Origin of the sequence: Paraliobacillus ryukyuensis (genome assembly GCF_003315295.1) — a bacterium.
In the GTDB taxonomy this organism is placed as follows: domain Bacteria; phylum Bacillota; class Bacilli; order Bacillales; family Amphibacillaceae; genus Paraliobacillus; species Paraliobacillus ryukyuensis.
This window is the reverse complement of the sequence record NZ_QNRI01000012.1, coordinates 1-56,577: the sequence shown is the minus strand read 5'-3', so window position 1 is coordinate 56,577 and position 56,577 is coordinate 1. Positions and strand designations below refer to the sequence as shown.

72 protein-coding genes and 1 pseudogene (1 of these 73 only partly in view) are annotated in these 56,577 nt (G+C 37.6%); 66 read left to right on the top strand and 7 right to left on the bottom strand.

All coding sequences use genetic code 11. The features are described from left to right. The 7 genes from rpoB to tuf all read left to right on the top strand — a co-directional run. Positions 1–3,067: the 3' portion of a DNA-directed RNA polymerase subunit beta gene (gene rpoB / locus DES48_RS14010; protein WP_179123815.1), read on the top strand. Its footprint begins 476 nt before the window's first position; only the last 3,067 of its 3,543 coding nucleotides appear in the window; its start codon lies off the left edge, out of view; the stop codon is at positions 3,065–3,067. A gap of 114 nt (positions 3,068–3,181) precedes the next feature. After that, the gene (rpoC, locus tag DES48_RS14005; RefSeq protein ID WP_113869965.1) at positions 3,182–6,799 is read left to right on the top strand and encodes a DNA-directed RNA polymerase subunit beta'; all 3,618 of its coding nucleotides are present in this window, start codon (positions 3,182–3,184) and stop codon (positions 6,797–6,799) included. A 151-nt stretch (positions 6,800–6,950) separates the two neighbouring features. Then, positions 6,951–7,202, top strand: coding sequence for a ribosomal L7Ae/L30e/S12e/Gadd45 family protein (locus DES48_RS14000; protein ID WP_079708172.1), 252 nt, complete (start codon positions 6,951–6,953; stop codon positions 7,200–7,202). 108 nt (positions 7,203–7,310) lie between these two features. After that, positions 7,311–7,730, top strand: a complete 420-nt coding sequence (rpsL, locus tag DES48_RS13995) for a 30S ribosomal protein S12 (protein WP_079708171.1) — start codon at positions 7,311–7,313, stop codon at positions 7,728–7,730. A gap of 41 nt (positions 7,731–7,771) precedes the next feature. Next, positions 7,772–8,242 carry a 30S ribosomal protein S7 gene (gene rpsG, locus DES48_RS13990; protein ID WP_079708170.1) on the top strand — a complete coding sequence of 157 codons (471 nt, stop codon included), beginning with the start codon at positions 7,772–7,774 and terminating at the stop codon, positions 8,240–8,242. A 101-nt stretch (positions 8,243–8,343) separates the two neighbouring features. Beyond that, positions 8,344–10,422 carry an elongation factor G gene (gene fusA, locus DES48_RS13985; protein ID WP_079708168.1) on the top strand — a complete coding sequence of 693 codons (2,079 nt, stop codon included), beginning with the start codon at positions 8,344–8,346 and terminating at the stop codon, positions 10,420–10,422. Between the two features lie 129 nt (positions 10,423–10,551). Further along, positions 10,552–11,742, top strand: a complete 1,191-nt coding sequence (gene tuf / locus DES48_RS13980) for an elongation factor Tu (protein WP_079708167.1) — start codon at positions 10,552–10,554, stop codon at positions 11,740–11,742. An 80-nt stretch (positions 11,743–11,822) separates the two neighbouring features. Here tuf and DES48_RS13975 read toward each other — a convergent pair whose 3' ends face one another. Continuing rightward, positions 11,823–12,854 carry a sugar ABC transporter substrate-binding protein gene (locus tag DES48_RS13975; RefSeq protein WP_245911475.1) on the bottom strand — a complete coding sequence of 344 codons (1,032 nt, stop codon included), beginning with the start codon at positions 12,852–12,854 and terminating at the stop codon, positions 11,823–11,825. A gap of 22 nt (positions 12,855–12,876) precedes the next feature. Beyond that, entirely contained in the window at positions 12,877–14,586 is a 1,710-nt protein-coding gene (locus DES48_RS13970) for a methyl-accepting chemotaxis protein (protein WP_113869963.1), read from the bottom strand. Between the two features lie 307 nt (positions 14,587–14,893). On the opposite strand from DES48_RS13970, the gene rpsJ reads away from it, so the two are divergent. From rpsJ to DES48_RS16450, 37 genes are all read left to right on the top strand, one after another. Then, positions 14,894–15,202: a 30S ribosomal protein S10 gene (rpsJ, locus tag DES48_RS13965; RefSeq protein WP_079708159.1), complete on the top strand. Its 309-nt coding sequence runs from the start codon at positions 14,894–14,896 to the stop codon at positions 15,200–15,202. A gap of 29 nt (positions 15,203–15,231) precedes the next feature. Then, positions 15,232–15,861 carry a 50S ribosomal protein L3 gene (rplC, locus tag DES48_RS13960; protein WP_079708158.1) on the top strand — a complete coding sequence of 210 codons (630 nt, stop codon included), beginning with the start codon at positions 15,232–15,234 and terminating at the stop codon, positions 15,859–15,861. Between the two features lie 25 nt (positions 15,862–15,886). Continuing rightward, positions 15,887–16,510 (top strand): 50S ribosomal protein L4, encoded by a 624-nt coding sequence (gene rplD / locus DES48_RS13955; RefSeq protein WP_079708157.1) that lies wholly within the window; start codon positions 15,887–15,889, stop codon positions 16,508–16,510. Further along, the gene (rplW, locus tag DES48_RS13950; protein WP_079708156.1) at positions 16,510–16,800 is read left to right on the top strand and encodes a 50S ribosomal protein L23; all 291 of its coding nucleotides are present in this window, start codon (positions 16,510–16,512) and stop codon (positions 16,798–16,800) included. Before rplD ends, rplW begins: the two co-directional genes overlap by 1 nt. A gap of 31 nt (positions 16,801–16,831) precedes the next feature. Then, entirely contained in the window at positions 16,832–17,662 is an 831-nt protein-coding gene (rplB, locus tag DES48_RS13945) for a 50S ribosomal protein L2 (protein WP_079708155.1), read from the top strand. Positions 17,663–17,719: 57 nt separating this feature from the next. Then, positions 17,720–17,998, top strand: coding sequence for a 30S ribosomal protein S19 (gene rpsS / locus DES48_RS13940; RefSeq protein WP_079708154.1), 279 nt, complete (start codon positions 17,720–17,722; stop codon positions 17,996–17,998). Between the two features lie 21 nt (positions 17,999–18,019). Then, a complete protein-coding gene (rplV, locus tag DES48_RS13935) occupies positions 18,020–18,361 on the top strand; it encodes a 50S ribosomal protein L22 (protein ID WP_079708153.1) in 342 nt (113 codons plus the stop codon). A 3-nt stretch (positions 18,362–18,364) separates the two neighbouring features. Continuing rightward, positions 18,365–19,006, top strand: a complete 642-nt coding sequence (gene rpsC / locus DES48_RS13930; protein WP_113869962.1) for a 30S ribosomal protein S3 — start codon at positions 18,365–18,367, stop codon at positions 19,004–19,006. A gap of 17 nt (positions 19,007–19,023) precedes the next feature. Continuing rightward, positions 19,024–19,458 (top strand): 50S ribosomal protein L16, encoded by a 435-nt coding sequence (gene rplP, locus DES48_RS13925; protein ID WP_079708151.1) that lies wholly within the window; start codon positions 19,024–19,026, stop codon positions 19,456–19,458. Beyond that, positions 19,448–19,648, top strand: coding sequence for a 50S ribosomal protein L29 (gene rpmC, locus DES48_RS13920; RefSeq protein WP_018934219.1), 201 nt, complete (start codon positions 19,448–19,450; stop codon positions 19,646–19,648). The genes rplP and rpmC overlap by 11 nt, the downstream gene beginning before the upstream one ends. Positions 19,649–19,674: 26 nt before the next feature. Further along, positions 19,675–19,938 carry a 30S ribosomal protein S17 gene (gene rpsQ / locus DES48_RS13915; protein WP_079708150.1) on the top strand — a complete coding sequence of 88 codons (264 nt, stop codon included), beginning with the start codon at positions 19,675–19,677 and terminating at the stop codon, positions 19,936–19,938. 50 nt (positions 19,939–19,988) lie between these two features. Next, positions 19,989–20,357: a 50S ribosomal protein L14 gene (gene rplN / locus DES48_RS13910; protein ID WP_079708149.1), complete on the top strand. Its 369-nt coding sequence runs from the start codon at positions 19,989–19,991 to the stop codon at positions 20,355–20,357. A 117-nt stretch (positions 20,358–20,474) separates the two neighbouring features. Continuing rightward, positions 20,475–20,786: a 50S ribosomal protein L24 gene (gene rplX / locus DES48_RS13905; protein WP_079708148.1), complete on the top strand. Its 312-nt coding sequence runs from the start codon at positions 20,475–20,477 to the stop codon at positions 20,784–20,786. A gap of 27 nt (positions 20,787–20,813) precedes the next feature. Then, complete coding sequence (gene rplE, locus DES48_RS13900; RefSeq protein ID WP_113869961.1) at positions 20,814–21,353, top strand: 50S ribosomal protein L5; 540 nt, start codon at positions 20,814–20,816, stop codon at positions 21,351–21,353. A gap of 30 nt (positions 21,354–21,383) precedes the next feature. Beyond that, complete coding sequence (locus DES48_RS13895; protein WP_079708146.1) at positions 21,384–21,569, top strand: type Z 30S ribosomal protein S14; 186 nt, start codon at positions 21,384–21,386, stop codon at positions 21,567–21,569. Between the two features lie 29 nt (positions 21,570–21,598). Then, positions 21,599–21,997, top strand: coding sequence for a 30S ribosomal protein S8 (gene rpsH / locus DES48_RS13890; protein ID WP_079708145.1), 399 nt, complete (start codon positions 21,599–21,601; stop codon positions 21,995–21,997). Positions 21,998–22,030: 33 nt separating this feature from the next. Further along, a complete protein-coding gene (rplF, locus tag DES48_RS13885) occupies positions 22,031–22,567 on the top strand; it encodes a 50S ribosomal protein L6 (protein WP_113869960.1) in 537 nt (178 codons plus the stop codon). A gap of 59 nt (positions 22,568–22,626) precedes the next feature. Next, positions 22,627–22,989, top strand: coding sequence for a 50S ribosomal protein L18 (gene rplR / locus DES48_RS13880; protein ID WP_079708143.1), 363 nt, complete (start codon positions 22,627–22,629; stop codon positions 22,987–22,989). Positions 22,990–23,009: 20 nt separating this feature from the next. After that, positions 23,010–23,513 (top strand): 30S ribosomal protein S5, encoded by a 504-nt coding sequence (rpsE, locus tag DES48_RS13875; protein ID WP_079708142.1) that lies wholly within the window; start codon positions 23,010–23,012, stop codon positions 23,511–23,513. Between the two features lie 13 nt (positions 23,514–23,526). Further along, a complete protein-coding gene (gene rpmD / locus DES48_RS13870; RefSeq protein ID WP_079708141.1) occupies positions 23,527–23,709 on the top strand; it encodes a 50S ribosomal protein L30 in 183 nt (60 codons plus the stop codon). Between the two features lie 28 nt (positions 23,710–23,737). Next, positions 23,738–24,175 (top strand): 50S ribosomal protein L15, encoded by a 438-nt coding sequence (gene rplO, locus DES48_RS13865; RefSeq protein WP_113869959.1) that lies wholly within the window; start codon positions 23,738–23,740, stop codon positions 24,173–24,175. Beyond that, positions 24,175–25,470: a preprotein translocase subunit SecY gene (secY, locus tag DES48_RS13860; protein ID WP_113869958.1), complete on the top strand. Its 1,296-nt coding sequence runs from the start codon at positions 24,175–24,177 to the stop codon at positions 25,468–25,470. Before rplO ends, secY begins: the two co-directional genes overlap by 1 nt. A gap of 38 nt (positions 25,471–25,508) precedes the next feature. Further along, positions 25,509–26,156, top strand: coding sequence for an adenylate kinase (locus DES48_RS13855; protein ID WP_079708138.1), 648 nt, complete (start codon positions 25,509–25,511; stop codon positions 26,154–26,156). A gap of 465 nt (positions 26,157–26,621) precedes the next feature. Next, positions 26,622–26,957, top strand: a complete 336-nt coding sequence (locus tag DES48_RS13850) for a KOW domain-containing RNA-binding protein (RefSeq protein ID WP_079708137.1) — start codon at positions 26,622–26,624, stop codon at positions 26,955–26,957. Then, the gene (gene infA / locus DES48_RS13845; RefSeq protein ID WP_003464670.1) at positions 26,935–27,153 is read left to right on the top strand and encodes a translation initiation factor IF-1; all 219 of its coding nucleotides are present in this window, start codon (positions 26,935–26,937) and stop codon (positions 27,151–27,153) included. Before DES48_RS13850 ends, infA begins: the two co-directional genes overlap by 23 nt. Before the next feature lie 33 nt (positions 27,154–27,186). Next, entirely contained in the window at positions 27,187–27,300 is a 114-nt protein-coding gene (gene rpmJ, locus DES48_RS13840; RefSeq protein WP_003720928.1) for a 50S ribosomal protein L36, read from the top strand. 24 nt (positions 27,301–27,324) lie between these two features. Further along, positions 27,325–27,690, top strand: a complete 366-nt coding sequence (gene rpsM / locus DES48_RS13835; RefSeq protein ID WP_079708136.1) for a 30S ribosomal protein S13 — start codon at positions 27,325–27,327, stop codon at positions 27,688–27,690. Positions 27,691–27,715: 25 nt separating this feature from the next. Beyond that, the gene (gene rpsK / locus DES48_RS13830; protein ID WP_079708135.1) at positions 27,716–28,105 is read left to right on the top strand and encodes a 30S ribosomal protein S11; all 390 of its coding nucleotides are present in this window, start codon (positions 27,716–27,718) and stop codon (positions 28,103–28,105) included. A 237-nt stretch (positions 28,106–28,342) separates the two neighbouring features. Beyond that, positions 28,343–29,287, top strand: a complete 945-nt coding sequence (locus DES48_RS13825) for a DNA-directed RNA polymerase subunit alpha (RefSeq protein ID WP_079708134.1) — start codon at positions 28,343–28,345, stop codon at positions 29,285–29,287. 47 nt (positions 29,288–29,334) lie between these two features. Continuing rightward, a complete protein-coding gene (gene rplQ, locus DES48_RS13820; protein WP_113869957.1) occupies positions 29,335–29,688 on the top strand; it encodes a 50S ribosomal protein L17 in 354 nt (117 codons plus the stop codon). Between the two features lie 366 nt (positions 29,689–30,054). Continuing rightward, positions 30,055–30,894: an energy-coupling factor ABC transporter ATP-binding protein gene (locus DES48_RS13815; protein WP_113869956.1), complete on the top strand. Its 840-nt coding sequence runs from the start codon at positions 30,055–30,057 to the stop codon at positions 30,892–30,894. Beyond that, entirely contained in the window at positions 30,870–31,742 is an 873-nt protein-coding gene (locus DES48_RS13810) for an energy-coupling factor ABC transporter ATP-binding protein (protein ID WP_113869955.1), read from the top strand. Before DES48_RS13815 ends, DES48_RS13810 begins: the two co-directional genes overlap by 25 nt. Further along, positions 31,735–32,532 carry an energy-coupling factor transporter transmembrane component T family protein gene (locus DES48_RS13805; RefSeq protein ID WP_113869954.1) on the top strand — a complete coding sequence of 266 codons (798 nt, stop codon included), beginning with the start codon at positions 31,735–31,737 and terminating at the stop codon, positions 32,530–32,532. Before DES48_RS13810 ends, DES48_RS13805 begins: the two co-directional genes overlap by 8 nt. A 15-nt stretch (positions 32,533–32,547) precedes the next feature. Further along, on the top strand, positions 32,548–33,288 hold the full coding sequence (truA, locus tag DES48_RS13800) for a tRNA pseudouridine(38-40) synthase TruA (protein WP_113869953.1): 741 nt from the start codon (positions 32,548–32,550) through the stop codon (positions 33,286–33,288). A gap of 246 nt (positions 33,289–33,534) precedes the next feature. Beyond that, positions 33,535–33,972: a 50S ribosomal protein L13 gene (gene rplM, locus DES48_RS13795; RefSeq protein WP_079708128.1), complete on the top strand. Its 438-nt coding sequence runs from the start codon at positions 33,535–33,537 to the stop codon at positions 33,970–33,972. Between the two features lie 20 nt (positions 33,973–33,992). Next, positions 33,993–34,385: a 30S ribosomal protein S9 gene (gene rpsI / locus DES48_RS13790; RefSeq protein ID WP_079708127.1), complete on the top strand. Its 393-nt coding sequence runs from the start codon at positions 33,993–33,995 to the stop codon at positions 34,383–34,385. Positions 34,386–34,755: 370 nt separating this feature from the next. Next, positions 34,756–34,887 (top strand): hypothetical protein, encoded by a 132-nt coding sequence (locus DES48_RS16450; RefSeq protein ID WP_281269250.1) that lies wholly within the window; start codon positions 34,756–34,758, stop codon positions 34,885–34,887. Between the two features lie 127 nt (positions 34,888–35,014). Here the strand turns inward: DES48_RS16450 and DES48_RS13785 are convergent, their stop codons facing one another. Beyond that, positions 35,015–35,560: an ImmA/IrrE family metallo-endopeptidase gene (locus DES48_RS13785; RefSeq protein ID WP_113869952.1), complete on the bottom strand. Its 546-nt coding sequence runs from the start codon at positions 35,558–35,560 to the stop codon at positions 35,015–35,017. Between the two features lie 69 nt (positions 35,561–35,629). After that, positions 35,630–35,968, bottom strand: a complete 339-nt coding sequence (locus DES48_RS13780) for a helix-turn-helix domain-containing protein (protein ID WP_113869951.1) — start codon at positions 35,966–35,968, stop codon at positions 35,630–35,632. Positions 35,969–36,175: 207 nt separating this feature from the next. Between DES48_RS13780 and DES48_RS16645 the strand changes: the two genes are divergently transcribed. From DES48_RS16645 to DES48_RS13720, 15 genes and pseudogenes are all read left to right on the top strand, one after another. After that, positions 36,176–36,337, top strand: coding sequence for a DUF3954 domain-containing protein (locus DES48_RS16645; RefSeq protein ID WP_079708014.1), 162 nt, complete (start codon positions 36,176–36,178; stop codon positions 36,335–36,337). 161 nt (positions 36,338–36,498) lie between these two features. Continuing rightward, the gene (locus DES48_RS13770; protein WP_079708013.1) at positions 36,499–37,035 is read left to right on the top strand and encodes a sigma-70 family RNA polymerase sigma factor; all 537 of its coding nucleotides are present in this window, start codon (positions 36,499–36,501) and stop codon (positions 37,033–37,035) included. Between the two features lie 407 nt (positions 37,036–37,442). Next, positions 37,443–37,952, top strand: a complete 510-nt coding sequence (locus DES48_RS13765) for a phage major tail protein, TP901-1 family (RefSeq protein ID WP_245911469.1) — start codon at positions 37,443–37,445, stop codon at positions 37,950–37,952. Positions 37,953–38,015: 63 nt separating this feature from the next. Continuing rightward, positions 38,016–38,375 (top strand): tail assembly chaperone, encoded by a 360-nt coding sequence (locus DES48_RS13760; protein WP_079708011.1) that lies wholly within the window; start codon positions 38,016–38,018, stop codon positions 38,373–38,375. 11 nt (positions 38,376–38,386) lie between these two features. Beyond that, positions 38,387–38,749 carry a hypothetical protein gene (locus tag DES48_RS13755; RefSeq protein WP_113869950.1) on the top strand — a complete coding sequence of 121 codons (363 nt, stop codon included), beginning with the start codon at positions 38,387–38,389 and terminating at the stop codon, positions 38,747–38,749. Positions 38,750–38,892: 143 nt separating this feature from the next. Continuing rightward, a complete protein-coding gene (locus tag DES48_RS13750; protein ID WP_113869949.1) occupies positions 38,893–40,320 on the top strand; it encodes a phage tail protein in 1,428 nt (475 codons plus the stop codon). Further along, the gene (locus tag DES48_RS13745) at positions 40,321–41,232 is read left to right on the top strand and encodes a phage distal tail protein (protein ID WP_113869948.1); all 912 of its coding nucleotides are present in this window, start codon (positions 40,321–40,323) and stop codon (positions 41,230–41,232) included. A 53-nt stretch (positions 41,233–41,285) separates the two neighbouring features. After that, entirely contained in the window at positions 41,286–41,450 is a 165-nt protein-coding gene (locus tag DES48_RS15975) for a hypothetical protein (RefSeq protein ID WP_170126228.1), read from the top strand. Positions 41,451–41,495: 45 nt separating this feature from the next. Next, positions 41,496–42,458 carry a hypothetical protein gene (locus tag DES48_RS13740; RefSeq protein ID WP_113869947.1) on the top strand — a complete coding sequence of 321 codons (963 nt, stop codon included), beginning with the start codon at positions 41,496–41,498 and terminating at the stop codon, positions 42,456–42,458. An 8-nt stretch (positions 42,459–42,466) separates the two neighbouring features. Further along, positions 42,467–45,112: a Gp37-like protein gene (locus DES48_RS13735; RefSeq protein ID WP_170126227.1), complete on the top strand. Its 2,646-nt coding sequence runs from the start codon at positions 42,467–42,469 to the stop codon at positions 45,110–45,112. Beyond that, positions 45,112–45,279 carry a hypothetical protein gene (locus DES48_RS15970; protein WP_170126226.1) on the top strand — a complete coding sequence of 56 codons (168 nt, stop codon included), beginning with the start codon at positions 45,112–45,114 and terminating at the stop codon, positions 45,277–45,279. The genes DES48_RS13735 and DES48_RS15970 overlap by 1 nt, the downstream gene beginning before the upstream one ends. Positions 45,280–45,619: 340 nt before the next feature. Beyond that, entirely contained in the window at positions 45,620–46,054 is a 435-nt protein-coding gene (locus tag DES48_RS13730; RefSeq protein ID WP_113869945.1) for a phage holin family protein, read from the top strand. Between the two features lie 15 nt (positions 46,055–46,069). Further along, positions 46,070–46,192, top strand: a complete 123-nt coding sequence (locus tag DES48_RS16640) for a phage holin (RefSeq protein ID WP_079708004.1) — start codon at positions 46,070–46,072, stop codon at positions 46,190–46,192. 32 nt (positions 46,193–46,224) lie between these two features. Continuing rightward, a pseudogene (locus DES48_RS16635) lies at positions 46,225–46,320 on the top strand (phage holin); the annotation flags it as partial. 60 nt (positions 46,321–46,380) lie between these two features. Further along, on the top strand, positions 46,381–47,205 hold the full coding sequence (locus DES48_RS13720; protein WP_245911467.1) for a M15 family metallopeptidase: 825 nt from the start codon (positions 46,381–46,383) through the stop codon (positions 47,203–47,205). A gap of 689 nt (positions 47,206–47,894) precedes the next feature. Here DES48_RS13720 and DES48_RS15965 read toward each other — a convergent pair. Then, positions 47,895–48,104, bottom strand: coding sequence for a hypothetical protein (locus DES48_RS15965; protein WP_113869944.1), 210 nt, complete (start codon positions 48,102–48,104; stop codon positions 47,895–47,897). Positions 48,105–48,580: 476 nt separating this feature from the next. Here DES48_RS15965 and DES48_RS13705 point away from each other — a divergent pair, with 476 nt between their 5' ends. The 6 genes from DES48_RS13705 to DES48_RS13680 all read left to right on the top strand — a co-directional run bounded on the left by DES48_RS13705 (position 48,581) and on the right by DES48_RS13680 (position 54,305). Further along, positions 48,581–49,570, top strand: a complete 990-nt coding sequence (locus tag DES48_RS13705; RefSeq protein WP_245911465.1) for an ABC transporter permease — start codon at positions 48,581–48,583, stop codon at positions 49,568–49,570. Between the two features lie 4 nt (positions 49,571–49,574). Beyond that, on the top strand, positions 49,575–50,777 hold the full coding sequence (locus DES48_RS13700; protein ID WP_113869943.1) for an ABC transporter permease: 1,203 nt from the start codon (positions 49,575–49,577) through the stop codon (positions 50,775–50,777). Further along, entirely contained in the window at positions 50,778–51,440 is a 663-nt protein-coding gene (locus DES48_RS13695; RefSeq protein ID WP_113869942.1) for an ABC transporter ATP-binding protein, read from the top strand. It abuts the gene before it with no gap. A gap of 73 nt (positions 51,441–51,513) precedes the next feature. Next, complete coding sequence (cwlD, locus tag DES48_RS13690) at positions 51,514–52,224, top strand: N-acetylmuramoyl-L-alanine amidase CwlD (RefSeq protein ID WP_079707999.1); 711 nt, start codon at positions 51,514–51,516, stop codon at positions 52,222–52,224. Positions 52,225–52,338: 114 nt separating this feature from the next. Next, positions 52,339–53,382 carry an Mrp/NBP35 family ATP-binding protein gene (locus DES48_RS13685; protein ID WP_113869941.1) on the top strand — a complete coding sequence of 348 codons (1,044 nt, stop codon included), beginning with the start codon at positions 52,339–52,341 and terminating at the stop codon, positions 53,380–53,382. Between the two features lie 725 nt (positions 53,383–54,107). Beyond that, positions 54,108–54,305, top strand: a complete 198-nt coding sequence (locus DES48_RS13680; RefSeq protein ID WP_113869940.1) for a hypothetical protein — start codon at positions 54,108–54,110, stop codon at positions 54,303–54,305. Here DES48_RS13680 and gerD read toward each other — a convergent pair. Next, positions 54,302–54,949, bottom strand: coding sequence for a spore germination lipoprotein GerD (gerD, locus tag DES48_RS13675; protein ID WP_113869939.1), 648 nt, complete (start codon positions 54,947–54,949; stop codon positions 54,302–54,304). The genes DES48_RS13680 and gerD overlap by 4 nt on opposite strands. A 114-nt stretch (positions 54,950–55,063) precedes the next feature. Continuing rightward, complete coding sequence (gene pdaB, locus DES48_RS13670; protein ID WP_113869938.1) at positions 55,064–55,828, bottom strand: polysaccharide deacetylase family sporulation protein PdaB; 765 nt, start codon at positions 55,826–55,828, stop codon at positions 55,064–55,066. A gap of 155 nt (positions 55,829–55,983) precedes the next feature. Here pdaB and DES48_RS13665 point away from each other — a divergent pair, with 155 nt between their 5' ends. Beyond that, on the top strand, positions 55,984–56,208 hold the full coding sequence (locus DES48_RS13665; RefSeq protein ID WP_079707994.1) for a hypothetical protein: 225 nt from the start codon (positions 55,984–55,986) through the stop codon (positions 56,206–56,208). The last annotated feature ends 369 nt before the right edge of the window (positions 56,209–56,577 follow it).

Below are 56,577 nucleotides of genomic sequence, written 5' to 3'. Positions count from 1 at the left end.
TGGCTATACAGCGACAGTTATTCCTAATCGCGGCGCTTGGCTAGAATTTGAAACAGATGCAAAAGATGTTGTACACGTTCGTATCGATCGCACAAGAAAATTGCCGATTACTGTATTGTTACGGGCGTTAGGTTTTGGTGACGATCAAGAGATTATAGACCTTATTGGTGAAAACCAATATTTGAAAAATACATTAGAAAAAGATAATACAGAAACAAGTGAAAAAGCATTGCTTGAAATCTATGAACGCCTACGTCCTGGTGAACCACCTACCGTAGAAAATGCTAAAAGTTTATTAGTTTCACGCTTTTTCGATCCAAAACGCTATGATTTAGCACATGTTGGACGTTATAAGATCAACAAAAAATTACACATAAAAAATCGTTTGTTCAACCAAACCTTGGCGGAAACACTTGTTGATCATGAGACAGGTGAAGTTATTGCTGAAAAAGGGGCAAAACTAGACCGTCGCTTACTAGATAAAATTATGCCATATTTAGATGCTGAAGAAGATAGTTTTGGTGAACAATTCTTAGATCCGAATGAGGGCGTACTGGAAGATCCGATTAAAATTCAATCAATCAAAATTGTTGACCCAACAGATCCTGAAGGGGAAAGAACGTTAAATGTTATTGGAAACGGTGCGGTAGATGATTCCGTTAAAAACATTGCACCTGCCGATATCTTAGCAGCTATTAGCTATTTCTTTAATATTTTACACCAAGTTGGTGATACGGATGATATTGACCATTTAGGTAACCGTCGTCTTCGTTCTGTTGGGGAATTACTACAGAACCAATTCCGTATTGGTTTATCAAGAATGGAACGTGTGGTACGTGAACGTATGTCAATTCAAGATACATCAGCAATCACGCCACAGCAACTAATTAATATTCGTCCAGTAATTGCTTCAATTAAAGAATTCTTTGGTAGCTCGCAATTGTCTCAATTTATGGACCAAACCAATCCGTTAGCAGAGCTTACGCACAAGCGTCGTCTTTCTGCGCTAGGGCCTGGTGGTTTAACGCGTGAACGCGCTGGCTTTGAAGTGCGTGACGTACACTATTCACACTATGGTCGTATGTGTCCAATTGAAACGCCTGAGGGTCCAAACATTGGTTTGATTAACTCACTTTCTTCTTATGCAAAAGTAAATAAATTCGGCTTTATTGAAACACCATATCGTCGTGTTGATCCCGAGACAGGTAAAGTAACCGATCAATATGATTACTTAACAGCAGATGAAGAAGACAATTACGTGGTAGCACAAGCAAACGCGATATTAGAAGAAGACGGTTCTTTCGCAGATGAAGAAGTTATTGCTCGTTTCCGTGGGGATAACAACGTCGTGCCTAGAGAACGTTTAGACTATATGGATGTTTCACCAAAACAAGTAGTTTCTGCTGCGACAGCATGTATTCCTTTCTTAGAAAACGATGACTCGAACCGTGCGTTGATGGGTGCCAACATGCAACGTCAAGCAGTACCACTTTTACAGCCTCGTTCCCCGATTGTCGGAACAGGAATGGAATATGTTTCTGGTAAAGACTCTGGTGCAGCTGTAATCAATCGCCATGATGGTATTGTGGAACGTGTTCAAGCAAATGAAGTACGGGTTCGACGCGTATCAGAAGTAGACGGAAAAGAAGTTCAAGGTGATTTAGATACCTACCGTTTACAAAAATTCATTCGTTCTAACCAAGGTACTTGTTACAACCAACGCCCAATCGTTAGTGTAGGTGACCGGGTAACGAAAGGCGAAATTTTAGCAGATGGTCCCTCTATGGAAGATGGCGAGTTAGCATTAGGTCAAAACGTGCTAGTTGGCTTTATGACATGGGAAGGTTATAACTATGAAGATGCCATTATCATGAGCGAGCGATTGGTAAAAGATGATGTGTACACCTCTATTCACATCGAAGAATATGAATCTGAAGCTCGTGACACTAAACTTGGACCTGAAGAGATCACAAGAGATATTCCTAACGTAGGTGAAGATGCTTTACGTGACTTGGATGAAAGAGGTATTATCCGTGTCGGTGCTGAAGTGGAAGATGGTGACTTATTAGTAGGTAAAGTAACACCTAAAGGGGTTACGGAGCTTTCTGCAGAAGAAAGATTACTACACGCTATCTTTGGTGAAAAAGCGCGTGAAGTTCGTGATACATCGCTTCGCGTACCACATGGAGCTGGTGGTGTCGTACTAGACGTAAAAATCTTCAACCGCGCTGATGGTGATGAATTACCACCTGGTGTTAACCAGTTAGTTCGTGTATATATCGTGCAAAAACGGAAGATACACGAAGGAGATAAGATGGCTGGTCGTCACGGTAATAAGGGTGTTATTTCAAAAATATTACCAGAAGAAGACATGCCATTCTTACCAGATGGAACACCAATTGATATCATGTTAAACCCATTAGGTGTACCTTCTCGTATGAATATCGGGCAAGTATTAGAGTTGCACCTTGGTATGGCTGCTAGACAACTTGGTATTCACGTAGCAACGCCAGTATTTGACGGTGCTCGAGAAGAAGATGTTTGGGAAACCATTGAAGAAGCTGGTATGGCAAGAGACGCTAAAACCGTTCTTTATGATGGGCGTACCGGAGAACCATTTGATAACCGTGTATCTGTTGGTGTCATGTACATGATTAAACTAGCACACATGGTTGATGACAAACTACACGCTCGTTCTACTGGACCATATTCACTTGTTACACAACAACCATTAGGTGGTAAAGCACAATTTGGTGGTCAGCGTTTCGGTGAGATGGAGGTATGGGCATTAGAAGCTTATGGTGCTGCCTATACGTTACAAGAGATCTTAACTGTCAAATCAGATGATGTTGTCGGCCGTGTGAAAACATATGAAGCAATTGTAAAAGGTGATAGTGTTCCTGAACCAGGTATTCCTGAATCATTCAAAGTATTGATCAAGGAATTACAAAGTCTTGGAATGGATGTTAAGATGCTTTCAGCTGATGAAGAAGAAATTGAGTTGCGGGATATTGAAGAAGACGTTCAATCTGCTGATCAATTCAACCTTGAGTTGGAAGAAAGATAAGTAGAGTACTATTAGCGTGAAGGAAAGATTACTGGATTACCAAAAGAGAGATGCTTGTCATCTTTCTTTTGGTTCAGATTTTTTGCAACACATACTAAAAGGGAGGTAGGCCCCTTGCTAGATGTAAATAATTTTGAATATATGAAAATAGGGCTAGCGTCACCAGATAAAATTCGTTCTTGGTCATATGGTGAAGTGAAAAAGCCAGAAACCATTAACTATCGAACTCTAAAACCTGAAAAAGATGGCCTGTTCTGTGAAAGAATTTTCGGCCCAACAAAGGATTGGGAATGCCACTGTGGTAAATACAAACGTGTACGTTATAAAGGCGTTGTATGTGATCGTTGTGGGGTTGAAGTAACAAAATCTAAGGTGCGTCGTGAGCGCATGGGACATATTGAATTAGCAGCACCAGTTTCTCACATTTGGTATTTCAAAGGAATTCCAAGTCGAATGGGTTTAGTGTTAGATATGTCGCCAAGAGCACTTGAAGAAGTAATTTACTTTGCTGCTTATATTGTGACAGATGCAGGAGACACTGCTTTAGAAAAGAAACAACTTTTATCAGAGAAAGAATACCGTGCATACCGCGATAAATACGGTACTTCATTCCATGCTGATATGGGTGCAGAAGCAATTAAGAGAATATTAGAAGACGTTGATCTAGAAAAAGAAGTAGAAATTCTACGAGAAGAACTTAAAACAGCGCAAGGTCAACGTAGAACTAGAGCAATTAGAAGATTGGAAGTGCTAGAAGCATTCCGTAACTCAGGTAACCACCCTGCATGGATGATCCTAGATGTTCTACCAATTATCCCACCTGAATTGCGTCCAATGGTGCAATTAGATGGTGGACGTTTTGCAACTTCTGACTTGAACGATTTATATCGTCGAGTGATTAACCGTAACAACCGATTGAAACGTCTATTAGATCTTGGAGCACCAAGCATTATTGTACAAAATGAAAAACGTATGCTTCAAGAAGCAGTAGATGCACTAATCGATAATGGCCGTCGTGGTCGTCCTGTCACAGGACCAGGAAACCGTCCGCTAAAATCACTTTCTCATATGTTGAAAGGGAAACAAGGTCGTTTCCGTCAAAACTTACTTGGTAAACGTGTCGATTATTCTGGTCGTTCCGTTATTGTCGTTGGTCCACACTTGAAAATGTATCAATGTGGTCTACCAAAAGAAATGGCAGTCGAGTTATTCAAGCCATTCATTATGAAAGAACTAGTAGAACGCGGCTTAGCACATAATATTAAGTCTGCAAAAAGAAAAATAGAAAGACTTCATTCCGAAGTTTGGGATGTATTAGAAGACGTAATTAAAGAACATCCAGTACTACTTAACCGAGCACCAACGCTACACCGCTTAGGTATTCAAGCGTTTGAACCTACATTGGTAGAGGGACGTGCAATTCGTTTGCACCCACTAGTATGTACAGCTTATAACGCTGACTTTGATGGTGACCAAATGGCGGTACACGTACCATTGTCTGCTGAAGCACAAGCTGAAGCGAGAATCTTAATGTTAGCTGCACAAAACATTTTGAATCCTAAAGATGGTAAGCCAGTTGTTACACCATCACAGGATATGGTACTTGGTAACTATTACTTGACGATGGAACGTGAAGGAGCTATTGGTGAAGGAATGGTCTTTAAAGATTATTCAGAAGCATTCCTTGCGTATCAAAACGGCTATGTTCACTTGCATACAAGAATTGCTGTGCAAGCATCATCAACTGGTAAACAAAACCTAACAGAAGAACAGAAGCAACAACTATTAATAACAACAGTTGGTAAGTTGATTTTCAATAATATGCTTCCGGCTTCATTCCCTTACATGAATGAACCGACACAGAAAAATTTGGAAGTTCGTACGCCAGAGAAGTATTTTGTTGAAAAAGGTACAAATGTAAAAGAAGTTATTGCTAATCGCGATATCATCCTACCATTTAAAAAAGGAATCTTAGGAGATATTATCGCAGAAGTATTTAAGAAATTTAAGATTAGTGAAACTTCGAAAATGCTTGACCGTATGAAAGATCTTGGATTCAAGTATTCGACAAAAGCTGGTATCACAGTTGGTGTGGCAGATATTGTTGTATTAGCTGAAAAAGAACATATCCTAGAAGAAGCACAGACAAAAGTAGATAAAGTCTTAAAACAGTTCCGTCGTGGTTTAATTACAGACGAAGAGCGTTATGATCGCGTTATTTCTATCTGGTCTCAAGCAAAAGAGGTTATTCAAGAAAAATTAATGCAATCACTAGATCCACGAAACCCAATCTTTATGATGAGTGATTCCGGAGCACGTGGTAACGCATCTAACTTTACGCAGCTAGCTGGTATGCGTGGTCTAATGGCCAACCCGGCTGGTCGTATTATTGAGTTGCCAATCAAATCTAGTTTCCGTGAAGGGTTAACAGTATTAGAGTACTTTATCTCAACACACGGTGCACGTAAAGGTCTTGCCGATACCGCACTGAAAACAGCAGACTCAGGTTACTTGACTCGTCGTTTAGTTGACGTAGCTCAAGATGTTATTATCCGTGAAGAAGATTGTGGAACAGATAAAGGTCTAACTGTACGTTCGATTAAAGAAGGTACAGAAATGATTGAACCATTATTCGACCGTTTAGTTGGCCGTACAGCTTTCCAAACTGTACGCCATCCAGAAACGGAAGACGTATTGATCGAAAGAAATGAAGTAATTACAGAAGATATCGCGAAACAAATCGTTGAAGCTGGAATTGAGGATGTCAAAATCCGTTCTGTCTTCACATGTAACACGAAACATGGTGCATGTAAAAAATGTTATGGTCGCAACTTAGCTACTGGTGAAGAGGTAGAAGTTGGTGAAGCAGTAGGTATTATTGCTGCACAATCTATCGGTGAACCAGGTACACAGTTAACCATGCGTACATTCCACACTGGTGGGGTTGCTGGTAGTGACATTACCCAAGGTTTACCGCGTATCCAAGAGATTTTTGAAGCGCGTAATCCAAAAGGGCAAGCTGTTATCTCTGAGATTAAAGGTACTGTAGAAGATATTACAGAAGTGAAAGATAAACAAGAGATCGTTGTACAAGGTGCAGTCGAAAAACGTTCTTATACAGCTCCTTATGGCGCTCGTATGAAAGTGATCGTTGGGGACACAATTGAAGCTGGCGAGCCGCTAACAGAAGGTTCCATTGATCCGAAAGAATTACTTAAAATTCAGGGAATCGATGGCGTACAAACGTATCTTCTTAAAGAAGTTCAAAAAGTTTATCGTATGCAAGGTGTGGAAATCGGTGATAAACACGTAGAAGTAATGGTAAGACAGATGCTTCGTAAAGTGCGTATTGCTGATGCTGGTGACACGGAAGTATTGCCTGGATCTCTATTAGAAATCCATCAATTCCGAGATGCGAATAAGAAAGTGCTCGCAGAAGGAACTCAACCTGCAGTAGGTAGACCTGTTTTACTAGGTATCACGAAAGCGTCTCTAGAAACAGACTCGTTCTTGTCAGCAGCATCATTCCAAGAAACAACCCGTGTGCTTACAGATGCAGCGATCAAAGGTAAACGAGATGAACTGCTAGGATTGAAAGAAAATGTTATTATCGGTAAATTAGTTCCTGCCGGTACTGGTATGAACCGCTATCGCAAAATTCAAGCAGAGACTGAGGAACCTATCGAGCAAATAACAGAAGAAAACACAGAAGAAGAAGTAACTCCGCAATAGAAATGGAACGAAAACAAGGGGTGAACAGAAGTACTTTGAATGATGTTACGTCACAAACAATGAGTGTCGATTTTTTGTTGACATTTCAATACTAGAGTGATACTATATTCAAGGTGCTTCGATTATCCTTGTTGCTTTGGAGGATGCATAAATGTCTTATGAAAAAGTAGCACAGGTTAAACACAATCTAGTTATTGGTATGAAGCAAACACTGAAAGCCATACGAAATGGTGAAGTGACTGAAGTTGTTATAGCAGCTGACGCAGATCAGCATATAACAAATAAGGTATCGCAACTTGCAAAACAAATGAATGTACCATGCATTCAAGTTGATTCTAAGAAACAACTTGGAAAGGCTTGTGGCATCGATGTAAGTACAGCGACAGTAGCAATAAAGCATTAAAGTTTTGATGTGCGAGATTTTTCTCACATGAAAGCTTTGTTTTTTGCTTATAAATGAACCACCTGGATGTGTGGTATTACAAAAGTGAAAGAAAGGAGGAAACAGCGAATGCCAACTATTAATCAATTAGTACGCAAAGGCCGTGTGAGCAAATCAAAAAAATCTGACTCTCCAGCTTTAAATAAAGGTTATAATAGCTTCAAAAAGTCACTAACTAACCAGTCATCCCCACAAAAACGTGGTGTATGTACCCGTGTTGGTACTTTAACTCCAAAAAAACCGAACTCTGCATTACGTAAATATGCTCGTGTTCGTTTAACAAACGGAATTGAAGTTACAGCGTATATTCCAGGAATTGGTCACAACCTTCAAGAACACAGTGTTGTTCTTATCCGTGGAGGTCGTGTAAAAGACTTACCAGGTGTGCGTTATCACATTGTACGTGGTGCACTAGATACAGCTGGTGTTGAAGGACGTGCACAAGGACGTTCTAAATACGGTACGAAAAAACCAAAGCAAAAAAAATAAGTAGTTAACACTTACTAGAGTTTAAGAAAGGGGGTCAGACAATGCCACGTAAAGGTCCAGTAGCAAAACGTGATGTTTTACCAGATCCATTATATCAATCAAAACTTGTTACTCGTCTGATTAACCAGATTATGGTTGATGGAAAAAGAGGTAAAGCACAAAAAATTCTTTATAAAGCATTTGAACTAGTTCAAGAACGTAGTGGTCAGCAGGCTATTGATGTGTTTGAACAAGCAATGAAAAATGTTATGCCAGTACTTGAAGTACGCGCTCGTCGTGTTGGTGGTTCTAACTACCAAGTACCAGTTGAAGTACGTCCAGAGCGTCGTCAAGCACTAGGTCTTCGTTATATTGTGAATTACTCTCGCTTACGCGGAGAAAAAACAATGGAAGAGCGCTTAGCGAATGAAATACTAGACGCGTCTAATAACACAGGAGCTTCTGTTAAAAAACGCGAAGATATGCACAAAATGGCAGAAGCAAACAAAGCATTTGCTCACTATCGTTGGTAATATTGCGTTGTCAGCATAACTTGTGTTTTAATAAATGTATATTTACATGCTAAACATGATATAGTAAAAATGGAATTTATAAACAGGAAGGAGAAAAAGACATGGCTAGAGAATTCTCCTTGGAGAAGACACGTAATATAGGGATCATGGCCCATATTGATGCTGGTAAAACAACAGCAACGGAGCGTATTCTTTTCTATACAGGACGTATCCATAAAATTGGTGAAACACACGAAGGTGCTTCTCAAATGGACTGGATGGAGCAAGAACAAGAGCGTGGTATTACCATTACGTCTGCAGCAACAACTGCACAATGGAAAGGTCACCGTATCAACATCATTGATACACCAGGACACGTAGACTTTACTGTTGAAGTTGAGCGTTCATTACGTGTACTTGATGGTTCTGTAGCAGTACTTGATGCACAATCAGGTGTTGAACCGCAAACAGAAACTGTATGGCGTCAAGCTACAACTTACGGTGTTCCACGTATTGTTTTTGTTAACAAAATGGATAAGATTGGCGCGGATTTCTTATATTCAGTAGGTACTATTAGTGAGCGTCTTGGTGCTAATGCACATCCAGTACAACTTCCAATTGGTGCAGAAGATGACTTCGAAGGAATCATCGACCTTATTAATATGGAAGCATACTATTATCTAGATGATCTTGGAACTCGAGCTGAAGAGCGTCCGATTCCTGATGCTTACAAAGAACAAGCTGAAGAGTACCGTACCAGCTTATTAGAAGCTGTAGCAGAATTAGATGAAGATCTAATGATGAAATACTTAGAAGGGGAAGAAATTTCCAACGACGAGTTGAAAGCGGCAATCCGTAGAGCAACTTTAAGTGTGGAATTCTACCCAGTATTTTGTGGTTCAGCTTTTAAAAACAAAGGGGTACAACTATTAATTGATGGTGTTATTGATTACTTACCAGCACCAACTGACGTGCCACCAATTGAAGGTCACGTACCTCAAACAGAAGAAGAAGTTGTTCGTAGAGCAGATGACAATGAACCATTTTCAGCTTTAGCATTTAAAGTAGCAACTGACCCGTTTGTTGGTAAGTTGACATTCTTCCGTGTGTACTCAGGTACATTGCAATCTGGTTCTTATGTTAAAAACTCAACGAAGGATAAACGTGAACGTGTAGGTCGTATCCTACAAATGCACGCTAACTCTCGTGAGGAAATCTCTACTGTTTACGCTGGGGATATCGCTGGTGCAGTAGGATTAAAAGATACAGGTACTGGGGATACATTGTGTGATGAGAAGAACCTAGTTATTCTTGAATCAATGGACTTCCCTGAACCAGTAATTTCCGTAGCCATTGAACCTAAATCAAAAGCCGATCAAGATAAAATGGCAATTGCTTTAGGAAAACTTGCTGAAGAAGATCCAACATTCAAAACGGAAACAAATGTAGAAACAGGTCAAACAATTATTTCTGGTATGGGTGAGCTTCATCTTGATATCATCGTTGACCGTTTGAGACGTGAATTTAAAGTTGAAGCTAATGTTGGTGCACCGCAAGTTTCTTATCGTGAATCTTTCCGTGCTTCTGCCGATGTAGAAGGTAAATTTGTGCGTCAGTCTGGTGGTCGTGGGCAATATGGTCACGTTTGGGTTAAATTTGAACCAAATGAAGAGGGCGCAGGCTTCGAATTTATTAACAAAATTGTCGGTGGTGCAGTACCACGTGAATACGTTGCGTCTGTTGAAGCGGGTATTAAAGAGGCAATGGAAAATGGTGTACTTGCAGGTTATCCATTGATTGATCTTAAAGCAACATTATTTGATGGAAGCTACCATGATGTCGATTCTAACGAAACCGCATTTAAGGTTGCTGCATCTATGGCGTTAAAAGCTGCGAAAAACAAATGTGATCCAGCGCTATTAGAACCAATTGAGAAAGTTGAAGTTGTTATCCCTGAAGAATACATGGGTGACATTATGGGTGATATTACTTCTCGCCGTGGTCGTGTAGAAGGTATGGAAGCACGTGGACCTGCTCAAGTTATTAAAGCATTCGTTCCACTTGCTGAAATGTTTGGTTATGCTACTTCATTGCGTTCTAACACGCAAGGTCGTGGTACTTACACGATGCACTTTGATCACTATGAAGAAGTACCGAAAAGTATTTCTGAAGAAATAATCAAGAAAAATACTGGTGAATAATTGATTTTTTTCAAATTCTCAAGTATAACTTGTATTGTGGGCTTAGAAATAGAATGATACATTTTGTTTCTAAGCAAGCATACTTGTCATATAAAAAATTACTTTTTTCAAATTAAGGAGGAACTATAAATGGGTAAAGAAAAATTTGACCGCTCCAAAGACCATGTTAATATTGGTACAATTGGACACGTTGACCATGGTAAAACTACACTAACTGCTGCTATTACAACAGTACTTCACAATCGTTCAGGTTCAGGTACTGCAATGGCATATGATCAAATCGATGGTGCTCCTGAAGAGCGCGAACGTGGTATTACAATCTCTACTGCACACGTTGAGTACGAAACAGAAAACCGTCACTATGCACACGTTGACTGCCCTGGACACGCTGACTATGTTAAAAACATGATCACTGGTGCAGCACAAATGGACGGAGCTATCTTAGTAGTATCTGCTGCTGATGGTCCAATGCCACAAACTCGTGAGCACATCTTGCTTTCACGTCAAGTAGGTGTACCTGCAATTGTTGTATTCTTAAACAAATGTGACATGGTAGATGACGAAGAACTACTTGAACTAGTAGAAATGGAAGTACGTGATCTTCTTTCTGAGTATGACTTCCCTGGAGATGACGTTCCAGTAATCAAAGGTTCTGCACTTAAAGCACTTGAAGGTGACGAATCTTACGTAAACGCGATCTATGAATTGATGGATGCTGTTGATGAGTATATCCCTCGTCCAGATCGTGACACTGAAAAAGACTTTATGATGCCTGTTGAGGACGTATTCTCAATCACTGGTCGTGGTACTGTTGCGACTGGACGTGTTGAGCGTGGTGTAGTTAAAGTTGGTGATGAAGTTGAAATCATCGGTTTAGCTGAAGAACCTTCTAAAACAACTGTAACTGGTGTTGAAATGTTCCGTAAGCTTCTTGATTATGCAGAAGCTGGCGATAACATTGGTGCACTTCTTCGTGGGGTTGCTCGTGAAGATATTAACCGTGGACAAGTTCTTGCTAAACCAGGTTCAATCACTCCACACACTAACTTCAAAGCAGAAGTTTATGTTTTATCAAAAGAAGAAGGTGGACGTCACACTCCATTCTTCAATAACTATCGTCCACAGTTCTATTTCCGTACTACGGACGTAACTGGTGTAATCAACCTTCCTGAGGGTGTAGAAATGGTTATGCCTGGTGACAACGTTGAAATGACAGTTGAACTTATTTCTCCAATCGCTATCGAAGATGGAACTAAGTTCTCTATCCGTGAAGGTGGCCGTACAGTAGGCGCTGGCGTTGTTGCTACTATCCAAAAATAATAATTAAAAAAATACTAAAAAGTGATTCCGAGTTATAACTCGGAATCACTTTTTTTAATTACTTTAATGACTAAGCTAGGTTACTGATAAACTTCTTCCTTCGTGAAATGGCCAGATTCAATGATTGTTTCTTCAATGTTATTTCTATTGATTCTAACGGGTTCCAAAAGAATCGAAGGTACATCTTTACTTCCATTGTTAGTTGTTGTTTCTGTTGAAATCGTGTTGCCGTTAGCTATATCCATTGCTAAAGTTGCTGCTTGGTTAGCCAGTGTATCAATCGGTTTGTATACTGTTCCAGTCTGTGTTCCTGCTAAAATACGGTGAATTGCACTCAACTCTGCATCCTGACCGGATATTGGTATATCAGTGTTTTGACCGATAACATTAACTGCAGCCCCGGCTAAAGTATCATTCGCAGCAATAATTCCATCTATCGAGATATTGTTATTATTTAAAAAAACACGTAAGTTTTTCTCAGCAATCTCTTTAGACCAGTTTTCTGTATACTTATCATAAACTAATTTAATATCTCCACTATCTATCAAAGGCTGTAATACATTCATAGCTCCTTCGCGGAAAAATAGGGCATTATTATCTGCCTTGCTTCCACCAATATAGGCAATATTTCCTTCACTCACTTGATCAAGTGTTATTTGTGCTTGCATTTCTCCCACTTTTTCGTTATCAAATGAAATATAATAATCTAGTGGAGCATCCATAATTAATCTATCATATGCAATTACCTTTACCCCTGCATCATGAGCTAATTGGACAGCTTTACTTGCTGTTTTTGAATCAGAAGGTACAATAATAAGTATGTCAATTCCTTCATTAATTAATAATTTTACTTGCTCAATCTGCACATCTTGATTACCATTTGCTGCTAACGTTTTAATATTACCTCCAAGTTCTTTTACTTTGTTTTCAACATTTTCCTTATCGCGATACCATCTGCTCTCTTTCAAAGTATCCAAAGCAAATCCAACATAAACCTTTTCCCCATCCGCTTGCAGTTTGTCAATTCCGTTTGTATTAGTAACCTTATTAGTAGTAGCGCATCCTGCTAAAAGTAAAAGAAGAATAAGGCTAAGTGCTAGTCTCCGTTTCATTGTGTAACCTCCCAACATGATTTTACAACTTAAACTTTTGAACAATTTCTTTCATTCGAGCGACAAGGGTGCTAAGCTCATTTGCTCCCTGTGAGACACTTTCTATCGCATTCTTTTGTTGGATGGCTGAAGCAGAAATTTCTTCTGAACCTGCAGCAGACTCCTCGGATATAGATGCAATGTGTTCGACAGAAGTATTGATCTCATCACCAGCCTGCTTGAAGTAGCGCAGGGTGCCAGATATGTCATCAACTTTTTCAGATATTAATGTGATTTTATCTTTGATATCAAAGAAGTATTTACTCGAGGTCTCAATTTGTTCTTTACCTTTCGTCGCTTCTAAGTATCCGTTATTTAAGTCCTCAACCATTGTCGTCATTTCTTTCTTAATATTAGTTACAATCGAAGTTATGCTATCGGATGATTCTCCGACTTCTTCTGCTAGCTTTCTAACTTCAGCTGCAACGACTGCAAACCCTTTGCCAGATTCACCAGCACGAGCTGCTTCGATGGAAGCATTTAATGCTAATAAATTTGTTTGCTCCGCTATTGACCGAATAACAGTTACAAATTCAGATATACTAGACGTTTCTTTTTCTAATGCATTTACCTTACTAACAGAAGCTTGTACAGTTTGATTGATTCGAGTAATTTGCTCAAGTGAAGCTTGCATCTGCGTGTCTCCATCAATAGATACCTGTAGCACCTCTTTAGAGAATTGAGCTAAGCTTTCCCCGTTACTATTTGCGCCAATAATTCTTGTATTAAAATTTTGCATTTGTTCAGAAATGCTGCTTGCTTCATCGGCTTGACTTGTTGCTCCAGTAGCCAATTCTTCGATGGTGATGGCAACTTGGTCACTTCCTTCTTTAACTTCTGAAGCTACGGTGTTAAAGCTATCAATGTGCATATTTACAGTTTCAGTAACCGATAAGACTTCATTTATCATTTGCCTTAAATTGTTTTTCATTAAATTGATAGAATATGCCAGTCTTCCTAATTCATTTTCGCTATCAATTCTTAAGTCGCTCACATTTAAATTGCCGTTAGCAATTTCATCACTAACGTTAACCACGCTATTTAAGCTGTTCTTGATAGAGCGATTAATAAAGAACATTAGTGTTATCGATATAAATAAAGAAATAGTTAATGATATGATTAAAGTCAATATTGTTGCTTGTGTATTATTTTCTGCATTCGTAATAGCCTCGTTGTTAGTTGTAACTGCTTCCTCGGTTAGTGTCTCTCCTAAAGCGAGTGTTTCATCTTTCAATGCATTGGCCTCAGCTTGCAATTTTGTAAAAGTAGTCGTATTTATATTTTGCACATTAGGTACTATTTCGCTAAAATAGTATTCGTCAAGCTGATGATTATTTTCAATAATTTGATCAAATACTTCCCGCTGATTTTTAGAACTTAATTTTCCGCTTAAGACCTTTGCTTGCTCTACAAAAGTTTCGCTAGTAGATAAATAATCTAGCAGGCGTTCATCAGCTTCATCTATAAGATATTCTGGAATAAATAGAAATTTTTCTTGATAAATAGATATTAGTTCATTCACCTCCACAACAATGTCGTTTTTTTCCTTTGTTTCTTTTATCGAGTGTGTCGTGCGATTTAAAAAGAAATAAGTGAAGATGACGGAAATGATAAATGCAATGATCACAATTGTGAATGCAAGACCATACTTCCATCCGATGGAACGATTCTTCCATAGTCCGTAATTTTTCATATCCAATAACCTCCTGGTGCATATTTATAACTGACTTTCTAACTACTTAATCGACAAAAATATAGATTTCTTTACAGACTATTTTTGGCAAACAAATATAAATGAAATAAATATTTGAGATAAACAATAAAAATAGAAAATGGCCTTGCATTTTAGTATTAAATTTTATATAATGAACAATGTTGGTCATTAAAGGCGATGATGCGGAAGGTTGTTGGCACACCCGGCCCCTTTGCCATGGCGGGGTGCTAAAGAAATTTTCGCGGAGAATGTCTATTAAAAAAATGGGCGAAAAGGAGGGACAATAATGGCAAAAGAGAAAATTAGAATTCGTTTGAAAGCATACGATCACCGTATTCTAGATCAATCAGCAGACAAAATCGTAGATACGGCAAAACGTTCAGGAGCAGGTGTTTCAGGGCCGATTCCATTGCCGACGGAAAAGTCTGTTTATACAATTTTACGTGCGGTTCACAAATATAAAGATTCTCGTGAGCAATTTGAAATGCGCACACACAAACGTTTAATTGATATCGTAAGTCCTACACCACAAACAGTAGATTCGCTAATGCGTTTAGACTTACCATCTGGTGTGGATATTGAAATTAAATTATAATTAGAAACCAATTTTAGGAGGTGTAACGGATGACGAAAGGAATCTTAGGTCGCAAAATCGGCATGACGCAACTTTTCTCTGAAAATGGCGAGTTAACGCCAGTAACAGTTATACAAGCAGAGCCAAATGTTGTCTTGCAAAAGAGAACAATGGACAACGATGGTTATGAAGCAGTGCAACTAGGTTTTGCAGACAAAAAAGAATCTCGTTCTAACAAACCAGCCAAAGGGCATGCTGCAAAAGCGAGCACGAACCCTAAGCGCTTCATTCGTGAATTCCGTAACGTTAATCTTGATGACTATGATTTAGGTCAGGAAGTAAGCGTAGAGGTATTCCAAGCAGGAGATGCAATAGATGTAACAGGAACTTCAAAAGGGAAAGGTTTCCAAGGTGCGATTAAACGTCATAATCAATCACGCGGACCAATGACTCACGGTTCTCGTTACCACAGACGACCAGGTACAATGGGTGCTATTGACCCAATGCATGTTTTCAAAGGTAAAAAATTACCTGGACAAATGGGTGGAGAGCAAATTACAATTCAAAACCTTGAAATAGTAAAAGTAGATGCAGAACGCAACCTTTTACTTGTTAAAGGAAATGTTCCTGGAGCAAAAAAATCATTCGTAAAAATCACGAGTGCAATCAAGGCTAACTAATAATTAATTGAAGGGAGGATATGTCATGCCTAAAGTAGCACTATATAATCAAAGCGGATCGCAAGTAGGCGATGTGGAATTAAGTGATGCAGTATTTGGTATTGATCCAAATGAACATGTATTACATGATGCAGTAATAATGCAACAAGCGTCTCGTCGTCAAGGGACACACGCTGTAAAAAACCGTTCAGAAGTGAGTGGTGGAGGACGTAAACCATGGCGTCAAAAAGGTACCGGTCGTGCACGTCAAGGTTCTATTCGCTCACCACAATGGGTAGGTGGAGGAACAGTATTTGGCCCAACACCACGTAGCTACAGCTACAAATTACCTAAAAAAGTACGTCGTTTAGCACTTCGTTCAGCTTTTTCTTCTAAAGTAAAAGAAGAAAGCTTAGTTGTGTTAGAAAGTCTATCTTTTGATGCACCTAAAACAAAAGAAGTTGTTAACTTGTTTAATGTATTAAACGTTGACACAAAAGCATTGATTGTTACAGCAGACAACAATGAAGTAGTAGCACGTTCAGCTAGTAACTTACCAAATGCAAAAGTATTACCAGTAAGCGAAGTTAGTGTTCTTGACTTGCTTACGCATGACAAGCTGATTATCACTAAAGATGCAGCGGAAAAAGCAGGGGAGGTGCTTGCATAATGAAAGATCCACGTGATATTATTAAGCGCCCGATTATTACGGAACACTCTGCAGACCTAATGGCTGATAAAAAATATACGTTTGAGGTTAATCCAAAAGCCAACAAAACGGAAATTAAACAAGCTGTTGAATTAATCTTTGATGTGAATGTTGTTAAAGTGAACACCATGAATCTTAAAGGAAAATTCAAACGTATGGGTCGATACGGAGGATTCCGTCCGGATCGTAAAAAAGCTGTTATTCAGCTTTCTGAAGACAGTAAAGAACTAGAATTTTTCGAAAGTGTTTAATATAACGCTATAAAAAAAGGAGGGAAAAGAGATGGCGATTAAGAAGTACAAACCAACTTCCAATGGTAGACGTGGTATGTCAGGATCTGATTTTGCTGAAATCACAACTACAGAGCCAGAAAGAACGTTACTTAGTCCAATACACAAACGTGGAGGACGTAATAATCAAGGTAAATTAACTGTTCGTCATCAAGGCGGTGGTCACAAACGTAAATACCGCATTATCGATTTCAAACGTGACAAAGATGGAATACCAGGTCGCGTTGCTACAGTTGAGTACGATCCAAACCGTTCTGCTAACATAGCACTAGTGCATTACGCAGATGGAGAAAAACGTTATATCTTAGCTCCAAAAGGAATTCAAGTAGGTCAAGAAATCCACTCAGGAGAAAATGCTGATATTAAATTAGGAAATGCTTTGCCGCTTGCAAACATTCCAGTTGGTACTATCATTCATAACGTTGAATTAAAACCAGGTCGTGGAGGACAGCTTGCTCGTTCTGCTGGATCTCAGGCACAAATTCTAGGACGTGAGGATAAATATGTCTTAGTTCGACTAACATCAGGTGAAGTTCGTTTAGTATTAGGTACTTGTCGAGCAACAATCGGTCAAGTAGGAAACTTAGAACATGAATTAATTAACGTTGGTAAAGCAGGACGTTCTCGTTGGAAAGGCGTACGCCCTACAGTTCGTGGTTCTGTAATGAACCCTAACGATCACCCACACGGTGGTGGTGAAGGACGCGCTCCTATCGGTCGTAAATCACCAATGTCACCTTGGGGCAAACCAACACTTGGTTACAAAACGCGTAAGCGTAACAAACCATCAGATAAATTTATTGTACGTAAACGTAAAAAATAACGGGGTTGTAAGACGGGGGATAACGCCCGTCAGACAATCACGAAGGGAGGTTTATACATGGGTCGCAGTTTGAAAAAAGGACCTTTCGTAGATGACCATTTGATGAAAAAAGTTGAAAAACTTAACGAAGGCGATAAAAAACAAGTAGTAAAAACTTGGTCACGTCGTTCTACTATTTTCCCTAACTTTGTTGGACACACAATCGCTGTATATGACGGACGTAAACACGTACCTGTATATGTAACAGAAGATATGGTTGGACATAAATTAGGTGAATTCGCGCCAACACGCTTATTTAGAGGGCACGCAGGCGATGATAAGAAAACTAAACGCTAAATAGGAGAGGAGGCACTCTTGATGCAAGCTAAAGCTGTTGCAAAAACTGTACGAATTGCTCCTCGTAAAGTTCGCTTGGTAATTGATTTAATCCGAGGAAAAAATGTTGGAGAAGCAATTGCAATTCTAAAGCACACACAACGAGGCGCTTCGCCAGTTGTTGAAAAAGTTTTAAATTCTGCTATCGCAAATGCAGAACACAATTATGAAATGAACCCAGAAGACTTATATGTATCTGAGGCATTCGTAAACGAGGGTGTAACACTAAAACGTTTCCGCCCACGTGCACAAGGTCGTGCGAGTCAAATTAATAAAAGAACCAGCCATATCACTGTGGTTGTATCAGAAAAGAAGGAGGGATAATCTGTGGGTCAAAAAGTTAATCCGATAGGACTTCGTGTCGGCGTTATCCGTGATTGGGAATCAAAATGGTACGCTGGTAAAGATTATGCAGACTTATTACATGAAGATATTAAAATTCGTGAATATGTTGAACAACGTCTAAAAGATGCCTCTGTTTCAAAAATTGAAATTGAGCGTGCAGCTAACCGAGTAAACATTTCCATTTCTACTGCAAAACCTGGAATGGTAATCGGTAAAGGTGGTTCTGAAGTAGAAGCACTTCGTAAATCTTTAAACGCACTAACTGGCAAAAAAGTTCATATCAACATCGTTGAAGTGAAAAAAGCAGACATTGATGCAACATTAGTAGCAGAAAATATCGCACGTCAATTAGAAAATCGTATTTCTTTCCGTCGTGCACAAAAACAAGTTATTCAACGCGCTATGCGTGCGGGAGCTAAAGGTATTCGTACTCAAGTTTCTGGTCGTCTAGGCGGAGCAGATATGGCTCGTGCAGAAAGCTATAGCGAAGGGACTGTACCACTTCATACCTTACGTGCTGATATCGATTATGGTACTGCAGAAGCAGATACAACATACGGTAAATTGGGCGTAAAAGTATGGATCTATCGTGGAGAAGTCCTTCCAACTAAAAATAATAAGTAAGGAAGGGGGCACGCATTATGTTAATGCCTAAACGTGTAAAACATCGTAAGCAACATCGTGGTAAAATGAATGGTAAAGCAAAAGGCGGCACGTCAGTTGCCTTTGGTGAATATGGATTACAAGCTGTTGAAGCTTCTTGGATTACAAGTCGTCAAATTGAGTCAGCTCGTATTGCGATGACTCGTTATATGAAACGTGGCGGTAAAGTATGGATTAAAATTTTCCCAGACAAACCTTACACTGCAAAGCCTCTAGAAGTTCGAATGGGTTCTGGTAAAGGTGCTCCTGAAGGATGGGTAGCAGTAGTAAAACCGGGAAAAATTATGTTTGAAATTGCTGGAGTTTCTGAGGAAGTAGCGCGTGAAGCACTACGTCTTGCTTCTCATAAACTACCGATTAAAACTAAGTTTGTAAAACGTGAAGAAATTGGTGGTGAAATCAATGAAGGCTAATGAAATTAGAGAATTAACCACTGCCGAAATTGAACAAAAGATTAAATCATTAAAAGAAGAGCTTTTTAACTTACGTTTTCAGTTAGCTACTGGTCAATTGGAAAACACTGCACGTCTTCGTGAAGTTCGTAAATCCATTGCACGCATGAAAACTGTTGTACGTGAAAGAGAGCTTAGCGTAAATAACTAGTGAAAACGAGAGGAGGTTAACCTCAAATGACTGAGCGTAATGATCGTAAGGTTTACACTGGTCGTGTTGTGTCTGACAAAATGGACAAAACGATCACTGTACTAGTAGAAACTTATAAATTCCATAAACTTTATGGAAAACGTGTGAAATATTCAAAGAAATTCAAAACGCATGATGAAAACAACCAAGCTAAAGTCGGCGATGTTGTTTCTATTATGGAAACTCGTCCATTGTCAGCAACTAAACGCTTCCGTCTAGTTGAAGTTGTGGAAGAAGCAGTAATTATCTAAGTTAAAAGAAGAGTTCGCTCGGATTAATTCCGAAGGGAGGTAACGACAGTATGATTCAGCAAGAGTCTCGTTTAAAAGTAGCAGATAACTCAGGTGCACGTGAAGTACAGGCGATTAAAGTACTAGGCGGTTCTGGTCGTAAAACTGCTAATATTGGTGATGTAATCGTGTGTTCGGTAAAACAAGCAACACCAGGTGGCGTTGTCAAAAAAGGTGAAGTTGTAAAAGCTGTTATCGTACGCACAAAAAGCGGTGTTCGTCGTAAAGATGGTTCATACATTCGATTTGACGAAAATGCAGCGGTAATTATACGTGATGATAAAGGGCCAAGAGGTACACGTATCTTTGGACCAGTTGCACGTGAATTGCGTGATGCGAAATTCATGAAAATTGTATCTCTAGCTCCAGAGGTACTATAATATAACATGGAATACAGGCATGCGCTGACTTGTTATTGTTTAGAAATAATATGTTGGCCATCTGTTTTTAATGAAAAAAGCTCGTAATGATAAGCCTTGTAAGGAGGTGCGTTTAGTATGCATGTAAAAAAAGGTGATAAAGTACAAGTGATTTCTGGTAAAGATAAAGGCAAACAAGGAACAATTCTAGTTGCTTATCCGAAGAAGGATCGTGTTCTTGTCGAAGGTGTAAATATGGTTAAAAAACACACAAAGCCTTCTCAAGACAATCCACAAGGCGGAATTCTTGACCAAGAAGCTCCAATTCATGTCTCCAATGTATTACCGATTGACCCTAAATCTGGGGAACCAACTCGTGTAGGATATGAAGAACGTGACGGAAAAAAAGTTCGTATCGCTAAAAAATCCGGTGAAGCGTTAGATAAATAATTATTGCTGTGAAAGGAGGGCTACTCGATGAACGAACTAAAGAATAGATATCAAAGCGACATCGTTTCATCATTAGTGGAAAAATTCAACTATGATTCAGTTATGCAAGTACCAAAAGTTGAAAAAATCGTAATCAACATGGGTGTTGGAGATGCGGTGCAAAACTCAAAAGCATTAGATAGTGCAGTAGAAGAGTTAGCATTAATCTCAGGACAACAACCATTAGTAACAAAAGCAAAAAAATCAATTGCAGGCTTTCGTTTGCGTGAGGGGATGCCAATCGGGGCAAAAGTAACCCTTCGTGGTGAACGTATGTATGAGTTCTTGCAAAAGCTTATTGACGTATCACTTCCACGTGTGCGTGATTTCCGTGGTATTTCTAAAAAAGCTTTTGACGGAAGAGGTAACTACACATTAGGCGTGAAAGAACAATTGATTTTCCCAGAAATAAATTATGACAACGTAAGTAAAATTCGTGGTATGGACATCGTGATTGTTACAACTGCAAACACTGATGAAGAATCACGTGAATTACTAACTCAACTTGGCATGCCTTTCCAAAAATAAGCGATAGAGCTAATAAAAGGAGGGAAAATAGTGGCTAAAAAATCAATGGTTGCGAAACAAAAACGTCCAGCAAAATTTAAAGTGCAAGAATATACACGTTGTGAACGTTGCGGACGTCCACACTCTGTAATCCGTAAATTTAAACTTTGTCGTATTTGTTTCCGTGAACTTGCCTATAAAGGTCAAATTCCTGGAGTCAAAAAAGCAAGCTGGTAAACCCCGATTAGGGAAGGAGGTAATATTTAATGGTTATGACAGATCCAATTGCAGATATGTTAACACGTATTCGTAACGCCAACATGGTTCGCCATGAGAAGCTAGAGCTTCCTGCATCAAAATTAAAAAATGACATTGCAGATATCTTAAAACGTGAGGGCTTTGTTCGTGATTATGAATACATTGCAGATGATAAACAAGGTGTACTTCGTATATTCTTGAAATATGGTACAAACGAAGAGCGTGTTATTTCTGGACTAAAACGAATTAGTAAACCAGGATTGCGTGTCTATGCGAAAGCAAACGAAATCCCTAAAGTATTAAACGGATTAGGAATTGCGATCGTATCTACATCAAAAGGTGTGCTATCAGATAAAGAAGCTCGTGAGCAAGCTATTGGTGGCGAAGTATTAGCATACGTTTGGTAATAAAAAGTTAACAGGATAGGAGGTGCCCCAAAGATGTCTCGTATAGGTTTTAAAATTCTTGAAATCCCTGAAGGTGTTGAAATCAAAAATGATAACAACAAAGTGACTGTTAAAGGTCCAAAAGGGGAATTGACTCGTCAATTAAACGAAGAAATGACAATTAAAATTGAAGACAACGTGCTAACGGTTGAAAGACCAAGCGAAAGCAAAAAGCATCGCGCTTTACACGGTACAACTCGCAGCTTGATCGGAAACATGGTTGAAGGTGTATACAAAGGTTATGAAAAAGCACTAGAAATCCAAGGTGTAGGTTACCGTGCTCAAAAACAAGGTGATAAAGTTATCATTAATGCTGGTTACTCTCATCCAGTTGAACTTGAGCGTCAAGAAGGAATTGAAATTGAGGTTCCATCTAACACTCGTGTAGTGGTAAAAGGAATCGACAAACAACTTGTTGGAGCTGTTGCTGCTAATATCCGTGCTATTCGTCCACCTGAACCTTATAAAGGAAAAGGTATCCGATATGAAAACGAAAAAGTACGTCGTAAAGAAGGTAAAACAGCGAAGTAAGGTTAGTAATCAATAGACTGCAATAATTATTGATTAGGGAGCAGAAAGGAGTGACCTAAATGATCACAAAGCCAGACAAAAATTTGGTACGTAAAAAAAGACATCGTCGTGTGCGTCGAACACTTTTTGGAACTGTAGAGCGTCCTCGTTTAAACGTATACCGTTCAAACAAACACGTTTACGCACAACTAATTGATGATATCGCTGGTGTTACGCTAGCAAGCGCGTCAACAGTAGAGAAAGACTTTGATCTTGAAAGTACTGGAAACGTAGAAGCTGCTAAAAAAGTTGGAGAACTAATCGCAACTCGTGCACAAGAAAAAGGCTTTAACAACGTGGTTTTTGACCGTGGAGGTTATCTATATCACGGACGTATTCAAGCATTAGCAGATGCTGCCCGCGAGGCAGGTCTTGAATTTTAATTAAAAAGGAGGGACATACATTGCGTACTAATATTGACCCGAATAAATTAGACTTAGAAGAACGCGTAGTTACAATTAATCGCGTAGCTAAAGTAGTTAAAGGTGGACGTCGTTTCCGCTTTGCGGCATTAGTAGTCGTTGGAGACAAGAATGGACACGTTGGTTTTGGTACTGGTAAAGCACAAGAGGTACCAGACGCGATTAAAAAAGCAGTCGATGATGCAAAGAAAAACTTGGTTACTGTACCAATGGTGGGTACAACTATTCCACATCAAATCCATGGTGAATTTGGTGCGGGAAATATCTTACTAAAACCAGCTGCTGAAGGTACTGGAGTTATTGCAGGTGGACCTGTTCGTGCGGTACTTGAACTAGCAGGTGTTGGAGATATTCTTTCTAAATCATTAGGCTCGAATACACCAATTAACATGGTTCGTGCAACAATCAATGGTCTTGCTGGTTTAAAACGTGCAGAAGATGTAGCTAAACTACGTGGCAAATCAGTAGAAGAACTGTTAGGATAAGGAGGGAAATAACATGGCTAAAAAGTTAGAAATTACCCTCACGCGCAGTGTCATCGGCAGATCTGAAGTGCAAAAAGCAACGATTCAAACATTGGGATTAAGAAAGATCAATCAATCTGTAGTCCGTGAAGATACGCCTGCGGTTAGAGGCATGATAGATAAAGTATCGCATCTAGTAGCGGTTAAAGAAGCATAAAACATTAGCGCAAAGAGGAGGTGCTCGCATGAAACTTCATGAATTGAAACCATCACAAGCTCGTAAACAACGAAATCGTGTAGGTCGTGGAATGTCCTCCGGTAACGGAAAAACATCTGGACGTGGTCATAAAGGACAGAAAGCTCGTTCAGGAGGTGGCGTTCGTCTAGGGTTTGAAGGTGGACAAATGCCATTGTTCCAACGCTTACCAAAACGAGGATTTACAAACATTCACCGTAAAGAATTTGCGATTGTAAATCTTGACACTTTAAATAAATTTGAAGAAGGTACAGAAGTAACACCTGAGCTTTTACTTGAAACAGGTCTAGTGAGTAAGCTAAAAGCCGGCATTAAAGTTCTTGGAAATGGAAATATGGAAAAGAAACTTACTGTAAAAGCTCACAAGTTCTCTGCTTCTGCTAAAGAAGCAATTGAGGCAGCGGGCGGTAAAACTGAGGTGATTTAATGTTCCGTACAATCTCCAATTTTGTACGTGTAAAGGATATTAGAGACAAAATTGTTTTTACATTATTAATGCTGATTGTCTTTCGACTTGGAACATTTATTCCTGTTCCATTTACCAATCGAGATGCAATTGGATTTATGAATGACCAGCAAAGTGTATTTGGCTTCCTAAATACATTTGGAGGCGGGGCATTGAAGAATTTCTCTATTTTTGCAATGGGGATTATGCCTTATATTACTGCCTCCATTATTATGCAACTATTGCAAATGGATGTAGTACCAAAGTTCACGGAATGGAAAAAGCAAGGTGAGGTTGGTAGACGTAAGCTAGCACAATTTACTAGATACGCTACTATCGTTCTTGCATTCATTCAAGCAACTGCAATGTCTATTGGTTTTAATGCCTTGGCTAGTGGTCAATTGATTGAAAACCCAGGCATTACGACATATATTGTCATCGCAATCGTATTAACAAGTGGAACAGCATTTCTAATGTGGCTGGGTGAACAAATTACTTCACATGGTGTGGGTAATGGGATTTCCATTATCATCTTTGCAGGGATTGTTGCAGCAATACCAAATGGTATTAACCAGTTGATTGAGCAATACTTTGGTGGCGATGTAGGTAATGATCTATTTATTAACATCGTAATTGTTGCATTAATTGCATTAGTAGTACTTGCGGTAGTTGTTGCAGTTATTTTCATTCAACAAGCTTTGCGTAAGATTCCGATCCAGTATGCAAAACGTTTAGTTAACCGTTCAACGGTTGGTGGTCAATCCACTCATTTACCATTAAAAGTGAATGCCGCAGGTGTTATACCAGTTATCTTTGCTGTATCTTTCATCATGGCACCGAGAACGATTGCAGGATTTTTTGATGGAACGGTTGCAAATACAATTGAAACGATTTTTAATTATACGCAACCAATCGGAATGGTGATTTATGTAGCATTGATTATTGCATTCACCTACTTCTATTCATTTGTGCAGGTTAATCCAGAACAAATGGCAGAGAACCTTAAAAAGCAAGGTGGCTATATTCCTGGTATACGTCCAGGTCACAATACAGAAACTTATCTTACAAGAGTGCTGTACCGATTAACATTTGTTGGTTCTTTATTCCTTGCTGCAGTAGCCGTTCTACCATTAATTTTAGGTAGCATAGCGAATTTGCCACAATCCGTACAAATTGGTGGTACTAGCTTATTAATTGTTGTAGGGGTTGCGTTGCAAACAATGAAACAATTAGAAAGCCAGCTAGTAAAACGACACTATAAAGGTTTTATTAAATAATGATGCATTACCATGAATGAGAGCGAGGGGAAAGTGCAGTGAATTTAATTCTAATGGGTCTTCCTGGTGCTGGTAAAGGTACGCAGGCAGAAAAGATAGTAGAAAAATATCAAATCCCTCATATTTCAACTGGAGATATGTTCCGTCTAGCAATGAAAGAAGGAACAGATCTTGGTAAAAAAGCAAAAACATTTATGGATCAGGGAGCTTTAGTTCCTGATGAAGTCACAATTGGGATTGTACGTGAACGTCTTACTAAGGCTGATTGTAATGGTGGGTTTCTCTTAGACGGCTTCCCAAGAACAATTGCTCAAGCAGAGGCTTTAGAAGACTTACTTCATGATATGAATCGATCTTTAGATTATGTGGTACACGTTGAAGTTCCACAAGACCAGCTAATGGAACGATTAACTGGTCGTCGGATTTGTCCAACGTGTGGAACAACTTATCATGTCAAATTCAATCCTCCAAAACAGGAAGGAATTTGTGATATCGATGGTTCAGAACTTATTCAAAGAGAAGATGATCGTCCAGAAACTGTTGCGAAGCGTTTAGAAGTGAACGCAGAGCAAACAAAGCCAATGCTAGACTTTTATCATGACAAAGGATACCTTGTCTCCATTGATGGTTTACAAGATATTGACAAAGTTTTCACAGATATCGATGAAAAACTTCAAACATTATAGTAGGTAGTTTGTGCAAATGCTTATGGAAAATTGATATGTATATTATGTCAAAGTTATTTGCACATCAATACCAACTAACAATTAATATATACTAATTTATTGATGCATAAACTCAAATGTTTTCATGCACATTGAAAATGTATATAATAAAGATGATGAGTTAACAATGTTAGTTAGATTCATTATCAGCAAAACCAGGTGCCCGCCTTTCCAATATATCGCATGTGATAAACAGCTTGTGTAAGCATACAGTAAAGATGTTTTATTTTTTGTGTACTCGCGCAGAAAAAGTCAAAAATTCTTTGGCTTCATGATAGAAAGCGGGATATGTCAGATAACAACTTTTGCGGATAATTGGACGGTTGTCACAGAACATGGTAAAATATATGTTTGTTTTCAATATATTTTAAAACAATAAAAGGGTATGTTACATTATACTAAGACCCTAAGTGAAGGTGATCATGTTTGAATGATGCGGATTCGTATCCCCAGATAGGTCAAGTTGTTCAAATTTTACAAGGAAGAGAAGCAGGTCAGTATGCTATCGTAATTAATATAGTTGATGATCGCTTTGCTTTACTTGCTGATGGAGAAAAAAGAAAGTATGATCGACCAAAGAAGAAAAACTTAAATCATGTTGTGCCGATGAACTTTATCTCTCCAGAAGTAAAAGATAGCCTTCTAGAAACTGGTCGCGTTACAAATGGTAAGCTGCGTTTTGCTATATCAAAATTTGTCAATGAAGTAGTGACTGATTTGAAGAAGGGAGATCAACTCGATGGCGAAAGACGATGCAATTGAAGTAGAAGGTACTGTTACTGACACATTACCGAATGCAATGTTTAAAGTTGAATTAGAGAATGGGCATACCGTTTTAGCTCATGTTTCTGGTAAGATCCGTATGCACTTTATTCGAATTTTACCTGGAGACAAGGTGACGGTTGAACTTTCTCCATATGATTTAACTAGAGGACGTATTACGTACCGTTATAAATAATGATAAGCTCCGATACAAGAGGAGGTATGGGTGATGAAGGTAAGACCATCTGTAAAACCAATGTGCGAAAAATGTAAGGTTATTCGTCGTAAAGGAAAAGTTATGGTAATCTGCGAAAACCCGAAGCATAAACAAAAACAAGGCTAAATACTAAGGAGGTGCACAGTTCACATGGCACGTATTGCAGGTATTGATATTCCACGTGAAAAGCGTGTAGCAATTTCATTAACGTATATCTATGGTATTGGTAAATCAGCTGCGAAAGAAATCCTAGCTGAAGCTGGTGTTTCTGAAGATACACGCGTTCGTGATTTAACCGAAGATGAATTGACAAGAATCCGTTCAGCAGTTGATAATCGTACTGTAGAAGGTGATCTTCGTCGTGAAGTTTCATTAAACATCAAACGTTTAATTGAAATTGGATCATACAGAGGACTTCGTCATCGTAGAGGTTTACCAGCCCGCGGACAAAAGACGAAAAACAACTCTCGTACACGTAAAGGCCCACGTAAGACAATGGCTAACAAAAAGAAATAAATCATAAAGGAGGTTCATTAAACGAATGGCTCGTAAAACAAATACGCGAAAAAAACGTGTGAAAAAGAATATAGACACTGGCGTCGCACACATTCGCTCTACTTTTAACAACACAATTGTTACGATTACAGATGTGCAAGGTAATGCGATTAGCTGGAGCAGCGCTGGTGCGCTAGGTTTTAAAGGTTCTCGTAAATCTACTCCATTTGCTGCACAAATGGCTGCAGAAGCAGCTGCAAAAGGTGCACAAGAACACGGAATAAAAACTTTAGAAGTTACTGTAAAAGGACCAGGAGCTGGACGTGAAGCAGCAATCCGTTCACTACAGGCAGCTGGAATTGAAGTTACTGCCATTGTTGATGTAACACCTGTTCCTCACAATGGTTGTCGCCCACCAAAACGTCGTCGTGTATAATAAATAGATTCCGTATAGAATTTGTTATACTTGTCTATAATGGGGTATGATGGCTTGAAGTAGAAACGTTGACAGGTAACGCGGAGGATCGAATTTGAGCATTCTAATCACCATCGCATACAGACAGATGATAGTATACGAATGAACATAGTGCAGAAACGGGAACTGCCTACATGAGGAATTTCGGTTAGAAGAATGTTCTAACCGGGGTTTCGACGTTTGAAGGAGGGTTTATTAATGATCGAAATTGAAAAGCCAAAGATTGAAACCGTAGAAATCGCTGATGATGCTACATTTGGAAAGTTTGTCGTAGAACCACTAGAACGTGGATATGGGACTACACTAGGAAACTCCTTGCGTCGTATTCTATTATCCTCACTTCCTGGTGCTGCTGTAACATCCGTACAAATGGATGGCGCATTACATGAATTTTCAACGATTGACGGTGTTGTAGAAGACGTGACAACGATTATCCTTAACCTTAAGAAGTTGGCACTTAAAATCTATTCTGATGAAGTAAAAACATTAGAAATAGATGTGCAGGGAGAAGGCGTTGTTACCGCTGCGGATATTACGTATGATAGTGATGTAGAGATTCTAAATCCGGATCTTCATATAGCTACATTAGGAAGCAATGCATCCTTGAACATGAAAATGACTGCTGAACGCGGCCGTGGTTATCGCCCAGCAGAAGCTAATAACCATGATGATCTTCCAATTGGAGTAATACCAGTTGATTCGATCTTCACCCCAGTATCTCGTGTTACTTATCAAGTGGAAAATACTCGTGTAGGGCAAATTACCAACTTTGATAAGTTAACAATGGATGTGTGGACAGATGGAAGTATCCGTCCTGAAGAGGCAATCTCGTTAGGTGCTAAAATCTATACTGAACATTTAAATATTTTTGTTGGTTTAACAGACGAGGCACAAAATGCAGAGATCATGATCGAAAAAGAGGAAGATCAAAAAGAAAAAGTACTTGAAATGACAATCGAAGAGTTAGATTTATCCGTGCGTTCTTATAACTGCTTGAAGCGTGCTGGAATTAATACAGTACAAGAACTTGCGAATAAATCAGAAGAAGATATGATGAAAGTACGTAATTTAGGACGAAAATCTTTAGAAGAAGTGAAACACAAGCTTGAAGATTTAGGATTAGGCTTGCGTAAAGAAGATTAGTCATATCTTCACACCTTGAGATATTTCGGAAAAGGGAGGGATAATCCATGGCTAGAAAACTAGGTCGTACGACAGATGTACGTTTAGCATTACTTCGAAGTCTTGCTACTGACTTAATTATTCATGAACGTTTAGAAACAACAGAAGCAAAAGCAAAAGAACTACGCTCCGTTGTAGATAAAATGATCACTTTAGGGAAACGTGGTGACCTTCATGCGCGTCGCCAAGCAGCTTCTTATCTATACAGCAAAGAGGCTAGCGAAACTGAAGATGTAGTGCAAAAACTATTCTCAGATATAGCTACACGCTATGAAGAACGTCAAGGCGGTTACACACGTGTGTTGAAATTGGGACCACGTCGCGGTGATGGCGCTAAAATGGCAGTAATTGAGTTAGTATAAAGATTAACAGATGAAGTAAGGGCTTAGACAGAATCTCTCCAAGAGGTGAATCGAAGCCCTTTTTGTTTACTATCAATAAAAATAATTCATTATTTGCCGTTGACATACCAATTGGGGAAGGTCAACGGATTTTTTGTGTCTTTTAGATACGTGTAATTTTGAAATGTGTCAGAAAGTTATTCTTCACTACATCATACGTCAATAAAATGCAGAATCGGGCATTATCATTCGGCGAAACTATGATAAAATATTCAAGTAAAAGCAGTGATAATATGTAATATACAGCCATTTCATTATAAAATGACATTTCCCGTAGTAAATATTTATTTCCGGGGAAATATTTCGTTGATTTTTGGAGGAGCATAGATGAGCAGAGCATATATTGAATTTCGAAATGTATTTTTTCGATATAGTGAAGATCAGCCATGGGTGTTAAAGGATGTTAGTTTCCGTATTTTTTCGGACCAGTGGGTGGCCATTATTGGACACAATGGTTCTGGGAAATCAACAATAGCAAAATTAATAAACGGATTGTTAACTCCCGAAAAAGGAGAAATTATTGTTGATGGTTTACCAGTAAATGAGGATACCATATGGGAGATAAGAAGAAAGGTGGGGATGGTTTTTCAAAACCCTGATAATCAATTTGTTGGTACGACTGTTCGGGATGATGTAGCATTTGGATTAGAGAATAGAGGCGTTGAGAGAAGAGAAATGATTAGGCGAATAGATGAAAGCCTAAAAGCCGTAGCAATGGCTGATTATCGATTGCAAGAACCACATCGTTTATCAGGGGGACAAAAACAACGGGTAGCTATTGCAGGTGTTTTAGCCATTTCTCCACAAGTTATTATTTTGGATGAAGCAACAGCTATGTTGGATCCAAAAGGAAGAAAAGAAATTATGGATACCGTAAATGAACTTAGAACACAAGAGCGTATTTCTTTAGTCACCATCACGCACGATTTAAACGAAATTACGCAAGCTGATCAAGTTATTGTAATGAATCAAGGAGAAGTTTATCTGGAAGCAACACCTAGAGAAGTGTTTTTAGAGGAAACGCTGTTACAAACGATTGGTTTGGATGTTCCATTTGTAGCTAAGTTAGCTAACGAATTGAATAAGGATGGAAACATTATTAGTAAACAACCACTAAATCAAGAGGAGTTATTAGAAGAGCTATGGACATATCATTCAATCAAGTAAGCTATACGTACCAACCAAATACCCCTTTTGAACATCATGCATTAAAGGATCTTTCGTTTACTATTCCATCTGGTTCGTTTGTAGCTGTCGTCGGTCATACTGGTTCAGGTAAATCAACCCTTATTCAGCACTTAAATGGATTACTGCGACCAACGGCAGGTAAAGTGCAAATTGGTGATTATCACCTTATGGCTAATAAAAAGGTGACATCAATTAAATCGCTCCGCAAGCATGTTGGTGTGGTATTTCAATATCCAGAACATCAGTTATTTGAAGAAACGATTAAGAAAGATATTGCGTTTGGTCCACGTAATTTTAATACTCCGCAAGCTGAGATTGAAAAAAGAATTCCTGAAGTCATGGCTGCCGTTAATTTACCGTTAGCGATATTAGAGAGGCCTCCATTTGACCTCAGTGGGGGACAGATGCGAAGAGTAGCGATAGCTGGTGTACTAGCTATGGATCCTTCTGTTCTAGTCCTAGATGAGCCTACGGCAGGCCTAGATCCGAAAGGACAACAACAGATCATGGATATGTTTTATCAGCTACATCAAGAAAAAAAACTAACGACGATTTTAGTTACACATAGTATGGAAGATGCGCTGCGTTATGCTGATCACATGATTATCCTCGATCATGGATCGAAGTATATGGAAGGTAGACCGGTAGATATATTTAAAGAAAAGGAAAAATTACAAGCTGTTCAATTAGATTTGCCCGAAATCATTCATTTTCTAAGACGTATTGAGGAACGATTTGGTATTTCAATTCCTTATCGAAAACAAACAATGGCTGAATTAGCTACGGAGATAAAAACGAAACTAAAGGGAGTAAGCAAGCATGAATAATGGTATTTTAATTGGACAATATGTACCAAGTGATTCGTTCATCCATCGTTTAGATCCTAGAACAAAGATCATGACCATCTTTTTCTTTGTTATTTTTGTTTTCTTTGCTAATTCAACACTAAGTTATGCTTGGTTAACGCTCTTTGCGTTAACGGTCACTTTCGCTACAAAGATAAGGTTTATATTTATTCTTAAAGGATTAACACCTGTATGGTTTTTAATTGTATTTACATTTTTGTTACATTTATTTGTAACGAAAGAAGGAACTGTCTTAATAGAAGCTTTCGCCTTGAAGATATATTCTGGAGCGATCATTCAAGGGGTTGCGATATCATTTCGCTTCTTTCTATTGATACTAGTAACATCTCTATTAACGCTAACAACAACTCCTATAGAGATTACGGATGCAATTGAAAGTCTATTACACCCGTTAAAAAAAATAAAGTTCCCAGTACATGAACTAGCATTGATGATGTCGATTTCCTTACGCTTTATTCCTACACTGATGCAAGAAACAGAAAAAATCTCAAAAGCACAAGCTTCTAGAGGGGTAGATTTTCGAACAGGTCCATTGAAAGATCGGATTCAAGCGGTTGTACCGTTACTCGTACCATTGTTCGTAAGTGCATTTAAGCGAGCGGAGGAACTTGCGATGGCAATGGAGGCGCGCGGGTATCAAGGTGGCGAAGGAAGAACGAAGCTACGCGAATTAAAAATGGAAACAATCGATATCATTTCACTGATTACTTTTGCTGTTGTCATTCTCGTACTGTTTTTCTTACGGACATAAAGGAGATAGGATAAGATGCGCATGTTAGCGACAGTAAGTTATGATGGAACAGCCTATGCTGGCTATCAAGTTCAACCGAATGCAGTAACGATTCAAGAAATAATTGAAAAATGTTTGAGAAAAATGCACAAAGGTCAGGCGATCCGCATACACGCTTCGGGTCGAACAGATGCAAAGGTACATGCGATTGGTCAGACATTTCATTTTGATACGAATTTAGCCATTCCGGAACACAATTGGAAACAAGCTCTGAATGCACTTTTACCAAATGATATCTTTATTTCCTCTGTACAGCAAGTTGCGGATGATTTTCATGCGCGATTTGATGTGACAGCTAAAGAATATCGCTATTATGTACGAAATGCAAAAGATCAAGATGTTTTCCAACGTAATTATAGTTTTCATGTCGGTGAAACGATGAATTTAGCAAAAATGCAACAAGCTTGTCATTTTATTGAGGGAGAACATGACTTCACCTCTTTTTGTGCAGCTAACGCTGGAGTAAAAGGTAGTAAAGTACGGACGATCTATCAAGCTACTTGTGAAAAGAACAGGGATACACTTATTTTTACTTTTAAAGGAAGCGGGTTTCTTTATAACATGGTGCGTATTTTAGTAGGTACACTTTTGGAGATTGGGAAAGGGAAACGTGAACCTAGCGATATAGTAGAGATTTTAACTAGTAAAGACCGCACAAAGGCTGGAAGAACCGCACCTGCTCATGGATTATTTCTACAGTCTGTGACATATCAGTGATAGCTATTCAAGAAAATGAGAACCTTCTCTCTCTTTAATGCAGAAAAATTCTATAAAAACAACGTATCCAGGCGATTTTTTATTGACTTTAGGGCCGAGTTGTTATATGATGGTTTATGGCATTTTATTTCTATACCACGATTAGCCCCGGAAAGTTAATTGTGTAGAATATAAGAGCAAACGATAAAAAAACAACTGAAACGCAACAATATTACAGAGGATTTTTATATACAGGAGGTTAACAAAATGCGCACAACTTTCATGGCAAATGAAGCAAACATTGAACGCAAATGGCTTGTAGTTGATGCAGAAGGCCAAACACTAGGTCGTCTATCTAGTGAAGTAGCTGCGATCCTACGTGGAAAGCATAAACCAACTTACACGCCACACGTTGATACTGGTGACCATGTGATCATTATCAATGCAGACAAAATCGAATTAACTGGTAAAAAGTTATCTGATAAACTTTATTACCGTCACTCCAACCACCCAGGTGGATTGAAATCTCGTACAGCAGAGGAAATGCGTACGAAATACCCTGAGCAAATGCTTGAATTAACAATCAAAGGGATGCTTCCAAAAGGTAGCCTTGGTCGTAAAATGGGTAAGAAATTGCACGTGTTTAGAGGTTCAGAACATAATCACCAAGCACAAAAACCAGAAGTTTACACACTTCGCGGATAATTAAAAGGAGGTAACAGATAGTGGCACAAGTACAATACTACGGCACCGGTCGCCGTAAAAGCTCAACTGCTCGTGTACGTTTAGTTCCAGGAACTGGACGTATCATCGTAAATAAACGTGATGCGGAAGATTACTTCCCATACGAAACACTTCGTACAATCATTAAACAACCATTAGCTGCAACGGAAACTGAAGGTAGCTATGATGTATTAGTAAACGTTGATGGTGGAGGATTCACTGGTCAAGCTGGTGCAATTCGTCACGGCGTTTCTCGTGCGTTATTAGAGGCTGATCCAGAATACCGTTCCGTACTAAAACGTGAAGGATTCTTAACACGTGATGCTCGTATGAAAGAGCGTAAGAAATACGGTCTTAAAGCAGCTCGTCGTGCACCACAGTTCTCAAAACGTTAATATATCAATGTTTAAAGCACCTAATCCAAAGTTGGTTAGGTGCTTTTTTCATGCTTAATTTTATCCTTTGACTATATTTTGACTCCATTTACAACAAAGGTTTGCCCTCTTTGCCCTTATGAAGCAGGGAGGGTTTTTTAATGTCTGTATTTGGATACCTTTGAATACACCATCCTAAAATTCATCTAATTTGTGAATTATAACGAGAAATATATAATTTCACCGCAAAAAGGTGAATTACCGTACGATCTTCTTATTGCTACAGGGTCAGAAGTCAATGTAGCAATTGAAGCTCAACGAATTTTAGCAATGGAAGTATCGATGTATCTGTCGTTTCCATGCCAGCTTTGATCTATTTGAAGCATAATCTGTGGAATACAAAGAATCTGTCTTACCAACAACCGTGAAAAAGCATGTTTCAATTGAAATGGATCAAGTTTCGGTTGGAAGCAATACGTTGGGGGTCAAGGTATATTCTTTTCCATTAATCGATAAGTTGTAAACGCGATTTATTTTTATCATTTTGATTGGAATAGAAGATCCCCATCTTAGTTGGTTGGGGATTTTTGATTGACGAAAGATCATTGATACCATTTTTCAATCTAATTCATTGTTAAGTTATTCGTTATTTAATGTTTAGGTTTGTTGTTTATATTATAAAGCGAATATTGTTCCTTAATTATTTGATCTATAGAAGCTTGCTTTATTCTTTGCAGTAATTGATCTGCTCGCTTATTTGCTAAATATAGTGGTACCTTAAATTCATGAGCCAAAAAAGACCCCCACTGATAATCAAATTGAGGCATAACCATGTCTTTTATCATAAAAAATGGCATAGAAGCGTATAACATAAATTGATTTGCTTGCCTTTCTTGTAACGCTGTAAAAGTATCAATACCTTCTAATTGATCTCCGTAATGTCGCAAAGGATGACACAATTCATGAAAAAAAATCGCTCGAACCTCTTCATTACTTTTATTTGGATTTAAGAATATGGCAGCATCTTCTTCATCCCAAATTGCTAATTCCTTTGCGTTTTCCATAAAAATAATGTCTACTTTCAATTTTCGAGAAACATTGTTAATGGTTAAATCAGACAAAGTTAAAATCCCATGCTTTTTATATAAGTTTTCTAACCAAGTTTCTAAGTCAGTTTTGTGATAGGATTCAAACATAATATACCTCCATAAACGAGAACGTATGTTCTTTTATTATATAAAAAAATAGCAAACTAAGAAAGATGTTTATTGATTCTTTAGTTTGCGGAAAATTCTAAGCTGTTCTTCGAGATAGTCTTTTTCTTGATCGGTAATGTCTTCGAAGTTGAGAAAAGCTCGATTCGGTTTTGTAAGATCAGTGTCTCTAGCTTCTTCTGTTCTACCGATAAGATAATCAGTATCAACTTCAAAGAAATCTGCTAGTTTTCTTATTAATTCAATATCAGGTTCAACGTAATTATTTTCATAATGCGAATATCTAGCTCTAGAAATATTGACAGCCACAGCAACTTCTTCCTGGCTCTTCCCTTTACTATTTCGGAGTTGTTTTAGTCTTCTCCCGAAAATTCCTTTCTCAATATTCATGGTTAGCACCTCAATTCAATTTTATTATAACACAAAAAGATAAAAAAGTTATCATTGATAAAATTTTTTTCTTTTTGTGTTGACGATAACTTTATTATCATTTATAGTTATTTTAGATAAATTATTTATCAACTATTTTTAATTATAGAATTAAATGTCTATAGACATAGATGAAGAAGCGGCTGAAAACTGAAAAAGGGGATTAATATGGAGATTAAAATAGATTTAACTGAAGATAAAGTAATCATTGTGAGCAGGGGAGAACTTATTCAAATCGACAAGCCCAGAACTGGTTACGGAGAAAATGTGGTGACTTGGGTGGATGGGGAAATTAAAAGTGATCGAGTTAGTTACACGAACAAAAGGTAGTGATGTTAAATAACTTCGTGCATGATATAAGAATTTCATGAGGTTATGCAATGAAATAACTATAATGTTTGTCTGACCGAAAAACGGAGGACACAAATTAGCTAATAAGCTGTTTGTGTCCTTTTTTTATCCTAAATAATTTTGAAACGGAGCTGATTTGAATGAGTAATTGGGCAGATCATTTAATAATTCAGTATGAAGACGGGAGAAAAGAATTAACGAAAGCTAAACAAATTCTTGATGACAAGATTGAAAAATTAATGATGGGAGAAAACCAAGCGAATATGGATAGCGTTACATTGGATCGTATTAAGAAAAATGAGTCGGATCAATCACAAATTAATAGCATGATCTTAAGCATGACAGAAGCTATAGAGTGGATGAGAACCGGAAAAGATCCAGGAACAATGAAAGGGATTGAGAAACGATCTATTTACCAATCTAACTCAATAGATAACATGGATCTGTTTCCCTCCCTGGATGTTAAACCAAAAGAACGTGAATTAACGGAAGAAGAGAAACAATATGTTTATGAGGTACTACGAGAATTGTCACCAAGAGAACGACAGTGCTTTATCTTTCAAAAAGCTTATATGTGGACGTTCTCTCAAATAGCAGAAGAAGTAGGTGTAGGGAAAAGCACCGTTCAAAAATATATTGAGCGAGCAGAGGAGAAAATTAAACATTTTAAAAAATAAGGGTGAAGTGGATTAATTCAACTATATTGGACTTGTCGTACGTTTATCGTACAAGCGGTGTATTAGTGAAAGGTATTTTACAAAAAAGATAATGTGAGGAAATTTGTTCTGTTGGTGATAAATCGCAAATTTATATTAGGAAAATATTAATAATGCAACAAGTAAACATTTGTCCTAAGGAAGACATTAAAAGACTTGCTATTGATATGAAAAATTTGCCGTATACGTAAATCTCCATTTTAATCTCTTTGTTTAATAAGTGTAAATATTAAATGTGAGAGGTTAACAGATTGGAGAGTACGTGACATGGAGGGATCAAAATGGAGTGTTAAAGAATAGTAACAGTTTTTCGTTGCGTATCCAACAAGGCTAGTTTTAATAATTTAAATATTACAGGAGTGATTATATTGGTTAATGAAATGTTAGAAGGAAAGCATAAGGTATTGTTATTTAGAAAGCTATCTGATCAATCTCAAAAAGCTGCAAAATTAGTTTTTCAAACAGAACATACATTTAGTTATTCACGTGAACTAGAAAGAATTGTAACGAAGGATGGCGGTGTGATTCAAGTTGGTGATCTGGAATCAGAAGTTAGTATTGAAGCTATTCAAGCAAAAGACGATCCAATTGCGCAGATGTTACGACAGTCTGTTATTGATGGCGAAAAGCTAGAGTTATGGGAGGTAACAGTCGATGAAGAGTTAAAAACAGAAGATAATAAATTCCCGGCCGTTTATGCCCAAGGCTATCTTGATTCATGGGAAGATCCAGCATCTGCCGAAGAGAATGCATCGATTTCAAGTAATTTTACGGTAGAGATGGAGCCACAGTTCGGAGAAGCAACATTAACTGCGGAGCAACAACAGGCTGTGCAATATGCATTTACAGATACAACGTCTGTAACGGAAGCATCATAAGAGAAGGAGGATAATCCTTCTCTTATTTTTTTTAATAAAATTATCTTAAAGGGAGTTTTATAGATGGAATTTAAAATTAATGGAAAAGAATATCAACTGCAATTTGGCATGAAGTGTATCAATGAATTAGATAAACGTTATTCAGTTAACTATGAGGGCCTTCAATTTGGTATGGGTGTCAACATGGCTTATATGTCAATCAACATGATGAACCCAACTGCTTTACAAAATGTAATTCTAGCAGCTGCATCACATGATAAAAATAGACCTTCTGAAAGCGAAGTGGAACAGGCGATTATAGATTACGCTCAAGAGAATAATGGGCTAGCATCCTTGTTTGACCAATTAAAAGAAGAACTGGGGAAGTCTCCGCTTATGAAAGACACAGTCAAAAAATTCGAGAACGAAGCGAAAGTTCAGTAGAAGAAGGTAGTTTGAAAGAAAATTATCAATCTGTTTATGAAAACATTATTCTTAATTGCTTTCGCTTTTTGAAGTTTAAGAACTTATATGAAGTGGAAGTCCTAACGCTTTATGAGTACCAATTACGTATGCAAGCTTACCGTTTATCAAGAGTCGATCACGAATATGATATGCACATGAAGGCGTGGCTAAATAATCAAGTAAAAGGGACCAAAGAACAAGGTAATAAACAGGTTCCGATTTATAAAAAATTCACTCAGTTTTTTGATTATGAAAAAAGATTAAAAGAAATTGAGAAACCTTTACAACAGTTAACAGAACAAGAAAATAAAATGGCACAGGCAGCACGTCAAGCTAATCAGAAAGGAGGCTGATTGTTATTGCAGAACAATATAGTATTGATGCGTATCTAGATTCTTCAGGCATAAAAGACTTTGCAACACAGTTTAATGCCATTACACAAAATTTAACTATTGCAGATCAAAGCGCAATTACAACTAATGAGTCAATTGGTAGTATGGTGTCCACGATTACAGAAGTAGCCAATGCGGTCGGATTATTTAATAATTTCTCGGAGGCGTCAGAACAAATGGCTGGACTGACTGGGCAATTACAAGGAGTTGCACAGGTTGTATCTGCGTTGAATAGTGGATTTAGCACATTTACGGAAGTACTTAGTATAGCACCAACAATTACGAGTTTAGTAAAGGCACTAACTTTATTAAAAAACCCATTGTTTTTAATTCAATATGGATTGCAAGCTATAAAGACGGCGATTTTAACTAATCCGATAGGTATATTTGTGGCTGTTTTAGCTGGTCTAGGTGCAATGTTTTTTTCCTTGTATCAGAGTTCAGAAACGTTCAGAAATGCTGTCAATGCAGCCTTTACACAAATAAGAGATTTGGTTATGCCTATTATTCAAGTGGTGGTTGATTTCATTACATCTATATGGGGTACGTTAGTTCTCTGGTGGCAAGAAAATAGTCAAATGATATTAACGACTGCGATGACGATATGGAATGCCATATGGACAACTATTTCAAGTATTGTTCAATCAATTTGGGGTTTTGTTAAACAAATATGGACGACATTAACAACTTTTTGGAATGAACACGGTCAGAAGATAAAGGAAGCATCGAGCAATATATTTAAAGCTATTTGGTCAGTTATTGAACTGTACATGAATTACATCAAAAGTATCATTGAAGTTGTATGGCCCGTCATTCAAGCTATATTTAAAAGTGCCCTTAACATTATAACAACAGTTGTCAGTGGTGCCTGGAATATGATTAAGACGATCGTCCAAGGATTTGTGGATTGGTTTTTATCAGTTATTGAATTTTGGTCATCTGTTTTTACAGGGGATTGGGAAGGAGCTTTAAATGCAGCCAAAGATTCTGCTAAAGCAGTTCTCGATACCATTACCGGCGTATTTGGAAATGCTCTTGATTTTGTCATGGGTTTAGGTGGCGATTTTATAGAAGCAGGAAAAAATATCGTAGGATCTATTGCGGAAGGTATAAAAACAGCAGTAGGCAAAGTGACAAGTGCTATCAGCGGTGTTACAGAGCGAATTAGAAACTTCTTACCATTCTCGCCAGCTAAAGAAGGTGCGTTACGAGACATTATGAAAATTCAAATCCCTCAGTCCATTGCTAAATCAATTGATAAGGGTAGAAGTTCTGCTGTAAAAGCGATGTCCGGTTTATCTAATGCCATTTATGAAGAGATGCCTCAAGTTGATATTGGGGGACGGGTTGCAAGCATTAACAGTCAATTAGGTAAAAAACAAAAACTTGCGGTTAAGAGAAATGTTTCTGGATCTAGTGGTGGTATTAATCAAACAGTTAATATATATAGCCCAACCCCTTTATCTCCATCAGAAACAGCACGACAACAAAAGAAGGCATCACGCCAACTTGCCATGAAATGGGGGATATAGATGCTTTATAAATTAAAATATATAAATAATCTAGGCGATGAAGTTAATTTTGGGGGCGAAACAATTAAATTTAGAGATACCGTTGAAATTCCTTTATCAAAAGAAAAAAATCCATTTAGTTTAATTAAATTTGAAGGGTTTGGCGAAGTAGAGGCTAGTCTTCAAATGCAGAAATTTCCCTATCAAGATGGAAGCACTCATGTTGATACTAGATTAGAAGAAAAACATCCTTATATTGAATTTATAATTATGGCAGATGATTTTATGCAACTGTCATATTATCGTAGATATATAAGTAAAGTGTTTAATCCAAAAATCCAAGGTAGGATTGAATTAATATATGGAGATAAGACATATGTTATTGATGCTATTCCTGAGCAAGTACCTTCTTTTCCGGATGAAGGGACAGATGCCAACGGTAGAACTCAAACGGTATCCGTGAATTTGGTATCACCAGATCCATATTGGCGATACCCACAAAAAATAAGCCGAGCCTTAAAAGCTTACGAAGGAAGATTTACATTACCGTTTACTTTGCCATTCGAACTAGGTGTCAGTGGTGATAGCACAACGTTAACGAACGAAGGTAATGTCGATTGTCCGATCACAATAGATGTACAAGGTCCTGTGACACGTCCGCAGATACGAAATTTAACGACAGGAAAGTTCATGCTTTTAAATCGAACGTTGTCATCTAATGAAGTGTTGCACATCAACACGAGCGATCATAACAAGCGCGCTGAAATATATCGTGATGGTTTGGTTTTTGAGAAAGCTTGGGGTTATATAGATGATGGTTCAGAATTTTTTAAATTGATAACAGGAGATAACGAGCTAGAATATTTAGCTGATAGTGGTGTTGCTGATGCGATTGTTTCCATTGGTTGGCAAAGTCGGTATGTAGGTATATAGAGATGAGGGAAGAAAGAAAAATACTACCCTAATTAGAAAGAATGACGGAATACATGCGTCAAAAAGAAATACGAGAATTTGCACTAAAATTGTATGCATTTAAAAAGCAATATGGTGTAGAAATTTGCTCGGATAACTACTATACCAAATCGACTGTTATAGATAAAAAAACAGCTTCATCCCACCACTATGAAAAAGGAAATATTGAAATTGATTAAGCGCCCATAAGGGTGCCTTTTATTTTTGGAAAAGAAGGTGATTAAGTGGAACGATCTTATTTTTTTGACAGTACAGAAACAGACAAGCTAGAGTATAACGCTGCTGATTTGGCTAGATTTCATGCGCAGATTATTGGTAATGGTGTTTCCAACACTGCTAGCTTACCAGATTTAACAGTAACAGAAAAACAAAACATGACCGTAACGCTAGGAGCAGGTTATGCATTTGCAAATGGTTATATGCACGAAAATACAACAGCTATGGATTTAACACATGAAACAGCAGAGCCAGACCAAGATCGCATTGATCGTATTATTATATGCTTTGATACCAACCCAGAACAGCGAAGAACGTATACGTATATTAAAAAAGGTATACCTGGTAAAAGTCCAGTTGCACCTACCTTAACAAGAGACAGTTATATTTATGAATTAAGTGTTGCGCAAGTGTTAATCGAAGCGGGAAAATCATATGTAGAACAATATCAAATTATCGATGAGCGAACAGATGGCACGGTATGTGGCTATATCCCGTTGCAAAACATTTATCGTGGCATAGATGTAGATCAAAACGGTATTTTTAGTGTTATTAATAGTCCGTATTTGGATACGGCCAACCGCACAACATGGTCAGCGCAAAACAACGTACACACAAAAATACCTTTTGGAGAAGCGGATGAAATAACTAACACGATTTATAACAGTTCTGAAAGCGAAATAACCATACAACAGTCCGGTGTTTATATGTTTAGAATTTATGTATCAACACAATCAAACTATTTGGCAAACGGTGCGGAAATTCAATTTAGAACATATGTGAACGGTCAAGATAGCCGTTTGCTTTTCGCGTTTGTCGCTGCACATGGTAACGATAATATCTTTGTTAATTCTGGTTTCCAATACTTCAATGCAGGTGATGTTGTTACTTTTTATGCGCATGCGTTTGCCACTGGTTTATCAACCATTGATTTTAACGACGCGTTTCTAACTTGGGTAAAAATACAGTAGGTGATATGATGCAAAATCCAATTAGAATTTATAATCAGTTTCTCGATTTTCAAATGGAGACAGATAACTATATAAGCTTGCAATTCCCAATTAATTTTTATGGTATTGGTCAATTTGAATTGCATATTAATCGATATGCGCATGGAGCAGATGCATTTGAAAAAGGTAACATCATTGTTATTAATAAACGAAAAGATAAAGCTGGTATGATTTTAGCTAAAGAGATCGCACTAGATCAAAGCGGTAAAGCGACAGAAAACTGGAAGATAACCGGTTATACGTTAAATGGTTTGTTATCACGACGTATCACTGTACCACCTGTAGATACTGCTTATGATCGTAAAAGTGGCAATGCCGAAACGGTGATGAAGCATTACGTTAATAATCATTTTATTTTTCCGGCAGACGGAAAGCGAAGAATGCCACAATTAGAGATTGCACCTAATAACAATCGCGGGGATCATGTTGATTGGGAATCACGATTGAAAGTGGTATCAGATGAACTAGAATCTATCGGAAAACAGGCTGGACTTGGTTGGATTGTCTATGCAGATACAAAAAATAAAAAGTTTATCTTTGATGTTATGGATGCTATAGATGCAACTAAGACAAACAACCAAGGTCATACACCAGTCACTTTTAGTCCAGACTTCGGAACAGTAGAGAGCCAAAACTTCACTGATAGCAACACTGATTATAAAAGCACCGCATATGTAGGCGGTCAAGGAGAAGGTGTTGAAAGAAAAATCATTGAAGTTGGAGACGAGGTAAGAGGACTAGAGCGTATTGAAACCTTTGTTGATGCTAGAGATGTTGGTAATGATGAAGATGCAACCGAAGCAGATATTGAAAACGAACTAAATAAACGTGGAGAAAAACAACTATCTGAAAACAGCCGAAAGCTATATTTTGAAGCGCAAATTTTAACGCCAGTTACCGACCAAATTAACCGCATACCAAATGGTAAACCGATTGTTAAAACACCTTATGAATACGAAAAAGATTTTGGTATCGGCTATGTTGTCACTGTACTTAACAAGTCCTGGGGCGTGACGATGGACGCGCAAATAACGGAAATGATGGAGATACACGAAACATCGGGATTTCGATTAGAAGCAACTTTTGGCGAAGCGCAACCAACCATAATTGATAAAATTAATAAAAAATTTAACGAGATAACCGGTGTTGGAAAACAAGAAGCTCCTGCTAAATTTGCGAAAATACAAGCTAATCAAGCGGAACAAAACGCTAAAAACTACACTGATAACAACGCAGTAGATAAAGCTACGTATAACGATCAAGTGGATAGCATTTTAAATGATTTAGCAGACAAAGCAGGACTTGATTATGTTAATGGTCAGTTAGTTTCAAAAGCTGATAAAGCAGATACTTATACCATTAGTGAGGTAGACAACGCGTTAGATAGCAAGGTATCAATTACGCAATATACAACAGATCAAGATGGTATTGTTACTAGGTTAGATGATGCGGAATCGTCCATTAGTCAAAATGCTAACGCGATAACATCTAAAGTTGAACAAACAATATTTGATAGTTTAGAAGGGCGTGTTGATAGTGCTGAATCAACAATTAGTCAGCAAGCTGATCAAATACAAACGAAAATAGATGATGGAGAAGCACGATCTATCTTTATACAAGAAGCTGATAGTTTCACGTTTGATGCGAATCAAGTTAATTTTGACGGTGCTGTATTTGGCCAAGATGCTACATTTAGCGGTGCAGTTGTTGGTGCGACAATCGAATCCAATACCCTTGTAGATAATCGAAGTCATAACGCAAGGTTTAATGGCGAAGAATTTCGGTTTGTGAAATTCAAATCGGGAGTTACGAATCCAGATACTGAAAATATTGATTTTTCGCAAGTACAGTCTCTTTCTAGAATATTCAATGACGGTGTTGCTTTTGCGGATGATACTGAAACACTTGGAATCGGTTTAGATGGTCTGTATCACACCGGTCAATTGGACATAAACGCCCAAGATGTAGTTATTGGATCTATGAGCGGAATGTCCTACATCATCAATGATACGGAGGTGTGGGGCGACCTAGCGGTGGATAATAACATTCAAACAGACACACTTAATGTAGAAGATAACGCAGTATTCAATACCGCAGACTACCAAGGTAATACCATATTTAGATCAACATCTGACCACCAAGGTGGCGCAATATTTAGAAGTAAAGTGCAAGTGCGCGGAGAGCTTAATTCTAGCGCAGTATACAACAAAACAACTTCCTCATCATCCAATGTGCATGTAGATGGTAACTACACAATTAGGCGTGTCACTTCTGCTAAAAAGTATAAAGAGGAAATCGAGATAGCTGAGGTTGATTATAATGCGATCTTAAACCTCCATCCTAAATCTTGGTTTGATAAGGCAGAGGTACAAGAAAACAATAATACGACAGACGGACTAGATCGCCATTACGGTTTAATTGCTGAGGATGTGGAAGCTGTTGGATTGCACCAATATGTAACGTATAACGACAATGAGGTCGAGGGAATAGAATATGATCGTTTATGGACAACGTTAATACCGGTTGTTCGAGAAATGAAAGACGAAATTAATTATTTGAGCATGGAAAATCAAGTATTAAAACAAAAAGTAGCATATTTAGAGGAGGAACTTTAATGCAACAAGATGTAAATAAATTAATTGATGTGATTAATGCTGAATGGTCACAACAGGTAAGTAATGCTAACTGTAAGATCGCGATTTTAACTGAGCAAAATGCTAGGTTACAAGAAGAAAATGAGCAATTAAAATCTGAAAAAGGAAGTGAAGAGCATATAGCTTAATATTACAGTTAATTTTACAGGTCGGGATGGGATGAAGAGCGAACCATTAGCGTAAATGGTTATATACCGTTAACGTTGCAAGAATACAACGAAAATAGTCAATGGGAACAGTTTGTTGATATCGTAAGAAAAAAAGTATCAGAAAGAATATTAGAAGTACCAAAGTTAGCTTAGATAGCTTGCTTTTTTATCCGGAAAATGAGTCTGCCAGTGCAGACTCCATTGCACTAACTAGAGATGATGAGGTACTCTATTTATTCGACAGGTTAAGCAGAATACCTGTCATTTTTATAAATGAAGTTTTTTAAACTAAGGGACATCCAACTGAAGGAGAGGTTTAATGAATGGAAGTGGGGGTGTTACTTTGGAGCAGATAGAAGCAGCCCGTTTATATCTGTTTGGCGATGTTAAATTTTTGCATTTATTGCTACTTCTAATGGCTTTAGATATAATAACAGGAATATTTAAGGCGTGGAAAAATAAAAGGCTTTGGTCCAGAAGAAGTTTATTTGGATATGCTAGAAAGATACTTGTATTAGTAGTGATTATTTTGGCAAATGTGGTAGATCAAATATTGTTGCTTAATGGCGCGGTAACTTATGCTACCGTGCTTTTTTATATAGCAAACGAAGGACTATCTATCATTGAAAATTTAGCTGCAGTAGGTATATTAGTTCCTCATGGATTAGCCGAAAGACTGAAAAAGATGGAAGGTGACAAGAAAAGTTTTTCTCAAGAGTTTCAAGAGCAAATCAACGGAAAAGATAATGAATAAAAGGTAGAGGTTAATATGAATATAAACTGGCTAGTACGAGTGAAAAACAAAACATTTTGGTTACCTATAATCTCCACATTGTGGTCGGTAGTGCAAATTTTAACTAGTTGGTTTGGTATAAAATTGCAGTTGATCTAGTTGGAGACGGAGCTACTTAATTTGTCAATGCTGTATTCGTATTATTAATGATTTTAGGTATTGTTGGAGAGCACCCCACCAAAGGTTTAAGCGACAGTACACAGGTCATGCCACACCAAGCGATGTGATGATATTAAAAAAGCGCTCGTAATCGAGTGCTTTTTTATTTTTAAAAGGAGAGACTTATCGTGACAGTATCATTAAAAACATTGTTAGATCGTTCTCAAAGAAATATGGGAGCAGTACATTCCGTCGTTAAAGAAAAAGCGATAGAATTGATTAAACACGCTTATGACGAAGATATTCTCGTTCAAATTTCAGATGGTTTTCGTAGTCACGAAGAACAAAATGCGTTATACGCTAAAGGAAGAACGGTCGATGGTAATGTAGTAACTAATGCTCGTGGTGGTCAATCGTACCATAATTTTGGATTAGCTGTAGACTACTTCTTAGTATCAAATGACGGAAAAAAAGCAATTTGGGATGTAAATAAAGATTGGAGACGTGTTGCAGCTATTGGTAAGTCTCTTGGATTTGAATGGGGCGGTGATTGGTCTAGTTTTAAAGATTACCCACATTTACAAATGACTGGCGGGCTATCACTAGCACAACTACGGGCAGGCAAAAAACCTAATCTTGGTGGCATATCAAGCCTTCCGTCCAAAGGGAAAGGTTGCGCAAAGCTAAAAGTGGATGGCTACTGGGGAAGCAAAACAACTAGAGCATTGCAAGATGCATTAGGAACTGTTGAAGATAGTTATATGAGCGATCAAGTACATAACCAGGCTACAAACGCTATTACAAGTGGTATTAAGTTCGGTGATGGCAAGGATGGTAGTATGGTGATTCATGCATTGCAACGAAAAACTGGATCCAAAGCCGATGGACTACTTGGTCCCAACACTGTAGGAGCATTACAAAAATATCTTGGCACACCTTACGATAAGAAGATCAGCGAACCTTCTACAATGGTTAAAGAACTTCAAAATAGACTTAACGGAAATAATTTATAAATATTTACAAATTGACAAAAAGATTACAACAAAATCTGTTATAACACCATAATACTGAAATGCATTTTCGTGGCAACGTATAACATCTCGTGTAGTAAAAGGGCGCTCTTGCTACTCTGCATATTTGTAACGTGAATATGATAGGACAAAAGTGATGGCATAGATTGTTCTCCAGTTCTCCAGTTCCTATGGGAAGAAAGTCCATCTGTCTATGGTTCAACCAAAGAATTACTTACCATATATATTGAACTCTGACGTTTGTTATCGTCGCCATTACGATTGAAAAACGAAAGAAAAACCGTAACATTAAACTAGTTAAAGAGGCATTTATCCATTCAGATTAAGGTGCACACTATCCACATCCAGTTTATCAAAAGCTCTTGAAGAAACATGTGATTGGACAATCTATATCCAGAAGGGGGATCTGGTGGGATAATGCGCCCCAGTGATCATTCTTTGGCCACTTTAAAGATGAAACGAATATTAATTCCTGTAAAACCTTCGAAGAAGTTAAGCGAGAAGTAAAAAGTTATATGACTTATTACATTATTATGGGGGCAGTGGAACTTAAAAAAGATGGCCCCTTGTCTCTTACAGGGGGCCATCTTTTACAGAATGCTGCTTAGTCTTTTTTTAAAATGCCCTTTACTAAGGGTACGCTTCATAAAAGGCTTTTACTTTTAATTGATCTAAGAATTGTTTTTTCTTTTTGTATTCATTAATAATACCAGTAGCAGGGAAACCAAATTCAAAATTAAAAATACCCAGTTGTAAATATTTGTGGAGTCTTCCAAAAGATAATTGCCATATCTTAAAGAATTAATTCCTAAAACAATCAATAATAAGATAAAAAATTTTGTGTTTGATCCATGTTCTCCCGGTTTTTTAGAATCCCTCATTTTATTCCTCCCTTAGTCCAAATTATAGGTTAGATTACTGTACTTTCTACCTTTAAGATTTGCTGTTTGCAACAATAAGACTATTTCTCTCTTTACTATAATTTGCAACTATGGTTATCCATCAAAGCTTTATATCTAATCCTAACATACTTTTCATTAATTTATTGCAATGAAAAGTTGAAGATTTTGCCAGCCCTTTTTTGGTGTTATTGACCGTTTTGATAAAGCGTGCTTTCTTCCTACTTAAGACTACGCTGCATTTTTAATTCACCTCCCACTGTCTTTAAATAATTTAAAAATATTATTGATTATATATAAGAATATTAAAGAGTAATGCGTTTAGTAAATACTCAAAAAAATGGTTAATAATGTTAAGTTTATCTTTCTTTTTCTATGTACGGTGTGTAAACTAAGATTAATAACGAATTAAATCCTTGATTTATAATTACACATTTCAAATATGAAGGATAGTGACGATGATGGCAAAGATAATAAAAAAATCATGGCGGCCACTTTTTTTTACTATTATCGTATTTGGGACGATTGCGGGTGGAATCTCCATGATTTTATCGGTGGAAGAACAAATGTCCAATCGGATTAGCAACAATACATATGTTCTTTCTATTAATCCTAATGAAGTAGAAACAAGTGTCACCAATCAAGACTTACTAGCTTGGTTACAGCAGCAAACAACTAGCTTTACATTTTATAAAAATATGCCCCAAGAAGCAAGTCGCTTAAGTTTTTCCAATGAAGGGCGTCCCCCATATAATGTAGCTGAGGGAGAAGCTTACATCAATGCCTGGTATAAAGATGATCAAACGTTTAAAAATGGTAAAAACTATTATTATTTTGATGGAAAAGAGTATGAAGTAGTTGGGTATTTAGAAAATTATACAGATATCGTAGCCAGTATTGTACCTTCACTAGAAGCCAATCCTAACGCGTCATTAACGGGTGAATATTTTTTAGATGCAGGTAAAAACAGCGCGGCTCTTATACATAATTTATCAACTACATTACAAGAAGCTGATAAAGCCATTTCTCTCTCATTTGAAAAAGTCGAATCAAATTGGATAAGAGAGTTGTTTAATCAAAAATTTGCGTTGTTTATATTTATTGGTACAAGTGCGTTGCTTTTTGTATCTGGCTTTACGATTGTGCTGTCTTGGATTGAAAAATATAAGCGGGAGATGTTTGTAAGGCGGCTATCAGGAGCGAGTGAAACACGTCTGTTATTACGTGTTTATTTGCAAATGTTAGGTATTCGCTTCATTGGTGTCTTGTTCGCAAGCGGCATCACTATTTTGATTACGAATATATGTAATCTATTACCTTATCAAACTGTTTTTCGTTGGGAATCCATTGTTGTAGGTGTTTTAATCTTCTTTATTATAGATGTACTTTACACGTTTCCAATGCTATTTATTAATCAAAAAAAACAATTAATTAAAATAATGAGGTAGGAAGATGATAACGCAATTAAAGTACGCTTTAGAAGATCTTTGGGCAAAGAAACTATACTTCCTTTTATTTCTTATTCAGATAACGATTATCACCTTACTAGTTACGCAATGTTTTTCATTGATTTATCAAAAGGAGCAGGCGTTTAATAACATAGATGATACGTTTGAGGCTTCCGATGTTTATTATTTATCACTTGCAGAACAAGCGAAGTACATCGATAGTAATAATGAAGAGGAAGAGCAAATCATGGAAGATTTATATACCTATGCTACTAATAGTAAAGGTTATACGATTTTCTCTACGATAAACGATTATATAGAAATAAAAGAAATTCCTCAAAATGACCTGTCTGTTGAAGTAGAGTACGGACCAACGAAGGTTCAAGCTTATCAAACGCTTGCAATCTCACCTGCTTTTATCGATGTTTTTCGTTTATCCTTAGCAAAAGGGAAATTTTTCGCCCCGAATTGGGAATATACGAGTCAGGAAAGTATACCTGTAATACTTGGTTCCTCTTATCAAACATTTATGGAAATGGATCAAAAGTTTACGGATTCAAATAATGTAACCTATAAAGTGGCCGGTTTCTTACAAGAAGGACAAAATTATGTAGATATATCATTTGGTGAAGGTGTTGTTACATTAGATGATAAAATACTAATACCGATTGATGTGACAACATTTGAGGGTATCTATGACACCGGAAACGTTGATTTTCAAACGTATTTAGAAAACGCAACGATCTTGACAACAAACAACCATGGTATAGGTGAGCTAAGTAATATCACCAAAAAATCACAGCTATATAATTATACTTTTCATAGTGTGGCGGGCGTTGCAAGGTATATGGAAAGTTCCACAAAAGATGCTGTGGGAGTCTTTCTTTATATTTCGATATGGGTCATTATTTTTGCTTTTTCCCTAGTCATTATTAATACATTAGAATTTGTTAATAAAAATCTAAGAGAATTTAGTATTCATATTTTTTGTGGTGCAACTAGGAAAGATATTGCTTTGAGGCTCTTTTTACAGATATTCATCGTTTGGCTGCTTGCTTCTATTATCTCTTTGCTGGTGTCTGATCGAATAATCATTGTATTACTTGTGTCTTTAGTACTTTTGTGTCTTTGTTTATCAACGTGTATCCCTAGCTTTATAAAACTGTTCCATCTACAGATAAGTGACATGATAAGGAGAAAAGAATAAATGATAGAGCTACACAATATCTCAAAAATATATAATAAATCTAAGTCCAACCAAGTCAATGCATTGAAAGAAGTTAACTTGACGATAGAATCAAATAGTATGTTAGCGATTATGGGTCCGTCAGGTTCAGGCAAATCTACCTTGTTAAATATACTAGGCTGCTTAGATGTACCGACTAAGGGAACTTATAAACTGCATAACCAAGAACTACAAGCGTTAAATCAAAAAAAGTTGGCTCGTGTGCGAAATCAGCATTTTGGTTTTGTCGTACAAGATTTTGCGCTGATTGAAGAATATAAAGTAATGAAGAATGTTGAAATTCCCATTCTATATAGCGGAGATAAAACGAACAAAAAAGAAAGAGTGCTAGAAATGCTTGATATGCTAGGCATTAAAGATAAAGCAACAGAGTACGCCTATAATTTATCCGGTGGACAACGACAACGTGTTGCAATTGCTAGAGCACTTATCAATAACCCAGATGTCATTCTAGCTGATGAACCAACCGGTGCATTAGATCAAAAAACAGGTCAACAAGTGCTAGATATTTTTAAACGAATCCATCAAGAACAAAATAAAACGATTTTAATGGTCACCCATGACGAAAGAATTGCAAAACAGTGTGAAGGGATCGTAAACATAGAGGATGGAGAGATTTACTAAAAAAACTAGCAGGTATATTCAATAGCCTTGTCCCATATAGTGAAGCATAGGCTTCGATGTGGGAGGGAAACAAATGAATCAAATTGCCAAAGTAGCGCTTTGGATTAGTGGTGCGATCTTATTAGTTATTCTTATTCAATACCCGATTCAGCAAACAACGGATTCTTGGGATTCGTGGTCTTTGCCACTTGCTGGTCAAGCGATTGTCCTAGATCCAGGTCATGGTGGGCCGGATGGTGGGGCAGAAGGCACGGATGATACCAAAGAAAAAGACGTGGCTTTAGATGTAACGAAAAAGTTGCGTGACTATCTACAGCAAGCGGGTGCATTAGTTTATATGACAAGAGAGATAGATACCGATTTAGCAGCAGATGAAACGAAAGGACTTTCGAAGCGTAAGGCAGAGGATTTAAAAAATCGTATTGCTTTTATTGAAGAAAAAGATCCTGACTTGTTTCTCAGTATACATTTAAATGCGATACCTTCTTCTCAGTGGAGTGGGGCGCAGACGTTTTACTATCCATCGTTAGAGAAAAGTGAACAGTTGGCTAAATCGTTACAAGCAGAAATTAAGCGTAATTTAGAAAATACCAATCGGGAAGCATTGGCCATTAACGGTGTTTATCTCTTGAAGCATGCCAATCGTCCAAGTGCTTTAGTAGAGATTGGATTTCTATCGAATACCCATGAGCGAGAGTTGTTGAAAACAACTTCCTATCAAACGAAAATGGCGGCTAGTTTATATGAAGGTATCCTCCGTTATGTAACCGAAGCGGATGAGTAACTTACTACCATCTTACTTCCCGCTGAATCGTAATGGAGAAAGCCTTAGTTTCTCGTAAAGCAAAGCGAAACATGCTATACTAGCACCTAATAGATTGAAAAGGAAGGTGTCGTTTTGCTTACAAAAGAAGAAGTAATTGAGCGATTAAATGAAGTGAAAGATCCTTTTTTACATAGAACATTGCAAGAAACCGGTGGTATTGTCGAAGTCATCGTGAAAGAAGAAAAGCAACATATTAGCCTGAAAATTGCTATCGGCAAATTAAATACAGCCGAACAAATGCAGCTGCAACAAGAAATTGTCAATATATTAAAACAAGCGGGTGTACCTACTGTGGGTTTACGCTTTGTACAATTACCGGATGAAGTAATCGAGAAGTTCTTACCTGAACCGTCCGGCAAACCTGGTTTATTAAGCGGAAAGACCAAAACAAAATTCCTAGCAATCGCCAGTGGAAAAGGTGGCGTAGGAAAATCAACCATCACAGTCAATACTGCAGTAGCATTAGCTCGACTTGGCAAAAAAGTAGGTATCATTGATGCGGATATTTATGGGTTCAGTGTACCGGATATGATGGGGGTAAGAGAAAAACCAACATTAGATGGCAATCGTATTGTCCCTGTGGAACGTCATGGCGTGCAAATGATTTCAATGGGCTTTTTTGTAGAAGATAATTCGCCGGTTGTTTGGCGAGGTCCTCGCTTAGGCAAGATGCTCAAAAGCTTCTTTACTGAAGTAGAGTGGGGAGATCTAGATTATTTATTATTAGACTTACCACCAGGAACTGGCGACATGGCTTTATCTGTGCATAACTTAATTCCTTCTTCCAAAGAGCTGATTATTACAACCCCACATCCAACTGCGGCTTTTGTTGCGGCGAGAGCTGGTCAGATGGCGATTAACACCAATCATGAAATTTTGGGCGTGGTGGAAAATATGGCTTACTTTGAAAGTGAAGTAACAGGCGAAAAAGAATATGTCTTTGGACAAGGCGGAGGCGAAAAACTAGCAGATGAATTAGATACATCTCTAATTGCTCAACTTCCACTAGGACAACCTTATGAAGAAGAAGGTTCGCATGCTTCCATTTATCAAGAAGGTCATGCACTTGCAACTACTTATCAAAAAATAGCTTCTTATATTATTGAGCATTTTTGATTAAGGAGCGTTGTAGCAATTCAATTCTACTATTAAAAACATTCGAAACCCTCGGTTCTCTGTCAAATGTGGTGGTGTGAATGTCACTCCACCTTCTCTATCCCTCTTTTTTTGTCCTTTTGTCTCGACAATTTTAGGTTAATAAAGAGAAGGCGTCTGTTTTTTCACACTGTAGCAACCCCATTACGATAGAGGACACCACTACATTCAGTGTAGAGCCAAATCTTCTTAAATTTCTTTTGTGTAAAGAAAAGTCCTTCTAATGGAAAAGTTAGGTGGTACCCCGTCTAAATTCACTAATAAAAGACCGTTGCACTGTAGCAACGATGACTTACTCTCCATAAATTAGAATTGAAACAAGAAAATGATAAATTAAAAGAAGCTTTGAAGTATTTTGATGAGAAATATAATAAATAGAAAAATCATGGATGAGAGCTTTGTTTATTCTTTATTCTTTATTATAAGCCTGTTTATTAGAAGAGTAGAGAATATAAAAGGTTTTAAGTCAAATGTTGGATGAGCAATGCACACCGGGCTTGTCAAGAAAGGTGTGTGTGTAAGCTAGTCTAAATACTTTAATACCTAACTGGATTTGGTCGTGAACGAGTAATTGATTCAGTTGCAACGCGCTTGGTTGAATGTGGTTGTCTTCCCACTTTCTTTCAAGTTCTTTAATTCATAAGTATAATACTTTTAAATGAGCGTTCTCATTAGGGGACGCCTTTTTGGTTGGTTTTTATAAAGAGATGGATGCATATTTAGCAAAACATCATAGCTATATTCGTGAGAAAGGAAACGATCTACCAGAAGTAACTGCTTCGGAATGGAAGACACTAATAAATAACAGAAATAGAAGAAGACCTGGTGGAAAATCTCATCAAGTCTTCTTCCTATATAATCAAATGTTGTGGAAAGAGATTTAGCTACCTTCAGAGCCACTTTCACTTGATTGCTCTGAGCCAGAACCTCCCTCTTCTTGCCCGCCTGCTCCTTGGGAACCGCCTTCTTTTTCTTGCGTTGGTTTCATTTCTTCAGCGGCTTTTAAAATAATTTCGCTCATTTTAGCTTTAAACATCGGAGAGTTCATTGTTTCTTGTATGGTTTTCTCTAAGTGTTCCCGAAATTGTTGCCCTTTTAAAACGGTTAGCATTTGTTTTTCCATTTCTGGATTCGCTAATAATTCAAGCATTTTACTTTGATATTCTGAGTCACTCATTAAACCCTTTAGTACATCTTTTTGTTGATCCATTAAGCTCTGCGAAAACCCTTCAACAAATTTAGGATCAGAAAACATCTTTTCCCAAAATGCTTTTCCTTCTTCTGAAGAAAGTGCTTTTGTTACAGAATCTTCTACGACTTTTGCTTCTATGACGTAAGTTTTTTGCATTTCTTCATCTGCTAAGATATCAGTAATCGCTTTTTTTCCTTCATCGGTTTTAAGTATATCTGTGACCATTTTTTTCGTTGTATCATATGTTTCTTGGTTTCCACTTGCTTGCCCGTCGCCTCCACCGCATGCGGAAAGAATGAGTAAGCAGATACTTGCAACGATAAATAGTTGTTTCATTTTGATGTATCCTTTCTTCCTTGTTCCTTCTTTCTTATTTCTTAATATGATGACAGAAGTGATTTTTTATGTATGAAATAAGCTGGATGTGAAAGGATATTCTTAGCAAACATATTAATCATGGACTTCGTTGTTCTTTGCATTTGCTCGTGATATTAACTCTGAAACTGTAACAAAACGTTTACCTTTATCTTTTAGTTTAGGTAAGATAGTTTTTAGTGCTTCAGGTGTTTGTTTGACTGAATCAGAAGCGTTTAAGAGGACAATATCGCCGTTGTTCGTATTTTTTACGACGTGATCAATAATCGTCTGGGTTCCTGGATTTTCCCAATCATGTGGATTAACATTCCACTGAATTACGTTATATCCTTGTTGTTCAGCGAGGTCCATTACTTCACTATTTAGGTGTCCACTTGGTGTTCGTAATAGACGAATATCTTCAAATCCTAATGCACTAAAGACATCTTGTGCTTTCGCTAAATCTTTACGTACCTGGCCAATGTCTTGTTTGATGTAACTTTTATACCTGTAACCCATCATCCCTATTTCATGACCATCTGCTTCGATGGCTTCTACTAAATCTGGGTGATGTTCAGCCCACTCACCAATTAAAAAGAATGTAGTTTTCACGTCATTCGCTTTTAATACTTCCAGAGTCGGCTTGACCATTTCTGTTCCCCAACTAATGTTGAAGGTTAAAGCAACGGAGGAGTCATTTGGATTCCCTTTACTTAATGCGGCTGGATTATCTTTGGTAGAAAAGACAGAAAAATCACTTTCACCTTCAATCCATAAAAATAGTGCTGTACATAAGGATAAAATGAATATAAGGAACATGGGACGAAATTTTTTTAATTTAATTACGAAAAAATGTGTCATATAACCTGTCTCCTTTTTGTGGACTTGCTATATCATATGAAATTATTGAGGTATTATGAAAAAAGAAAAAAGGTTTTAAGGTAAGTGAAAAAAAGGAATAGATTATAAAATAACTTTAAAATAATATTGTATATAGGTAGAAATGAGGGACCTACATGTTAGGATTACTAGTAAATGATATAGAACAAAGAGAAATGGAATATTTAATTAAACGCGAATTAGAAGAACTGTTATTTGATATGCAAGATCCCAGAATAGATAGTTTAGTGAAAACGGCGATGAATGATCGATATAGAGCGTTATTTCAGTTACTACGTCGAGTAGCCAGTAATGAAGAAGTCCAAAAGTATATTCCGCAAAATAATAAATACATGAATTAATTTGAAAGAGTAGTAACAGAGTTGAATTAATTCAATTAATAGTAACGTAACTAAGCTAATTTTATTTTGTACCTGTGGTTTTTTAAAGAATTTCAAAAAATGTATAAAAAGTATTGCACGGTATAAATATATGTGCTATATTATTTTTTGTTGTCGCAATAACATGAACAAAATAAGTCATCTTAAATGGTATATAAGTTTTTTAAAAAACGATATTGACACCATGTTTGATGCATGATATATTATATTTTGTCGCAAAAAAGACAACGATACATTGATCTTTGAAAACTGAACAAAACAACCAATATGGTAAGAAGTAACATGCTAGTCAAGTTATGAGTAAAGACATCTCATAAAAGCACATTAGGT

What these genes read in the sequence shown, in the direction of transcription:
- DES48_RS14000 (WP_079708172.1), top strand. Translation starts at nt 6,951, where the DNA reads ATGTCTTATGAAAAAGTAGCACAGGTTAAACACAATCTAGTTATTGGT.
- rpsL (WP_079708171.1), top strand. Translation starts at nt 7,311, where the DNA reads ATGCCAACTATTAATCAATTAGTACGCAAAGGCCGTGTGAGCAAATCA.
- rpsG (WP_079708170.1), top strand. Translation starts at nt 7,772, where the DNA reads ATGCCACGTAAAGGTCCAGTAGCAAAACGTGATGTTTTACCAGATCCA.
- fusA (WP_079708168.1), top strand. Translation starts at nt 8,344, where the DNA reads ATGGCTAGAGAATTCTCCTTGGAGAAGACACGTAATATAGGGATCATG.
- tuf (WP_079708167.1), top strand. Translation starts at nt 10,552, where the DNA reads ATGGGTAAAGAAAAATTTGACCGCTCCAAAGACCATGTTAATATTGGT.
- DES48_RS13975 (WP_245911475.1), bottom strand. Translation starts at nt 12,854, where the DNA reads ATGAAACGGAGACTAGCACTTAGCCTTATTCTTCTTTTACTTTTAGCA.
- DES48_RS13970 (WP_113869963.1), bottom strand. Translation starts at nt 14,586, where the DNA reads ATGAAAAATTACGGACTATGGAAGAATCGTTCCATCGGATGGAAGTAT.
- rpsJ (WP_079708159.1), top strand. Translation starts at nt 14,894, where the DNA reads ATGGCAAAAGAGAAAATTAGAATTCGTTTGAAAGCATACGATCACCGT.
- rplC (WP_079708158.1), top strand. Translation starts at nt 15,232, where the DNA reads ATGACGAAAGGAATCTTAGGTCGCAAAATCGGCATGACGCAACTTTTC.
- rplD (WP_079708157.1), top strand. Translation starts at nt 15,887, where the DNA reads ATGCCTAAAGTAGCACTATATAATCAAAGCGGATCGCAAGTAGGCGAT.
- rplW (WP_079708156.1), top strand. Translation starts at nt 16,510, where the DNA reads ATGAAAGATCCACGTGATATTATTAAGCGCCCGATTATTACGGAACAC.
- rplB (WP_079708155.1), top strand. Translation starts at nt 16,832, where the DNA reads ATGGCGATTAAGAAGTACAAACCAACTTCCAATGGTAGACGTGGTATG.
- rpsS (WP_079708154.1), top strand. Translation starts at nt 17,720, where the DNA reads ATGGGTCGCAGTTTGAAAAAAGGACCTTTCGTAGATGACCATTTGATG.
- rplV (WP_079708153.1), top strand. Translation starts at nt 18,020, where the DNA reads ATGCAAGCTAAAGCTGTTGCAAAAACTGTACGAATTGCTCCTCGTAAA.
- rplP (WP_079708151.1), top strand. Translation starts at nt 19,024, where the DNA reads ATGTTAATGCCTAAACGTGTAAAACATCGTAAGCAACATCGTGGTAAA.
- rpmC (WP_018934219.1), top strand. Translation starts at nt 19,448, where the DNA reads ATGAAGGCTAATGAAATTAGAGAATTAACCACTGCCGAAATTGAACAA.
- rpsQ (WP_079708150.1), top strand. Translation starts at nt 19,675, where the DNA reads ATGACTGAGCGTAATGATCGTAAGGTTTACACTGGTCGTGTTGTGTCT.
- rplN (WP_079708149.1), top strand. Translation starts at nt 19,989, where the DNA reads ATGATTCAGCAAGAGTCTCGTTTAAAAGTAGCAGATAACTCAGGTGCA.
- rplX (WP_079708148.1), top strand. Translation starts at nt 20,475, where the DNA reads ATGCATGTAAAAAAAGGTGATAAAGTACAAGTGATTTCTGGTAAAGAT.
- rplE (WP_113869961.1), top strand. Translation starts at nt 20,814, where the DNA reads ATGAACGAACTAAAGAATAGATATCAAAGCGACATCGTTTCATCATTA.
- rpsH (WP_079708145.1), top strand. Translation starts at nt 21,599, where the DNA reads ATGGTTATGACAGATCCAATTGCAGATATGTTAACACGTATTCGTAAC.
- rplF (WP_113869960.1), top strand. Translation starts at nt 22,031, where the DNA reads ATGTCTCGTATAGGTTTTAAAATTCTTGAAATCCCTGAAGGTGTTGAA.
- rplR (WP_079708143.1), top strand. Translation starts at nt 22,627, where the DNA reads ATGATCACAAAGCCAGACAAAAATTTGGTACGTAAAAAAAGACATCGT.
- rpmD (WP_079708141.1), top strand. Translation starts at nt 23,527, where the DNA reads ATGGCTAAAAAGTTAGAAATTACCCTCACGCGCAGTGTCATCGGCAGA.
- rplO (WP_113869959.1), top strand. Translation starts at nt 23,738, where the DNA reads ATGAAACTTCATGAATTGAAACCATCACAAGCTCGTAAACAACGAAAT.
- secY (WP_113869958.1), top strand. Translation starts at nt 24,175, where the DNA reads ATGTTCCGTACAATCTCCAATTTTGTACGTGTAAAGGATATTAGAGAC.
- infA (WP_003464670.1), top strand. Translation starts at nt 26,935, where the DNA reads ATGGCGAAAGACGATGCAATTGAAGTAGAAGGTACTGTTACTGACACA.
- rpmJ (WP_003720928.1), top strand. Translation starts at nt 27,187, where the DNA reads ATGAAGGTAAGACCATCTGTAAAACCAATGTGCGAAAAATGTAAGGTT.
- rpsM (WP_079708136.1), top strand. Translation starts at nt 27,325, where the DNA reads ATGGCACGTATTGCAGGTATTGATATTCCACGTGAAAAGCGTGTAGCA.
- rpsK (WP_079708135.1), top strand. Translation starts at nt 27,716, where the DNA reads ATGGCTCGTAAAACAAATACGCGAAAAAAACGTGTGAAAAAGAATATA.
- DES48_RS13825 (WP_079708134.1), top strand. Translation starts at nt 28,343, where the DNA reads ATGATCGAAATTGAAAAGCCAAAGATTGAAACCGTAGAAATCGCTGAT.
- rplQ (WP_113869957.1), top strand. Translation starts at nt 29,335, where the DNA reads ATGGCTAGAAAACTAGGTCGTACGACAGATGTACGTTTAGCATTACTT.
- DES48_RS13815 (WP_113869956.1), top strand. Translation starts at nt 30,055, where the DNA reads ATGAGCAGAGCATATATTGAATTTCGAAATGTATTTTTTCGATATAGT.
- DES48_RS13810 (WP_113869955.1), top strand. Translation starts at nt 30,870, where the DNA reads ATGGACATATCATTCAATCAAGTAAGCTATACGTACCAACCAAATACC.
- DES48_RS13805 (WP_113869954.1), top strand. Translation starts at nt 31,735, where the DNA reads ATGAATAATGGTATTTTAATTGGACAATATGTACCAAGTGATTCGTTC.
- truA (WP_113869953.1), top strand. Translation starts at nt 32,548, where the DNA reads ATGCGCATGTTAGCGACAGTAAGTTATGATGGAACAGCCTATGCTGGC.
- rplM (WP_079708128.1), top strand. Translation starts at nt 33,535, where the DNA reads ATGCGCACAACTTTCATGGCAAATGAAGCAAACATTGAACGCAAATGG.
- DES48_RS13785 (WP_113869952.1), bottom strand. Translation starts at nt 35,560, where the DNA reads ATGTTTGAATCCTATCACAAAACTGACTTAGAAACTTGGTTAGAAAAC.
- DES48_RS13780 (WP_113869951.1), bottom strand. Translation starts at nt 35,968, where the DNA reads ATGAATATTGAGAAAGGAATTTTCGGGAGAAGACTAAAACAACTCCGA.
- DES48_RS16645 (WP_079708014.1), top strand. Translation starts at nt 36,176, where the DNA reads ATGGAGATTAAAATAGATTTAACTGAAGATAAAGTAATCATTGTGAGC.
- DES48_RS13770 (WP_079708013.1), top strand. Translation starts at nt 36,499, where the DNA reads ATGAGTAATTGGGCAGATCATTTAATAATTCAGTATGAAGACGGGAGA.
- DES48_RS13760 (WP_079708011.1), top strand. Translation starts at nt 38,016, where the DNA reads ATGGAATTTAAAATTAATGGAAAAGAATATCAACTGCAATTTGGCATG.
- DES48_RS13750 (WP_113869949.1), top strand. Translation starts at nt 38,893, where the DNA reads ATGGTGTCCACGATTACAGAAGTAGCCAATGCGGTCGGATTATTTAAT.
- DES48_RS13745 (WP_113869948.1), top strand. Translation starts at nt 40,321, where the DNA reads ATGCTTTATAAATTAAAATATATAAATAATCTAGGCGATGAAGTTAAT.
- DES48_RS15975 (WP_170126228.1), top strand. Translation starts at nt 41,286, where the DNA reads ATGCGTCAAAAAGAAATACGAGAATTTGCACTAAAATTGTATGCATTT.
- DES48_RS13735 (WP_170126227.1), top strand. Translation starts at nt 42,467, where the DNA reads ATGCAAAATCCAATTAGAATTTATAATCAGTTTCTCGATTTTCAAATG.
- DES48_RS15970 (WP_170126226.1), top strand. Translation starts at nt 45,112, where the DNA reads ATGCAACAAGATGTAAATAAATTAATTGATGTGATTAATGCTGAATGG.
- DES48_RS13730 (WP_113869945.1), top strand. Translation starts at nt 45,620, where the DNA reads ATGAATGGAAGTGGGGGTGTTACTTTGGAGCAGATAGAAGCAGCCCGT.
- DES48_RS16640 (WP_079708004.1), top strand. Translation starts at nt 46,070, where the DNA reads ATGAATATAAACTGGCTAGTACGAGTGAAAAACAAAACATTTTGGTTA.
- DES48_RS15965 (WP_113869944.1), bottom strand. Translation starts at nt 48,104, where the DNA reads ATGAGGGATTCTAAAAAACCGGGAGAACATGGATCAAACACAAAATTT.
- DES48_RS13705 (WP_245911465.1), top strand. Translation starts at nt 48,581, where the DNA reads ATGATGGCAAAGATAATAAAAAAATCATGGCGGCCACTTTTTTTTACT.
- DES48_RS13700 (WP_113869943.1), top strand. Translation starts at nt 49,575, where the DNA reads ATGATAACGCAATTAAAGTACGCTTTAGAAGATCTTTGGGCAAAGAAA.
- DES48_RS13695 (WP_113869942.1), top strand. Translation starts at nt 50,778, where the DNA reads ATGATAGAGCTACACAATATCTCAAAAATATATAATAAATCTAAGTCC.
- cwlD (WP_079707999.1), top strand. Translation starts at nt 51,514, where the DNA reads ATGAATCAAATTGCCAAAGTAGCGCTTTGGATTAGTGGTGCGATCTTA.
- gerD (WP_113869939.1), bottom strand. Translation starts at nt 54,949, where the DNA reads ATGAAACAACTATTTATCGTTGCAAGTATCTGCTTACTCATTCTTTCC.
- pdaB (WP_113869938.1), bottom strand. Translation starts at nt 55,828, where the DNA reads ATGACACATTTTTTCGTAATTAAATTAAAAAAATTTCGTCCCATGTTC.
- DES48_RS13665 (WP_079707994.1), top strand. Translation starts at nt 55,984, where the DNA reads ATGTTAGGATTACTAGTAAATGATATAGAACAAAGAGAAATGGAATAT.